We start from the raw sequence: 57,671 nt of genomic DNA on the forward strand, positions 1-57,671 counted from the left end.
GCGCCTTGCGGGGCGGCGGCGCGACCGTCATTAACCGTCGTCACGACCTAAAATCCAAGGCTGGAAAGCAAATCGTCGACATCGTCCTGACCGGATACAACGTCTTCACGTTTATCGGCATGAATCTGCGGACCTTCACCCTTGGCCAGATGTTTTTGCGGATCTTTTTCAGCGAGGATCGATTCACGGTCATGTTCGATGCCGGCAAAACGATCGACCTGGCTGGCCATCAGGACCAGTTTGAGCAGGTTGCTCTCGACTTCGGTGACCAACTGGGTCACGCGCTTGATCACCTGACCGGTCAGGTCCTGGTAGTCCTGCGCCAGCAGAATGTCGTTGAGGTTGCTCGATACCGCGCGCGTCTCTTGCTCGCTGCGGGTCAGGAAACCGTCCACCCGGCGGGCCAGGTCGCGGAATTCGTCAGCGCCCAGTTCGCGGCGCATGAAACGTCCCCAGTCGGCGCTCAGGGCCTGGGCTTCGCTGCTCAGGCCATTGACCAACGGGGTGGCGCTCTCGACCAGATCCATGGTGCGGTTGGCCGCGGCCTCGGTCAGCCTGACCACATAGGACAGGCGCTCGGTGGCATCCGTGATCTGTGAAACTTCCTCGGCTTGCGGCATATGCGGGTCAATCTGGAAATTGACGATGGCGCTATGCAGCTCGCGGGTGAGCTTGCCGACTTCCTGGTACAGGCCGCGGTCACGGGTCTGGTTGAGCTCATGGATCAGTTGCACGGCTTCGCCGAACTTGCCTTTTTCAAGGCTGTCGACCAGTTCGAGTGCGTGTTTTTTCAGGGTCGATTCGAAATCGCCCAATGAAGATTCGTTGTGCTCCATAGCTCCCCCGTGGCGGAATGGTTCCACATCTCAACCGATGCGTTCGAAGATCTTCTCGATCTTTTCTTTCAACGCCTGGGCCGTGAAGGGCTTGACCACATAGCCGTTTACGCCGGCCTGGGCAGCTTCGATGATCTGTTCGCGCTTGGCTTCAGCGGTCACCATGAGTACCGGCAGGTGCTTGAGTTTTTCATCGGCGCGCACATGGCGCAGCAGATCGATACCGGTCATGCCAGGCATGTTCCAGTCCGTTACCAGAAAGTCGATGCTCCCACTGTTGAGGACCGGAATGGCGGTGGTGCCATCGTCAGCCTCGACCGTGTTGGTGAAACCCAGGTCACGCAACAGGTTTTTTATGATCCGCCGCATCGTTGAGAAGTCATCAACGATGAGGATTTTCATGTTCTTGTCCAATTCGACCTCCAAGCAGTCTTAAACGCGTCCAGCACCTGAACGCGCCATTCAATCAATCAGGCAGAGCACTCAACGACTGCATGGAATACACACCGCGAGGCCGGCAACGTCGTGCCAGTCTCGTCCGCAGTGTCCCCCACACTGCCTGTCAGCGCGCTCGCCACTCTCCCAAACGCCCCCGCAAACGGGCCGCGCACTGGCTGTGTAACTGGCTGACCCGCGATTCGCTGACCCCCAGGACCTCACCGATTTCCTTGAGGTTCAGCTCTTCGTCGTAGTACAGCGCCAAGACCAGTCGCTCACGCTCCGGCAAATTGGCAATCGCGTCCGCCAGCGCAGCCTGGAAACGTTCGTCCTCCAGGTCGCGCGACGGCTCGAGATGAGCACTCGCGCCATCCTCATGCAGCCCTTCATGCTCGCCGTCCTGCAACAGGTCGTCGAAGCTGAACAGGCGACTGCCCAAGGTGTCGTTCAAAATCCCGTAATAATCGTCGAGACTCAATTGAAGTTCGGCCGCAACTTCATGATCTTTAGCGTCACGACCGGTTTTAGCTTCAATTGCGCGAATGGCATCGCTCACCATCCGGGTATTGCGATGTACCGAACGCGGCGCCCAGTCACCTTTACGGACCTCATCGAGCATCGCACCACGGATACGGATACCCGCGTACGTCTCGAAACTCGCGCCCTTGCTCGCGTCGTACTTGGTCGACACTTCGAGCAGACCGATCATCCCGGCCTGGATCAGGTCTTCGACCTGGACACTGGCCGGCAGGCGCGCCAGCAGGTGATAGGCAATACGCTTGACCAGGGGCGCATAACGCTCGATCAATTCGTACTGGCTGTCACGTGCCGACTTTTTGTAAAGGTTGTAGCCGCTGGCGCTCATAGCACCGGTCCCGCTGTCTGATGCACTAGCCGCTCGACGAAAAATTCCAGATGTCCACGTGGGTTGGCCGGCAACGGCCAGGTATCGACTTTCTGCGCAATGGCCTTGAACGCCAGCGCGCACTTCGAACGCGGAAACGCTTCATAGACCGCACGCTGCTTTTGCACGGCCTTGCGCACGCATTCGTCGTAAGGCACGGCGCCGACATATTGTAGGGCCACGTCCAGGAAGCGATCCGTGACCTTGGTCAACTTGGCGAACAGGTTGCGGCCTTCCTGCGGGCTCTGCGCCATGTTGGCGAGCACGCGGAAACGGTTCATGCCGTAGTCGCGGTTGAGCAGCTTGATCAGCGCGTAGGCGTCGGTGATCGAGGTCGGCTCGTCGCAGACCACCAGCAGGACTTCCTGAGCGGCGCGGACGAAGCTGACCACCGAGTCGCCGATGCCGGCAGCGGTGTCGATCACCAGCACATCGAGGTTGTCGCCAATGTCGCTGAAGGCCTGGATCAGGCCGGCATGCTGCGCCGGGCTCAGATGAACCATGCTCTGGGTGCCGGACGCCGCCGGCACGATACGGATTCCACCCGGCCCCTGCAGCAGCACATCGCGCAGCTCGCAGCGGCCTTCGATCACGTCGGCGAGGGTCCGTTTGGGGGTCAGCCCCAATAGCACGTCGACGTTAGCCAGACCCAGGTCGGCGTCCAGCAGCATGACGCGCCGGCCGAGCTCCGCTAGGGCCAGGGACAAGTTCACTGACACGTTAGTCTTGCCGACGCCACCTTTGCCGCCGGTCACCGCGATCACCTGTACGGGATGCATGCTGCCCATGTTCGTTCTTTACCTTGTCTTACTTAGACGGGGCCACATAACTGGCTGCGCGTTCACTAACGGAACAATGCCTGGCAGACCATCGATGTAGGTACATTGCAATCTTTTCATGATTCCCTCAGCCAACCCGCTTGGTCGGGTTGTGGTAGAGGTCAGCGAACATGTCAGCCATGGCTTCTTCGCTGGGTTCTTCCTGCATCTGCACGCTCACCGCACGACTGACCAGCTGATGACGGCGTGGCAAGTGCAAATCGTCCGGAATCCGTGGGCCATCGGTCAGATAGGCAACGGGGAGTTCGTGACTGATCGCCAGGCTCAACACCTCACCAAGGCTGGCGGTTTCATCCAGTTTAGTCAGGATGCAGCCGGCCAGCCCGCAACGCTTGTAGCTGTGGTACGCGGCGGTTAGAACCTGTTTCTGGCTGGTGGTTGCCAATACCAGATAATTTTTTGCCCGGATCCCGCGTCCAGCCAGACTTTCCAGCTGCATGCGCAGGGCCGGGTCGCTGGCTTGCAGGCCGGCGGTGTCGATCAGCACCACGCGTTTGCGCAGCAGCGGATCGAGGGCTTGCGCCAGGGATTGGCCCGGATCGACATGGGTCACCGAGACATTGAGGATCCGGCCCAGGGTCTTGAGCTGCTCCTGGGCGCCGATGCGGTAGCTGTCCATGCTCACCAGCGCGATGTTCTGCGCGCCGTACTTGAGCACGTAACGGGCCGCCAGCTTGGCCAGGGTGGTGGTCTTGCCCATGCCGGCGGGGCCGACCATGGCGATCACACCGCCCTCTTCCAATGGCTCGACTTCCGGGGTCACGATCATCCGCGCCAGGTGGGCCAGGAGCATGCGCCAGGCCTGTCGGGGTTCGTCGATTTCAGTGATCAGCGCCAGCAGGTCGCGGGCCAGCGGACCGGACAAACCGATACGCTGCAGGCGCCGCCAGAGGTTGGCCTGCTCGGGCCGGCTGCCTTGCAGCTGGCTCCAGGCCAGGGAACCGAGCTGGACTTCCAGCAGCTCGCGCAGGCCATTGAGTTCAAAACGCATCGAGTCCAGTGCCCGCTGATCGACAGCCGGCGCGGCGGCCACCGGGGCCGGGCGATGGGGCTCGCTGAACGTCGGTTCGATCAGCGGCTCGGCGGCGGTCAGCGGCAGGCCGGCGAACAGCTGGCGATTGGTGCTGCCGTCGCCATCGCCACGCAGGCTCAGTTCGGCCTGGGCGGTGACGATGCGCGACTGAGTCTTGCGCAGTTCGTCCTCGAGCTCCATGTTCGGAACCCGGGGCGCCAGCGCCGACAGCTTGTAATCCAGGGCAGCCGTCAGCTCGACACCGCCGGCGATGCGGCGATTGCCAATGATGGCGGCGTCGGCGCCCAGCTCATCACGAACCAGCTTCATGGCCTGACGCATATCGGCGGCGAAAAAACGCTTAACTTGCATAACCCACTACCTCAGCCGTTGGGCCCTACTGTCGCAACGATGGTCACTTGCTTGTTGTCAGGGATTTCCTGGTAAGCCAACACGTGCAAGCCCGGGACTGCCAGGCGTCCAAACCGCGAGAGCATCGCGCGGACCGGACCGGCTACCAGCAGAATCACCGGTTGACCTTGCATTTCCTGGCGCTGCGCGGCTTCGATCAACGAACGCTGCAGCTTCTCAGCCATGCTTGGCTCCAACAGAACACCCTCTTCCGAGCCTTGTCCTGCCTTCTGCAGACTATTGAGCAAAATCTGTTCCAACCTGGGCTCCAAGGTGATCACAGGCAGCTCGGACTCAGTCCCTACAATGCTTTGCACGATGGCGCGCGACAATCCGACACGCACGGCGGCCACCAAAGCGGCAGTATCTTGACTCTTGACGGCATTGTTCGCGATGGCTTCGGCAATGCTGCGGATATCGCGCACCGGCACCTGTTCGGCCAGCAGCGCCTGCAGCACCTTGAGCAGCTGGGACAACGACAGAACGCCCGGCACCAGTTCCTCCGCCAGCTTCGGCGAGCCCTTGGCCAGCAGTTGCAGGAGCTGCTGGACTTCTTCGTGGCCGATCAGCTCGCTGGAGTGCTTGTACAGAATCTGGTTGAGGTGGGTGGCGACCACGGTACTGGCGTCGACCACGGTGTAGCCCAGCGACTGCGCCTGGGCGCGCTGGCTGATCTCGATCCACACCGCCTCCAGGCCGAAGGCCGGATCTTTGGCGGTGATGCCGTTGAGCGTGCCGTAGACCTGCCCCGGGTTGATCGCCAGCTCGCGATCCGGATAGATCTCGGCCTCGGCCAGGATCACCCCCATCAGCGTCAGCCGGTAAGCGCTGGGCGCCAGGTCGAGGTTGTCGCGAATATGTACGGTCGGCATGAGGAAGCCGAGATCCTGGGACAACTTCTTGCGCACGCCCTTGATCCGCGCCAGCAGCTGCCCACCCTGGTTGCGGTCCACCAAGGGAATCAGGCGATAGCCGACTTCCAGGCCGATCATGTCAATCTGGGTCACGTCATCCCAGCCCAGCTCCTTGGTTTCCATGGCGCGGGCTGGCGAAGGCAGCAGTTCCTGCTGGCGCTTGACCTCTTCCAGCGCCTTGACCTTGACCACGTTCTGGCGCTTCCAGAACAGGTACGCGGCGCCGGCCGCCAGGGCCGCCATGCTCAGGAAGGAAAAGTGCGGCATGCCCGGCACCAGGCCCATCACCGCCATCAGGCCGGCGGCGACGGCCAGGGCCCGGGGCGAGGCGAACATCTGCCGGTTGATCTGCTTGCCCATGTCTTCGGAACCGGAAGCACGGGTCACCATGATCGCGGCCGCGGTGGACAGCAGCAGCGATGGCAATTGCGCCACCAAACCGTCACCGATGGTCAGCAAGGCGTAGACCCGGCCGGCATCGCCGAAGGACATGTGGTGCTGGAAGATACCGACCGCCATGCCGCCAATCAGGTTGATGAACAGGATCAGCAGGCCGGCGATGGCGTCACCGCGGACGAACTTGCTGGCACCGTCCATGGAACCGTAGAACTCGGCCTCCTGGGCCACTTCCTGGCGGCGCGCCTTGGCCTGGGCCTGGTCGATCAGGCCAGCGTTGAGGTCGGCGTCGATAGCCATCTGCTTGCCCGGCATCGCATCGAGGGTGAAACGCGCGCTCACCTCGGAAATCCGCCCGGCGCCCTTGGTCACCACCACGAAGTTGATGATCATCAGGATCGCGAACACCACGATACCGACCACGTAGTTACCGCCGATCACCACCTCGCCGAAGGCCTGGATCACCTTGCCCGCGGCGGCGTGACCGTCCTGGCCGTGGAGCATCACCACCCGTGTGGAGGCCACGTTCAGCGCCAGGCGCAACAGGGTCGCCACCAGCAGGATGGTCGGGAATACCGCGAAATCCAGCGGCCGCAAGGCATACACGCAGACCAGCAGGACGACGATCGACAGGGCGATGTTGAAGGTGAAGAACACGTCCAGCAGGAACGGCGGCACCGGCAGCATCATCATGGCCAACATGACCAGCAGCAACAGCGGCACACCCAGGTTCCCCCGACTGAGGTCAGCCAGGTTAGTGCGAGCCGTACTGATTAACTGAGAGCGATCCACCGGTATTCCCCGTTCCCTTGAAGCAAACTTTTGACGCCTGGAGGCGGCGCAGGGCGGGTATTGCAAGAAGCCTTCCAACTTTGGCCCGGAAGGAAAACTGATTTATGGCGTTGCGCCATCAGTCGTCATAAAAGGCGCTTTCAGCACCATCGCGAGCAAGCTCGCTCCTACAGGCCGGGCGTGAATTCTGTAGGAGCGAGCTTGCTCGCGATAACGTCGGCACAGCCAAACGCCGACCTCAGGAATCGCGCCGCAAATCCGGCGGAATCGGCAGGTCCTTGAGCGGATCGGGACGCTTGCCCTTGCCCGCCCGGTGCTGGCGAATCTGATAGACATACGCCAGCACCTGGGCCACCGCCAGATAGAGCCCGGCGGGGATTTCCTGCTCCAACTCGGTGGAGTAGTAGATCGAACGCGCCAGCGCCGGCGACTCCAGCAGCAGCACTTCGTTGGCCACGGCGATCTCGCGGATCTTCAGCGCCAGGAAATCGCTGCCCTTGGCCAGCAACACCGGCGCCCCGCCCTTCTCGGCGTCGTACTTGAGCGCCACGGCGTAGTGGGTCGGGTTGGTGATGACCACGTCCGCCTCGGGAATCGCCGCCATCATCCGCCGTTGCGACATCTCGCGCTGGACCTGGCGAATCCGCTGCTTGACCTCCGGGCGCCCTTCCTGGTCCTTGTGCTCGTCCCGCACTTCCTGCTTGGTCATCAGCAGCTTCTTGTAGCTCTGGTACAGCTGCACCGGCACGTCCACCGCGGCGATCAGGATCAGCCCGCAGGCCATCCACAAGGTACTCCAGGCCACCACTTGCACGCTGTGGATGATCGCCTGCTCCAGCGGCTCGTGGGCGATCCGCAGCAGGTCGTCGATATCCGAGCGCAGCACCGACAAGGCCACGATCAGGATCACCACGAACTTGGCGAAGGCCTTGAGCAGCTCGATCAGCGAGGTCGGCGACACCATGCGCTTCATGCCGCTGAGCGGGTTCATGCGACTGAACTTGGGCGCCAGGCTCTTGGTTGAAAACAGCCAGCCGCCCAGGGAGATAGGGCCGATGAGCGCCGCCAGCACCAGGGGCAGCAGGATCGGCATCGCGGCGATAATCGCGATCTTGCCCGAATGCAGCAGGTACAGGCCCATGGCGCCGGGGCTGAGCAACACCTCGCGCGGCAGGGAGAAATTCAGGCGCATGATTTCCAGCAGGTCCTGCGCCACCCCCGCGCCGTAGATCAGCAGGCCGGCGGCCCCGATCATGGTGATCGCCAGGGTGTTGAGTTCTTTGGAGCGGGCGATCTCGCCCTTTTCCCGGGAGTCCTTTTTACGTTTCTCCGTGGGGTCTTCTGTCTTGTCCTGACCGCTCTCGCTCTCAGCCATGGTTCACCGCGCCTGCGCCAGGTTGCGCAGCAACTGCAGGGCCTCGACGGCCAGCGGTTGGTACTGGTTGAGAATGTCGCCGAGGCTGACCCAGAAAATCACCAGGCCCAGCACCAGGGTCAGCGGAAAGCCGATGGAGAAGATGTTCAGCTGCGGCGCCGCGCGGGTCATCACGCCAAAGGCGATGTTCACCACCAGCAGCGCGGTGATCGCCGGCAATACCAGCAACAGGGCGGCGCCCAACACCCAGCCGAGCTTGCCGGCGATTTCCCAGAAATGGTTGACCAGCAGCGCGCTGCCCACCGGCAAGGTGGTGAAGCTTTCGGTCAGCACCTCGAAGACCACCAGATGACCGTTCATGCCGAGGAACAGCAAGGTCACCAGCATGGTCAGGAACTGCCCGATCACCGCCGCCGAAACGCCGTTGGTAGGGTCGACCATGGACGCGAAGCCCATGCCCATCTGCGTCGAAATGATCTGCCCGGCGATCACGAAAGCCTGGAAGAACAGCTGCAAGGAAAAGCCGAACAAGGCGCCGATGATGATCTGCTCGGCAATCAGCAGCAGTCCACTGAGATCCAGCGCGTTGACCGCCGGCATGGGCGGCAGGCCCGGCACCAGCACGACGGTGATGGCCAGGGTGAAATACAGGCGGATACGGGTCGGCACCAGGGTCGTACCGAAGACCGGCATGGTCATCAACACGGCGCCGATACGGAACAGCGGCAGCATGAAGCTCGCGACCCAGGTGCTGATCTGCGTATCGGTAAGCGCCAGCAGAGACATGGCTTAGCCGATCAACTGCGGAATACTGCCGTACAACTGCAGGATGTATTCCATGAAGGTTTGCACCAGCCAGGGACCGGCGACGATCAGCGTCACCAGCATCACCAACAGGCGCGGCAGGAAGCTCAGGGTCTGTTCGTTGATCTGGGTAGCGGCCTGGAACATCGCCACCAGCAGGCCCACCAGCAGGCTGGGAATCACCAGGATGGCGACCATCATGGTGGTCAGCCAGAGCGCTTCGCGAAACAGGTCTACTGCGACTTCAGGCGTCATAGCGCGTCACCCGCCAACAAGGTTCTAAACACCACCGAAACTGCCCGCCAGGGTACCGATGATCAGGGCCCAGCCATCGACCAGCACGAACAGCATGATCTTGAACGGCAGGGAAATGATCAGCGGCGACAGCATCATCATGCCCATGGCCATCAGCACACTGGCGACCACCAGGTCGATGATCAGGAACGGAATGAAGATCATGAAGCCGATCTGGAACGCGGTCTTCAGCTCCGAGGTGACGAAGGCCGGTACCAGGATCGTCAGCGGCGCCTGGTCCGGTGTCGCGATGTCGGTGCGCTTGGACAGACGCATGAACAGCTCCAGGTCGCTGCTGCGGGTCTGGGCCAGCATGAAGTCCTTGATCGGCACCTGGGCCTTGGCCACCGCGTCCTGGGCGTTGAGTTTCTCCGCCAGGTACGGCTGCAGGGCATCCTGGTTCACCCGGTCGAACACCGGGGCCATGATGAACATCGTCAGGAACAACGCCATGCCGGTGAGGATCTGGTTCGACGGCGTCTGCTGCAGGCCCAGGGCCTGGCGCAGGATCGAGAACACGATGATGATCCGGGTGAAGCTGGTCATCAGCATGACGAACGCCGGAATGAAGCTCAGCGCGGTCATGATCAGCAGGATCTGCAGGCTGACCGAGTATTCCTGCTGGCCGTCGGCATTGGTGCCGAGGGTGATCGCCGGGATCGACAACGGGTCGGCCGCCAGCGCCAGCGGCGCCGCCAGCATCAGGGCCAACGTCAAGAGGAGGCGCAACGGCATTACTTCTTATCCTTCTGATCCTTGCCCAGCAGCTCCATCAGGCGCTGGGCAAACTCCGGAGTCGCCTGCTCGGTGCTCGGCACCTGCACCGGCTCCTTGAGCACATGCAACGCAGTGATGGTGCCCGGCGTCAGGCCGAGCAGAATCTGTTCGTTGCCGACCTGCACCAGCACCAGCCGGTCCCGCGGGCCAAGCGCCCGCGAGCCGATCAGCTCGATGACCTGCCCCTTGCCGGCCGGTCCGGCCTGCTGCACCCGGCGCAACAGCCAGGCGAGGAAGAAGATCAGCCCCACCACCAGCAACAGGCCCAGCACCAGCTGGGTCAGCTGACCGGCCACGCCGCTGCTGCCAACCACTGGTGCGGCGGTACCGGCCGCGGGCTCGGCGGCCAGCGCCCAGAGCGGCCAGGCCAGGAACAGCGCGAGTGCCTTTCTCACTTAGCGCAGCTTCTTGATGCGTTCGCTCGGGCTGATCACGTCGGTCAAGCGGATGCCGAACTTCTCGTTGACCACTACCACTTCGCCATGGGCGATCAGCGTGCCGTTGACCAGCACGTCCAGCGGCTCGCCGGCCAGGCGATCGAGCTCGATCACCGACCCCTGGTTGAGCTGCAGCAGGTTGCGGATGTTGATGTCGGTGCTGCCGACCTCCATGGAGATCGACACCGGGATGTCCAGGATCACGTCCAGGTTCGGCCCATCGAGGGTCACCGGCTCGTTGTTCTTCGGCACACTGCCGAACTCTTCCATCGGCAGGCGATTGGACGCCGGCGCGCTGGCCGCATCGGCCGCCAGCAAGGCATCGATATCGTCTTGCCCGGCATCGCCGGTTTCCTGCAGGGCGGCCGCCCACTCATCAGCCAGGGCCTGGTCTTCTGCGGAAGTCATTTCGTGTTCGTCAGCCATGTTGTCCTCGGCGGGCAAAAAATCATTAACAAAGCGAATTCATAACAACGCCGCTCAACGGCGCTCGATCGGCTCGATCACTTGCAGGGCCAGGTTGCCCTTGTGCGAACCGAGCTTGACCTTGAACGCCGGTACGCCGTTGGCGCGCATGATCATGTCTTCGGGCAGTTCCACCGGGATCACATCCCCTGGCTGCATGTGCAGGATGTCGCGCAGGCGCAACTGCCGGCGGGCCACGGTGGCGCTCAAGGGCACATCCACGTCCAGCACGTCTTCGCGCAGGGCCTTGCTCCAGCGCTCGTCCTGGTCGTCCAGGTCCGACTGGAAGCCGGCGTCGAGCATTTCCCGCACCGGCTCGATCATCGAGTACGGCATGGTCACGTGCAGGTCGCCGCCACCGCCATCGAGCTCGATGTGGAAGGTCGAGACCACGATCGCTTCGCTCGGGCCGACGATGTTGGCCATGGCCGGGTTCACTTCGGAGTTGATGTACTCGAAGTTGACTTCCATGATCGCCTGCCAGGCTTCCTTCAGGTCGACGAAGGCCTGCTCCAGCACCATGCGCACCACGCGCAATTCGGTCGGGGTGAATTCACGGCCTTCGATCTTGGCGTGACGACCGTCGCCGCCGAAGAAGTTGTCCACCAGCTTGAACACCAGCTTGGCGTCGAGGATGAACAGCGCGGTACCGCGCAGCGGCTTGATCTTCACCAGGTTGAGGCTGGTCGGCACGTACAGCGAGTGCACGTATTCGCCGAACTTCATCACCTGTACGCCGCCCACCGCCACGTCCGCCGAACGGCGCAGCATGTTGAACATGCTGATACGGGTGTAGCGGGCGAAACGCTCGTTGATCATCTCCAGGGTCGGCATGCGTCCGCGGACGATGCGATCCTGGCTGGTCAGGTCGTAGCTTTTGACGCTGCCGGGCTCGGCGGCGTGTTCGGTCTGTACCAGACCGTCATCGACGCCATGCAGCAGCGCGTCGATCTCATCCTGGGACAGCAGGTCCTGCACGGCCATGTCGTGTTCCTACTGCAGTACGAAGTTAGTAAAGAGCAACTGCTCGACCACCACTTTGCCGACCTCTTTCTGGGCCACTTCCTGCACGCTGGCGGTGGCCTTCTGGCGCAGCATTTCCTGGCCGACCGGAGTCGCCAGGGTGTCGAAGCTCTGGCCGGAGAACAGCATGACCAGGTTGTTGCGGATCACCGGCATATGCACTTTCAGCGCGTCCAGATCGGCCTGGTTGCGCGCCAGCATCGTGATGCTCACCTGCATGTAGCGCTGGCGGCCGTTCTGCGTGTAATTGGCCACGAAGGCCGGCGCCATGGGCTCGTAGATGGCCGCCGGCTTGACGCTGCTGGTCGCCTCGGCCGTCTCGGCAGGCTTGCTCTGGGCACTGCTGTGCATGAAGTACCAGGTAGCCCCGACGGACAAACCGATCGCCAGCAACAAGGCCAGAACAATCAAGAGGATAAGCTTGAGTTTGCCTTTCCCGGCGGGGTTTTTCTCTGCTGCTTCGCTCTTCGCCATGCCAATAATCCGTCACTAATCGGGTTTTCACAGTCGCACGGCAAGGCAAGAGCAAGTGTTATGCCAGATTTGTCTGAACCGAAGGGATAGGGCAGCGCAAAGCAAAAGATCGCCAGCCGCGGTACCACGCGACTGGCGATCTTCTGTTCAATGACGCCTGAAGCGGGTCAGGCGTAATAGTCGACGGCGCTGGTGCCAATGACCGTGCTGGTGCTGGCGGCGACTTCGGCGGCGCTCGGCGGCAACTCTTCATCCACGCCATCCAGGCGCCCGCCACTGGCACTGGCGCCATTGCTGCGATGCTGCCCCTGCTGGGCCTGCTCCTGGCCACCCTGCCAGTTGCGCGACTGGTCGGAGACGTTGACGTCCACCTGCCCCATGCCTTGCTGGTGGAACATGTCGCGCAGGCGATGCATCTGCCCTTCGAGGGCTTCGCGCACGCCGACATGGGCACTCATGAAGGTCACCTGGGTCTGCTGGTCCGGCACCATGTTCACGCGGATATCCAGACGCCCCAGCTCGGCCGGCTGCAACTGGATCTCGGCCGACTTGAGATTGACGCTGGACAGGTACATGACCCGGTTGACCACTTCTTCGGTCCAGCCGCTCTGATGCATGGCCAGCGGCTGGTTCACCGGGACGGCGTTGGCGGTCTTGGGCGTGGCCGCCTGGGTCAGGGCCGCCAGGCGGTTGGCGAAATCGTCGACGCGGGTGTCGCTGGCAGCGCTCTTGAGGTCCTTGAGACCGTCATCGAGCAGACCGCTGAAGGCCTTTTCGCCGCCCTGTTCGGTGCTGTCCTTGTCCACCTGCAGGTCCAGCATGTTGGCCATGCCGCTGGCGAAGGTCTGGGCCGAAGTCGGCCCGTCATCGGCCACCACGGTCGGCGCCGCCTTGTTCTGCGCCTGGCTGGAAGCCGAGACATGGCCGCTCTGCTCCATCGCCAGGCGCACTACCGGCAGTGCATCCAGCGGGTCGGCTTCAGGGTCGAATTCCGGATCGACCGGCACTGGCGCCACGCTACTGGCCACCACCGGTACAACCGGCGGCGTCTGCGGCTGCACTGGCGGCTGGGCCGGAACCGGCGTTGCCGCCACTTCCGGCTCGGGCGCCGGCAATGGCACCGGCTGGGCCGCCTGCATCAGCGCCGGATCGAGGGTCGGATCGACCGGCGTGCCGTCGGCCAGCGACTGATCGCTGCTCGCGGCCTGGTCATCGGCAACCTTGTCGTCACTGGCAGTGGCCTTGTCGGCAGGCAAGGTTTTGCCGCTATCGGCAACCGCCGGCTCGGGGGCGGCAGCCTTGCCCTTGCCCGGATCCACCTTGGCAGCAGCTTCGACACCCTTGTCGCGAGCCGGCTTGATGGGGCCGTCGGCGGCCGCTACCGGCTTGCCGAGCGCTTCCTTGGCGAACACCCGGGCAAAGCTTGCGCCTTTATCCCCGGGCTCGGCGGCGCTGGCCTGGGGGGTGGCGGAAGCCGCTTGAGTCTTGGCCTGGGAGGCGGCCTGAAGCAGCATGTTCGGGGTAAGGGGCATGAAAACGGTCTCCGCTGCACTGGGATCGTAGGTACAGTTGAGAGACTTGACTGCAAAGGTCGAGCCAGCTTTGCTGGCTCGCGGGAAAAAGCCTGGGTTGCTACGGTTTTTCAGCAGTGAAAACGCTGGCGTTCCTGCTGGCACAGCTGCCGGACAATGGCGAATTCACCATCGATCTCGCCCACCAGCTGCTCGATACCCCGCAACGACGAGTCCTGGGCACGCTGCTCCAACTGATGACAGAGCTCGGCCAGGCGAATCGCCCCCATATTGCTGCTGCTGCCCTTGAAGCTGTGTGCAGTGGCGACAAGTTGACGGGGGTCGTCGACCTTGTGCAACTGGCGCAAACGCTCTTCGGAGTCGCAGAGGAAGGTGTCGAGCAACAACGGATACTCATCCTCCATGACTTCCTGCAATGCGTTCAGCACCTCGTGATCCAGATGAATTTCAGCCACTTGCTCACTCCTTGATCAAGAATCGGCGAATTATGCCAGAGGCTCCCAGGAAAACTCCACGCAGGCACTACGACCATCGTCAGACCAGCTGGCACGCCGGCTGAGCTGACGGATCAGGCTGACGCCGCGCCCGGACAGACGGTCGCCATCGACGGGCCGCGCCATCACCCGGCCGACATCGAAACCACTGCCACTGTCCTCGACCCGGATCAGCAAACGACCGCCAGCACCTTGAGGCTCCACCTGCAGGTGCACCCGCACAAACCCCTCCTGCAACGCTTCCAGGCGTACCGCGCGCTCCTGGTAATAGCGGGAAAAGCCCTGGGCATCGCGCTTGAGGCTTGAATCCAGGCGCAATACGCCATGCTCCAGGGCGTTGGAATACAACTCGGCCAGCACACTGTAGAGCGCCCCGCTCTGCGCCCGCAGGCCATGCACCTCCAGCAACAGTTGCAGCAGGTAAGGCAGAGGATTGAAGCGCTTGAGGGTGGCGGCGCGATACTCGAAACTCACCGACCAGTCCAGCGGGCAGGACTGACCGCTGTCGGAATACACCAGCGCCGGCGGCGTCAGCTGCCGGGCCTCGAGCAGGCTGACCTCGACCATGCTCACATCGTCCCGCGCATCGCCGCCAAACTCGCTCAGGGCCCGCTGGATCTCCTCGAACAGCAGGTCCGGCTCGCGGTTGGCGGCAAACACCTGCTGCAGGCGCTCGACACCAAACAATTGTTCGTTGGCGTCGCAGGTGTCGATCACCCCATCGGACAACAGGAACACCCTGTCGCCCAGGGCCATGGGAAAGACTTCGGTGCGGTCGTCGAATGCCTCGGCGCCCAGCACCCCCAACGGCAGATGATGGGCCACCAGCGGCACCCGCTCCCCGCTTGCCAGGCGATGCAGGTAGCCATCCGGCATGCCGCCGTTCCACACCTCCACTGCCCGCCGCTGGAAACTCAGGCACAGCAGCGTCGCACAACAGAACATGCCCACCGGCAGGATGCGCTTGAGCTTGGCATTCATCTCGCGCAGGGTTTCCGGCAGCCCGTAACCCTTGGCCGTCATGCCGTAAAACACCTCGGCCAGGGGCATCGCGCCCACGGCCGCCGGCAAGCCGTGGCCAGTGAAATCCCCCAACAGCACATGCATGTCGCCCGTCGGGGTAAAGGCAGCCAGCAGCAAGTCACCGTTGAACAGCGCGTACGGCGATTGCAGGTAGCGGATATTCGGCGCGCTCAGGCATCCGGAATGCGCCACCTTGTCGAACACCGCCTTGGCCACCCGCTGTTCGTTGAGCAGGTAGTCATGGTGCTGGGTGATCTGGTCGCGCTGCTGCAGCACGGTTTCCTGCAGGCGCCGCAAGCGATCCATGGCCTTGATCTTGGCCGCCAGGATCACCGGACTGTAGGGTTTTGCCAGAAAATCGTCGCCGCCGGCTTCGAGGCAGCGCGCCAGCGCCTCGCTCTGGGTGAGCGAGGTCAGGAAAATGATCGGCACCAGCGCTTCGCCAGCCAGGCGCTTGATCTGCCGGGCCGCCTCGAAACCGTCCATCACCGGCATCATCGCGTCCATCAGCACCAGGTGCGGGCGCTGCTGGACGAATAGTTCCACCGCCTCGGCGCCGTTACTCGCCGTCAGCACCTCGTGCCCCTGGCGCCGGACGATGCTCGACAGCAACATGCGGTCGCTCGTGCCGTCTTCGGCGATCAGCACGCACAGGGGTGCCTCGATCGACTGCATGTCGATCAACTGATGTCGAACAGTTTGTCGAAATTGGAAATGGCGAGAATCTTGCGCACGTCCGAGTTGCTGTTGATCACTCGCACGTCGGAATCGTCGCCGCCGGCGTGATCGCGCAGCAACAGCAGCATGCCCAGGGCAGAACTGTCGAGGTAGGTGGCGTCTTTCAGGTCCACCACTATGGATTCGGGCTTTTTGTTGAGGCGCTCGTAGGACTCGCGAAACTCTTGATGTCGGCCAAAATCGAAACGTCCCTTGATCGAAATCGTCAGTTTTTGCCCGTCCGGTGATACTTCAGTAACGACTGACATGATACCGCTTCCTTGTGATTGGCAATCTGTACAAGGTTTAGCACCCCGTACAAGCATGGGCAACCCGAACCGCCGAAGCGTCGCTGACGAGCGCCTGGCGGCGACGAACGGAATGGCGCTCAGTACGGATCCTGGCGCGGCAGGCGCTGGGACAGCTCGTCGAGCAGCTTCTGCTCGCGCTTGTCTTCCAGTTGGCGGGCTTCATCGATGTAGCGCTGCACCAGCTTGCGCAAGCCTTCGACCCGGGCATAGGCCTGCTGCCAGGTTTCCCGGGCGCGGTTGAGATTGTTCTGGTGCCAGGCCAGGCTTTGCCGCTGCTGCCCCACGGCGGTTTCCAGCTGATTGAGGAAGTGCTGGTAGTTCATCAGCCATTGGCCGGAAACCCCGCCGCTGCCCCGCTCGATCCACTGCTGCTGGTATTCGGCACGAAAGCGCTCCAGGTCCCCCAGCTTGCTTTCCGCCAGGCGCACCTGACCCTGGAAATGCCCCAGGCGCTGGGCGGCCGTGCGCTCGGCGCTTTCGGCCATTTCGACCACGGGCGCCAGACGCGCGGCACGGCTGTTGGCCATGGTGGATCAGCCGCCCGGCGCCGGAGCGAAAACCATCTCCAGATGGGCTTCGCTTTCACCCAGGCTGATGCTGTCGTTGAGCCCCTGGCGCAGGTAGGTGACCATCGACGGCTGCAGCGAGATGGCGGTGTCGGTTTCGCGATCGCCGCCCGGTACATAGGCGCCGACGCTGATCAGGTCGCGCGCCTGCTGGTAACGCGACCACAGCTGCTTGAAATACTGGGCGCGGGTCATGTGCTCCGGGGTCACCACCGCCGGCATGACCCGGCTGATGGACGCCTCGATATCGATGGCCGGGTAATGCCCCTCTTCCGCCAGGCGCCGTGACAGCACGATGTGCCCGTCGAGCACGCCACGGGCCGAGTCGGCGATCGGGTCCTGCTGGTCGTCGCCTTCGGACAGCACGGTGTAGAACGCGGTGATCGAGCCGCCACCGGCCTCGGCGTTGCCCGCGCGCTCCACTAGCTTCGGCAGCTTGGCGAAGACCGACGGCGGATAACCCTTGGTCGCGGGCGGCTCGCCGATGGCCAGGGCGATTTCCCGCTGGGCCTGGGCGAAACGAGTCAGGGAATCCATCAACAACAGGACGTTCTTGCCCTTGTCGCGAAAATATTCGGCGATGCGCGTGCAGTACATGGCCGCACGCAGGCGCATCAGCGGCGCATCGTCCGCTGGCGATGCCACCACCACGGAGCGCTTGAGCCCCTCTTCACCGAGAATGTGCTCGATGAATTCTTTAACTTCACGGCCCCGCTCACCGATCAGCCCGACCACGATGATGTCGGCCTCGGTAAAGCGGGTCATCATGCCCAGCAGCACACTCTTGCCCACGCCAGTACCGGCGAACAGGCCAAGACGCTGGCCGCGGCCCACCGTCAATAATCCGTTGATGCAACGAATGCCCACGTCCAGCGGCCGGCTGATGGGGTCGCGCTTGAGCGGGTTGATGGTCGGACCGTCCATCGGCACCCAGTCCTCGGCCTTCATTCCGCCCTTGCCGTCCAGCGCACGGCCGGCGCCGTCGAGAACCCGGCCGAGCATGCTCATGCCCATCGGCAGGCGGCCGGTATGGGCCAGCGGCACGACCCGAGCGCCCGGCGCGATGCCAGTGACACTGCCGACCGGCATCAGGAAGACCTTGCTGCCGGAGAAGCCCATCACCTCGGCCTCGACCTGCACCGGGTGATAGCTGTCGTCGTTGATCACCAGGCAGCGCGTGCCCATGGCCGCCCGCAGGCCTTCGGCCTCCAGGGTCAGGCCGACCATGCGCAGCAGGCGACCTTCGAGAATGGGCTGGTTCGGCAGTTCGGTGGCGTCGGCGTAGCTGCTCAGGCGCTTGCCGAAGCTGGTGCGGTCAAGGCGCATCGGCGGGGTCCTGCGCGAGGTCGACAGGGTCGACATCCGCGGCGGGCTTGCCCGTGGCGACCCCCAGCTCGACGCTCAGGTCCGGTTCGGCGGGATGCAAAGCCTGTTCGTGAAGCTGGTCGGACAGCTTGTCCATGATCTTGGCGATCCGCGTTTCCATGGTCGCGTCGATACGGCTGTGCTCGGTCTCGACCCGGCAACCGCCCGGCAACAGGGCTTCGTCTTCGACGATGCGCCAGCTTTCCTCGTGACGCTCGCGCAGGCTCTTGACCTGGGCGAAGTCCTGCGGATTGACGTACAGGCGCACATTGCCCACGCCCAGCGGCAGCAGCTTGAGGGCTTCGCGCATGACATGCTCGATCTGGCTGGAGTCGATGGCCAGCTCGCGCTGGATCACCTGGCGCGTCATGTGCTGTACCAGGTCGACCAGGGCTTTTTCAATCTGGGTGTCCTGCTCGGCGATCGGCTCGAACAGATTGCCCATCAGCGTTTCCAGCGCCGCCAGCTTGGCGCTCAGGGCCACTTCGGCTTCCTGGCGGACCTTCAGCGTGGTGCTGTGGAAACCTTCCTTTTCGCCCGTGGCGAAGCCTTCGTTATAGGCTTCCTGGCGAATGCTCTCGAGCTCTTCGAGGGTCAGTGGCTGGACTTCTTCCAGCGGCACTTCCTCGATCTCCGCTGGCGGCTCTTCAACCGGTTCCGGCTCGGGCTCGGGGACATGGGGGTCGAAACTGGGCAGCGCCCAGACGTCGAAACCACCGACGTCCCGGGCGCGAATCAGGTCGCTGTGGGATTCATCACTGCTGGACGACATAACGCGACCTTAGATCATTTCTTCGCCGCCCTTCCCGCCGAGAACGATTTCTCCGGCTTCGGCCATACGGCGGGCAATGGTGAGGATTTCCTTCTGCGCGGTTTCCACATCGCTGACGCGCACCGGGCCCTTGGCCTCGAGGTCGTCGCGCAGCAGTTCGGCAGCCCGCTTGGACATGTTCTTGAAGATCTTTTCCTTGACGCCTTCGTCCGAACCCTTGAGGGCCAGGACCAGCACGTCGGAAGACACTTCGCGCAGCAACGCCTGGATACCGCGGTCGTCGACATCGGCAAGGTTGTTGAACACGAACATGAGGTCTTCGATCTGACCGGACAGGTCTTCGTCGACTTCGCGGATCGAGTCCATCAACTGGCCTTCGATCGAGCTGTCGAGGAAGTTCATGATGTCGGCAGCGCGCTTGATACCACCCAGGGTGGTACGCGAGGCGTTGGAGTTACCGGCGAACTGCTTCTCGAGAATCTGGTTGAGTTCCTTCAGGGCAGCCGGCTGCACAGTATTGAGCGAGGAAACCCGCAGAATGATGTCCAGGCGCGCCTTGTGGTCGAAGTTGCCGAGCACTTCGCCCGCCTGGTCCGGATCGAGGTAGGCCACCACGATCGCCTGGATCTGCGGGTGCTCGTAACGGATCACGTCCGCCACGGCGCGCGGCTCCATCCACTTCAGGCTGTCCAGGCCACTGGTGTTGCCGCCCAGCAGGATGCGGTCGATCAGGCCGTTGGCCTTGTCCTCGCCCAGGGCCTGGGTGAGCATCTTGCGCACATAGTCGTCGGAGCCCACGCCCAGGCTGGTCTGGTCGCCGACGATGTCGACGAACTCGCTCATCACCTGCTCGACCTGCTCGCGATGCACGTTGCCCATCTGCGCCATGGCCACGCCCACTCGCTGGACCTCTTTGGGGCCCATGTGGCGCAGCACCTGCGCGGCATCGGTGGAGCCCAGGGACAGCAGCAGAATCGCGGCCTTGTCGACCCGGGTCAGTTTGGCGGTAGCGGCTCGGTTATCACTCATCTGCGTTAATCCACTCTTTCACGACCTGGGCCACGCGACCCGGATCTTCTGCCACCAGACTCTTGATTGCGTTCAACTGTGCGTCATAGCCTTCGCTCGGGCTAGGCAGCAGGATGCTTTGCGGGCCGCCGAGGCTGACGCGATCGTTGGCCAGCTCGCCATCCAGGCCACCCATGCCGCCGAGTTCGACATCGCTGCCGAGACCCGCCAGTTGCTTGCCCTTGCCGCCACCGGTGATGTTGTTGAGCACCGGGCGCAGCACGCCGAACACCAGGACCAGGATAAACAGCACGCCCAGGACCTGCTTCACGATGTCCCAGAACCAGGGCTGCGAGTAGAACGGAATGTCGGCGATCACTTCACCGCGATCGGCCGAGAACGGCACGTTGATCACACTGACGCTGTCGCCACGGCTGGCGTCGAAACCCACGGCGTCCTGCACCAGGCGGGTAAAGCGCGCCAATTCGTCGGCGCTCCAGGGTGCGCGGGTGGTTTCGCCGTTGGCCGCATTGACCTTGACCTGATCGTCCACCACCACCGCCACCGACAGCCGGTTCAGACGACCCTGCTGTTGCTTGGTGTGGCTGATGGAGCGATCCAGCTCGAAGTTCTTGGTGGATTGTTGACGCTTGTCGTTGGGGTACGGCGCCAGCATCGGCTGGCCGGTGGCCGGGTCCATGATCTGCTGGCCGTTGGCGTCCAGCAGCGGCTGGCCTGGCTGCACCATGCCAGCGGCAGCGGTAGAGCCACCGGTAGTCTGAGGCGCGCTGGCCGGCGACGGCGGCTGGTTGCTCAGGGCGCCAGGAACGCCTTGCGGGCCCAGGCTGCTGGAGCGTTGTTCGTTGACCGACTGCTCGCTGCGCAAGGCCGGCTGGTCCGGGTTGAACTGTTCGGAAGTCGACTCGACGGCGCTGAAGTCCACATCGGCGGACACTTCAGCCTTGTAGCGGTCGTTGCCCAGGATCGGCTGCAGGATGTTGTGCACCCGCTGGGTCAGCATGCTTTCCATGCGGCGGCTGTAGTCGAATTGCTTGCCGGCCATGGTCAGTTCGGAGTTTTCCGCCTGGTCGGAGAGCAGGTTGCCCTTCTGGTCGACCACGGTGATCTGCGACTTGCTCAGTTCGGGAACGCTGGTCGCCACCAGATTGACGATGGCCACCACCTGGCCCGGCTCCAGCGAACGACCGGAATACAGCTCGACCAGTACCGAAGCGCTGGGCTTGCGTTCGTCGCGCACGAACACCGAGCTTTTCGGGATCGCCAGGTGCACGCGTGCGCCCTTGACGTTGTTCAGGCTGGAAATGGTCCGCGCCAGTTCGCCTTCCAGGCCGCGACGGTAACGGGTCGCTTCCATGAACTGGCTGGTGCCCAGGCCCTGCTCTTTATCGAGAATCTCGAAACCGATATTGCCGTCGCCCGGGGCCACGCCGGCAGCGGCCAGCTTGAGGCGCGCACGCGGCAGGTCGTCGGCCTTGACCAGCAAGGCGCCGGAATTGGGCTCGACGGTATAGGGAATGTCGGCGGAGGCCAGGGTGTCCATGACCTGCTTGGCGTCCATGCCGGCAAGGCTGCCGTACAACGGACGGTAATCGGGTTGCTGGGACCACAACACCACGGCAAAACCAATCGCCACACTGGCAGCCAGACCGACCATGAGGCCAACCTGACGCAACATGGTCATCTCGGAGAGGTTTTCCAGAAAAGACAACCCGAACAGCGGCGGCTTGCCTTCTGTCGGAGTGGCCTTGGCCGGTACGTTATCGGCGACTGCTTCTGCCATGACTCAATCTCGTCCTTAAACCGGCATCTGCATGATGTCTTGGTACGCCTGAACCAGCTTGTTGCGCACCTGGGTCAACGCCTGGAAGGACACACTGGCCTTCTGCGAGGAGATCATCACGTCAGTCAGGTCGACACCGCTCTTGCCGATCTCGAAGGCGCTGGCCAGCTGGCTGGACGCCTGCTGAGTGTCGTTGACCTTGTTCACCGCCTGCCCAAGCATGTCGGAAAAACTGCTGCCGCTCACCTGCGGCACCGCGGCCGATTTTGGCTGGGCCATGGCGTCCATTTGCATGGCCCGCATGTCCAACATCAACCGATTAAATTCAATACCTTGGCTCATGGTCTACTCTCTCCGACGACCCGCAATTTTTTGACACTCACGCAGCGGTTAGTGAGGTGTTAGCAACAAGGGTGCCAGCTCCGCGGAGACACCGAACAAAAGCCTGCACGGCTTCAGCCTTAAACGACTCATGTTGCAAACAGATACGCCTCGACATCCATTCCGGCATCGCGCATTTGCGCCAACTTGTAGCGCAAGGTTCGCGGGCTGATACCCAGGCGCTCGGCCGCCTCCTTGCGCCGGCCGCGCTCGGCCCGCAAGGTGTCGATGATCATCTGGAATTCCCGGCGCCGCAGATCGTCGCCCAAGCCCCCCGCCGACTCGGCGGGCGGCACCTCGGCCTCCACCGGCGCACTGCGCACCGCTGCTACCACGGCGGGCGCCATGGCCGGCAACGGCGCACAGGCCAGCGGCCCGCCGAGGCAGAAATCTTCCGGCTGGATCAGGCCGCCCTGCTGCAGGATCAGCGCACGCTGGATGGCGTTGTCCAGTTCACGCACATTGCCCGGCCACGGATAACCGAGCAGGCATGCCTGCGCCTCGGCGGACAACCGGGCGGCAGCGTGTTTCATTTTATTGACGTGCTTGGCCAGCAGGCGCTCGGCCAGCGGCAGGATATCGGCGGTGCGCTCGCGCAGCGGACGCCAGGCCAGCGGGAATACCGACAGCCGATAGTAAAGGTCTTCCCGGAACCGCCCCGCCGCCACTTCGCCGGCCAGGTCGCGGTTGGTGGTCGCCACCACCCGGATATCCAAGGCAATGGGTTTGCGCGCCCCGACCCGCTCGACTTCGCGCTCCTGCAGCACCCGCAGCAGCTTGGCCTGCAAAGCCAGGGGCATTTCGGAGATCTCGTCCAGCAGCAGGGTGCCGCCATCAGCCTGTTCGAACTTGCCAGGCTGAGCGGCGATGGCGCCGGTAAAGGCACCCTTTTCGTGACCGAACAGTGTGGCCTCGAGCATGTTGTCCGGAATCGCTGCGCAGTTGATGGCGATAAAGGGCTGGCTGGAGCGATGGGACTGCTGGTGGATGTAGCGCGCCAGCACCTCTTTACCGGTACCGGACTCGCCCGAGATCAGTACCGTGGAATCGCTGCGAGCGACCCGCGCCGCCAGCTCGAGCAACTGCGCACTGGCCGGCTCGAATGCCACCGGCCCTTCACCCTCGACCGCCCCCAGGCAACCCAGGGCATGTCGCGCCACCAGATCCAGCAGGGCCTTGGGCTCGAAGGGCTTGACCAGGTAGTCGGCGGCGCCTTGACGCATGGCCTCGACCGCCCGCTCGACCGCGCCATGGGCGGTCATCAGCAAGACTGGCAATTGCGGTTGGCGCGCACGCAGCAGGCCCAGCAACTGATGGCCATCCATGCCCGGCATATTGACGTCGCTGACCACCAGGCTGAACGACTCGCCAGACGCCGCCTCCAGCGCTTCTTCCGCGCTGCCGACCGCCTTGTAGTCATGACCGGCCAACAGCAGCGTATCCGCCAGGGCCTCGCGCAGGGCGCGATCGTCTTCAACCAGTAGAACCTTAATTGCCATTACCTTCACTCCACTCCTTGAGCGCCGCAGAACAGTGGCAGAACCACCAGCGCACATGTGCCGCGCCCAGGACGCGAGCGCAGCAGCAATTCTCCCTGATGGGCACGCGCCACCGCCTTGACGACTGTCAGGCCCAGGCCGGTTCCCGTGGTCTTGGTGGTGAAAAACGGTTCACCCAGGCGCTCCAGCACAGCAGCGTCGATACCACTGCCGCTATCGCTGACGCACAGCCGTAGGCTGCTGCCACGGGTATAAAGATGGACTTTCAGGCGCACCTGGCCGGCACTCGCCTGGATCGCGTTCTCGATCAGGTTGAGCACCGCCCCCACCAGCGTGTCGCGGTTGCACAGCAACTCGCCGGCATGGCTGTCGCACTGCCAGCGCACGGGCACGTCCTGCACATGGGTCAGGGCCGCTGCCTGCAGCGATTGCAGCAGCGCCTTGGGCGTCACGCGATCGGTCAGCGGCAGTTCGCCCCGGGCGAACACCAGCATGTCGCGGACCTGATGCTCCAGCTCATGCAACCGCTCCTTCAGCCGCCCGGCAAAGCGCTGCTGGGTGGCGACGGGCAGTTCTTGCTCGGTCAAGTGACTGGCGTACAACAGCGCGGCGGACAATGGCGTACGAATCTGATGCGCCAGGGACGCCACCATGCGCCCAAGGGACGACAGGCGCTCATGACGGGCCAGCTGATCTTGCAGGTGACGGGTTTCAGTCAGGTCATTGAGCAGCACCAGCTGGCCTGGCTCAGCATCCAGAGAACGAGTGGCGATCGACAATCGCCGCCCGTCCTTCAGGGAAATTTCATGGCCGTCGTCTTCTCGTGGCGCGAAGCAGCGGGCGATCACATGCCGCCATAGCTCGCCCTCGAGAGGCAGGCCCAGCAGGTCGCAGGCGGCAGGATTGGCTTCACGGACAATGCCCTGGGCGTCGATGACGATGACGCCGCCAGGCAGCAGATCGAGGAGGTTTTGCAGACGGTTGGCCAGACGCTCTTTTTCCGCCAGCTCCTGCATGCGCTGGGCGCTGACCACGGCCAGTTCGCCCTTGAGCTCGGTCACCCTAGCCTCAAGCATGCTGTAGGAGTCGGTAAGCTGGCTCGACATCTGGTTGAACAAGGCGAACGCCTGCTCAAGGCCAAGCCGGCTTGCCTGCTCTACGGACGACGATTGCCCCTGGGTTTCAGGAACAGGAGACATCTGGGCGGCTTGGGGCATCGTGCTCTCTCGCGTGGCTGACCGTCAGTTAAACGGAACGTTGAGAGAGACTTAGCAATACCCGTGCCGAAAAAAAACCGCCCGGTTTTCAACAGGTTAAAAAACAGGCGTCAATCATCCGCCTGTTCATCACCCTCGCGACGGCTCATGCCGTACTTGCGCATTTTTTCCACCAGCGTGGTGCGGCGGATACGCAGGCGCTCCGCAGCCCGCGCGACAATGCCGTTGGCATCGTCGAGCGCCTGCTGGATCAGGCCCTGCTCCAGACCACCGAGGTAGTCCTTCAGGTCCAGGCCTTCCGGCGGCAGCATGGCGGTGGCGGCGAAGTCCGGCGTGTGGCCATTGATCGCCACCCGCTCTTCCAGGTCGCTGCGCAGGCTATCCACCAACTGCTCGTCTTCGTCGTCGACATAGCGGAATTTCTTCGGCAACTCGACCACGCCGATAACACCGTAGGGATGCATGATCGCCATGCGTTCCACCAGGTTGGCCAGCTCACGAACATTGCCCGGCCAGCCATGGCGACAGAGCGACATAATCGCCGCGGAGTTGAAGCGGATCGAACCGCGCTTCTCATGTTCCATGCGCGAGATCAGCTCGTTCATCAGCAGCGGAATGTCTTCCACGCGCTCACGCAGCGGCGCCATCTCGATCGGGAACACGTTCAGGCGGTAGTACAGGTCTTCGCGGAAACTGCCGACCTCGATCATGCTCTCGAGGTTCTTGTGAGTCGCCGCGATGATCCGCACGTCGACGCTCTGGGTCTTGTTGCTACCCACGCGCTCGAAGGTACGCTCCTGCAACACGCGCAACAGCTTGACCTGCATCGGCAGCGGCATGTCACCGATTTCGTCGAGGAACAGGGTGCCGCCGTTGGCCAGCTCGAAACGCCCGGCACGGCTGGTGATAGCTCCGGTGAAGGCGCCCTTCTCATGGCCAAACAGTTCGCTCTCAAGCAACTCGGCCGGAATCGCGCCACAGTTGACGGGCACGAACGGCGCTTCGCGACGCTTGGAGTGATAGTGCAGGTTACGCGCAACCACTTCCTTGCCAGTCCCGGACTCGCCGAGGATCAGCACGCTGGCGTCGGTATCGGCCACTTGCTGCATCATCTGCCGCACATGCTGGATCGCCCGGCTGGTGCCGACCAGACTGCGAAAGAGGTTGGGCTCGCGATGGCGACCGCGCTCGCGGGCCTGATCGTACATCTCACGATAGACCTGGGCACGGTGCAGGGAATCGAGCAACTTGCTGTAGCTGGGGGGCATTTCCAGGGTGGAAAGCACTCGACGACGCTGGTCTTCCGGCAAGTCAATGGAAGAATTATCGCCCATTAACAAAACTGGAAGGAACTCATCCCAGGTTGAGAGTGTCTTTAACAGGCCCAAAAGTGCACCAGGAGCATTTACAGTCCCGATGAGGACACAGATTACTTCACGACTTGATGACAATGAGCCGACAGCCTGCTGCCAGTCATGGCTACCGCAGGGTAAATTTTCTTCGCCAAGAAAATTTAAAATCACCGCCAGGTCGCGGCGGCGGACGCTATCGTCATCAATCAGCAGAATTTTGGTTTCACGCCACATGCAATAGCAACTTCCCTAGTCAACTCAATGCCCGGAATCAGGGCAAGCTAGACGCTTGTAGGCATTTTGAGCCTGGTAGACGTCTGAAATCTGAAAACAGCCACTAGTTAAGTCAAAAAAGCGTGCACAGTCAAATTTATGGCGCACTGGATTCGGATTAACTTAGGGGTTAATTAACCGAACAGATGGTAAACCTTTGCTGCGTTCTGTGCTTGATGGATCTGCGACATCTCGTCGACTATCGCCTGACGCTCCCCTGTCGTCACTTCCAGAAGCTGCCGATAAACCCCAAGCAGCTCCTGCAGATTCTCGCGCAACGCGGCTTCATCTTCCGGAGTTTCACTCAAGATGTCTTCCATGCAGGAACGGCAGGCCAGATCCAACTGACCGATCGCTTCCCAGTTACGCTCGGCCAGGGCGGCGACCAGTGCTTCACGGGTTTCTTCGATGCGCTGCAATACAAGACTCATGGTGATCTCCTTAGAACTGCGGACCCGGCGCAGCGATGGCGTCCCAGCCTTCCTTGACGGTGCGCAGCAGATCGGCGACCTCGTCGAGAATCTTTGGATCGGTCTTGATGTTCGCCTCGGTGAGGCGCGTCATCATGTAAGTGTACAAGCTGTCTAGATCACCCAGGGTGTCAGGTGACTTTTCCAGATCGAGCCCTTCACGCAAGCCGCCGATAATGCCGATGGCCTTGCTGATGAATATACCTTTGTTGGGAATATCCTTGCGCTCCATCGCCCCCTTGGCCTGGGCGATACGATCCAGGCCGCCTTCCATCAGCATCTGCACCAGACGATGGGGGCTGGCTTCGGAAGTCTGCGCCTGGGCACCAATCTTCTGGTATTGCCGAAGGGCTAACATCGGATTCATGTTCTACCTCATCAAAACTCAAGGGTTCGTATAACCAGCGTATCGACCTGGCGTCAAAAAACTTTAGATCAAAAGCCAAAAGCCCGGGACGTCATGAACGTTGCCGGGCTTTTGTCGCCTTGTATCAATCAGCCTTTCTGTTGCGCGGTCAACGCCTCGAACATCGAGGTGATGTTGCTGGCGGTGGCTTTCAACTTGCCCACCAGGGTGTCCATGTCGTTGTACTTCTTGGTCAGTACTGCCGTCAGGGTCTCGATACGGCGGTCCAGGGCAGCCTGATCCGAAGCCAGCTTGGTCTTGGTCTTGTTCAGCGCAGTGGTGCGCTGATCGAGAACGCCGCCAGTCTGGGCAAAAGGCGCGATGGCCTTGTCCATGCGGTCCAGCAGGCCGTTTTCACCAGTGAACAGGGTCTGCACCTCGCCACCGAGCTTTTTGTCGTTCATCGCCGCAGTGAACTTGGTGGAGTCGAAGTCCAGGGCACCGGTCTTCTGGTTGGTGGTAATCCCCAACTGCGCCAGAACGGTCAGCTTGTCGCCGGACCCGACTTCCGACAGCGGCGCACGAATGGCCGCCAAGATCGAGCGTGGCAACGAGTCGCCAGTCAACTGGGCCGGGATGGTCGGCTTGCCGTCGTCATCCAGGGACGGCTTGGTCAGCGCGGTAACACTGTTGGCCACTGCGTTGTAAGCATCGACGAACTTCTGGATCGAAGCCTTCAAGCCATCGGTGTTGGCCGCGACGGTAATGGTCGAGGTACCTGGAGCGACCAGGTTGAAGGTCATCCCGGAAACCGCCTTGTCCACCGAGTTGCTCTTGCTGGTCAGCGCCATGCCGTCGACGGTGAACTTGGCATCCACTGCCAGGGCACCAATGGAACCGGCAGAGGTCGCAGTCATCGGCGAACCGGGAGCACCAACGACAGTACTGCCGTCGATTTCCAGGCCAGCAATACCGCTAAGGGAAATATCGGAGCCCGCACCGGTAGTGGTCGAGCCCACCACCAGACGCGATCCAAAGGAGTCGGTCACGATGTTCGCGCTGATACCCGCGCTTTTGAGCGATGCGTCGGCGTTGATCGAGTCACGCACCGACTGCAGGGTAGCGCCGGCTTTTACATCGAGGTTGTAGTTAGTGCCATTTTGACTGATTTTCAGGGTACCAGTCGGAATAGCACTTGTAGTACCGCCAGCGAAGGCAGCACTGGTGACTTTCGAGGAAGTCGCAAGATTCTGCACAGCGACAACATAGTTGCCATTGACCGCGGTATTGCCAGCGACCGCTGTTACATACTTGTTGTCGGAAGTAGTGGCGGCATAGCCGGGAAACTGCGGGTTGGTTTTGCTGCTGAGTTCGGTAATGGTGGTCCGAAAGGTCGACAACAAGGACTTCAAGGTGCCAATGCCGGAGATGCTTGCGGTGTTGTTCGCAGTTCCCCGGTCGATCTGACCTTGCTTGGCCGCTTTGTCAGCGTTCACCAAGGCTTTGACGATAGCACCGGTATCGAGGCCGGAGCCTAGACCGGTACCCGGTAGAATTGGACTTGCCATGGAGATCTCCCTTCAGTGTGTCGCCGGTCTTTTGACCATTACAACGTCCAAAAGAACATAGCAACAATTTTCATGCCAGCTGTCAGACTTTAGCGCTGAACAACAAGCTGCTCGCATCATTCAAACTATTGGCCAACTTCAGGACTTCTTCGTTGGGGATCTGACGAATCACCTCACCGGAGTCACTGGCAATGACCTTGACGACAACCTTGCCAGAAGGCTCGTCGATAGAAAATTCCAGGTTACGTTTGACCGATTGCACAAACTCTTCAATTTCCTTAATGGCCATTTTCAGTTTGTCCTGCTCGGTTTGCGCACTCTTACTCTCTTCCTTGACAGTCGGCAGCGCCACAACGTCCGCTCGAGGCTTCTCCACAGGCTTGTCAGCAACAGGCGTTGCCGGCTTGGCCGCAGGATAAGACAAGTTCAGCTTCATGCTCATATCCATGTCCATCACCTCTTAAAGTAAAAAGCGAGAGAGCACGACCAGCGCACTCCCCCGCCAAAGCTTAGTCAGCTATTACTGAAGCAGCTTCAGTACAGCGGACGGCAGTTGGTTGGCCTGTGCCAGAACTGCGGTGGAAGCTTGTTGCAGAGTTTGTTGCTTGGTCAGCTGTGCAGTTTCAGCAGCGAAGTCGGTATCTTGTACGCGACCCAGTGCAGCACTGGCGTTTTCGTTGATGTTCTGCAGGTTGGAGATGGTGCTGGTCAGACGGTTTTGTGCAGCACCGAGGTCAGCACGGCTGGAGTTGATGGTTGCCAGAGCCTTGTCGATCGCGTCGATCGAAGCCTTGGAGCTGGCTTCGGCGGTGGTGCTGTTGTTACCGGTAATGGCGATAGCACCGGAGTTAACACCCAGGGTGGTAGCGTCGAAGCCGCTGGCCAGAGTGATGGTGATCTGGTTGGTAGCACCGGTGTTGGAACCGACCTGGAAGGTCATGGTGCCAGCAGTACCGTCGATCAGGTTCTTGCCGTTCAGGTTGGTCGACTTGGCGATACGAGTCAGCTCGTCCGACATCGAAGCGAATTCTTTGTTCAGTGCAACACGGTCAGCAGTACCGTTGGAGTCGTTTCGTGCTTGAACGGCCAGTTCACGCATACGTTGCAGGATGTTGGTGGATTCCTGCATCGCGCCTTCAGCGGTCTGAGCGATGGAGATACCGTCGTTGGCGTTTTTGATCGCCATGGTCTGACCGCGGATCTGCGAAGTCATACGGGTAGCGATTTGCAGGCCGGCGGCGTCGTCTTTTGCGCTGTTGATTTTCAGGCCGGAAGACAGGCGAGTCATCGAAGTCGACAGAGCGTCGGAAGCACGGTTCAGGTTCTTCTGAACGTTCAACGATGTGACGTTAGTGTTTACTGTTAAAGCCATGACGAATTCCTCGTTGGTTGGGTACTGCGGCTTCCGGCCCTGGCAACCGCCGGGTATGGCCTAGAGAACCTTCGTAATAGTTATCGTCGGCAATGCAAGTTGCTTTAGGGGATTTTCAAAAAATTTTGCCATCAGCGTGCCACCCCTCGTAAATCAAGGGCTCGGCGTTCTTAAGCCGTGGAAAAATGACGCCAGAAAAATGCCGGAGAGGGCCCGAGCGAGGAGGTCGCCCGGGCAGGCAGGAAATATTTCAGCCCGTCGAGAGGGAACGCAGCACTTCAACACATTCGTATTGCAGGTAGTCGGCCAGGGCCAGCCAGTTTTGTTCTTGCTGGCATTCGAACATCAGGCCAAGCAATGCCTCCCAGTCCTGGCGCTGCTCTTGCGACGCGCTATCGATCACCGGCTGGATCGCCCCCATCAACTGGACCATGGTCATGGCCGCCTCAACATCACGCCCCAGGCGAAAGCCCTGGGCGCATTGCTGCAAGCGGGCGATCAACCCTTCGATTCCGCTCATTGGCTGAACTCCGGATGATAGGTCGTCCCGGCGATCATCGCCCCGTCCCGACTGCTGTTATAGAAGCGCACCCGCGGATGACCGGCGATAAAGCGCTCCAGCTCGCACAGGTAACTGCGGAAATTGAGTTGGGTCCTGACCCGCTGGCCATGCCCATCCAGCACCCAGTGCCTGGCCGCGCCCAACTGCGGCCCCAGCTCACCGTCGAGCCAGCCGGCATGGGTCTTGTTCATCGGGAAGGCAAAGTCGGCACCGAACAGGGTGACCTGCTCGGCACCCATTTTTACCGCCAGGTCCACCGCCGGATGAATCACGCTGCCACCGACATACAACTGTGCCTTGGGCAGTTGCTCGCGCATCCGCGTGTAAATCGGGCTGGCGGAATACCCGACATACCGCGGCCCCTGCCAGAGCGTCAGAATCTGCGGATCGACCATCGGCAGATAGACCAGGGTGATGGCTGCCGATTTTTCTGGCGGCAGGTGCAGGCCGGAAATCCGGTGATCGATACTGACCACAATGTCCGGCTCGATCCCCTGCTTGAGCAGCGGCCGGTAGGCGGTATCGACACAGATAAACAGAGGGCGCCGGGCTTGGGCACGAATCTCGCGCAAGCGCTCGAAATGCCGTTCCAGGCTCGGCCCGGTGGCAATCACAAAGACCTCGCGCCCCGGCTGGGTGCCGAACAACTCGGCCACGTCACTGTCGCCGGTCACCAACTCGGCACTCGATTGCAGGCGCTGGGTGACCTCCGGGGAATCGGCCACGAAGTCACGATTATTGAAGGCCAGGTGCACCTCACTGACCAGGCGATCGCGGATCTTGGCGTTGTAGTCATCCGCCAGCACCAGCTCGGAGGGCAAGGCAAAGAACGGCAACTGGATTTCCGCCAGATCGCCGGCATACCCCAGTTCGACTCGAGGATCGTTCAACCAGGCCTGCTGATCGAGCAATTGCAGTACCAGCGCAAATACGGCGCCGTTCAGGATGTGCACCTGCAAACGTTGCAGCGCCGGGTTTTCCAGCAGTATCTGCTGCAAGTCGCCCAAGCCGGTGCCGTACAGATGGATCACCGGGCTGTCGGCCGGCAGGCTCGCCGCCTGGGTTCGTGCTTCCGCCGTGCGATCGTGGCGGCTGGTGAGCTGAATGCCGGAAATACTCAAGGTCGAACCCAGGCCTTCGACCAGATCCGCCTGCAACCCGGCACTGTCTTCCGCCAGCAACCGTTCAAGCAGTCGTGGCCAGCGAGCCTGTATTGCCTGGGCATTGCCCTCGAAGCTTTCGCTCATGCTGTCTCGCCTATCTTCATGCAAAAAAAATAGCGCTCAGGGTACACCCTGGGCGCTATTTTTGGATGCCGCGGGATCAACTCATGGGCGATAGATAATCGCCGACCCCCAGGACAGCCCCACACCGAAGCCACTCAGGGCCACACGTTGCCACTTCGATTCGAGCACGTGCTTTTCCAGCAGCAGCGGAATGCTCGACGACACGGTGTTACCGGTCTCGACCATGTCCTTGATGAACTTTTCCGGCTCGCCTTCGAAACGGCGCGCCACGGCGTCGACGATCGCCGCACTGCCCTGGTGGATACAGAACGCATCGATCTGCTCCTCCTTCAGGCCCGACTCATCCAGCAACTCGTTCAAGTGCGCCGGGACTTTCAGCAAGGCAAAGTTGAACACCTGGCGACCATTCATGAAAAACACCCCATCGGTGACTTTCAGGTGCGGAGCGCCGGAACCGTCGGTGCCGAACTTGGCCTTGCCCAGCTGCCAGGGAGCGTCTTCGCCCATCCAGGTCGCGGTCGCCGCATCTCCGAACAGCATGGTGGTGTTGCGGTCTTCCGGATCGACGATCTTCGAGTAAGGGTCGGCGGTGACCAGCAGGCCGTTCTTCAGGCCCACGGCTTCCATGAAGCCCTTGAGCGCGTAGATGCCGTAGACATAACCGGAGCAGCCCAGGGAAATATCGAAGGCCGCGACGTGAGTCGGCAGGCCCAGCTTGTCCTGGACGATGGCGGCGGTGTGCGGCAGGCCTTCTTCGTCGCCGTTCTGGGTGACGACGATCAGCGCGTCGATCGACTCGCGCGACAGTTGCGGGTTGTTGGCGAACAGCGCATTGACTGCTTCGACACACAGGTCCGAGGTTTCCTGCGTGGCGTCTTTGCGCGGCAGGAAGGCCGAACCGATCTTGCCCAGGATGAACTCTTCATCCTTCTCGAATTTTGCACCTTGTGCGTAATTGTCTACGCCGGCTACAGGCACGTAGCTCGCAATGCTCTTTATGCCAATCATTACGGCTTCCCAATAATAAACAGCTGAATACCCCGACCACCGGGACCGGGGCTGCCGACAAACAGACATCCTGGCGCCCCTGACGGGCGACAGCGGGAAGAATAGAAGGCTATCACTGCACCGTTTACCGGCCAGGCGCCATCTCCCCGGTCAATACAATACAGTGAAGATGCGCGTTATGACTCGCAGGTCACGCTATTTTGCCGAATCAGCCATACAAACGGCTATTCGACAAATGCCCAATCCAGTGCGGTACCGCGCTTGAGGGCCTGGCGCGCGCAACGCCCGAGGACTGCGTCGATGTGCTTGGGGGCCAGCCCCAGGCCCGGACGGATGGCCCTGACGTTATCGCCGCTGAACACCTCCCCCGCCGCCATATCGCGGGTGACATAGAGGGAACGGCGGTACAACACCGATTGCCGCTCGGCCTCGGTCGCGCCGTAACGCACCTGGCCCAGAGCCTGCCAGGCACGTTCGGTTTCCACCACCAGGCTGTGCAGCTCCGCCGGCTCCAGGGAAAAACTCGCGTCCACCCCGCCGGCGGCGCGGTCGAGGGTGAAGTGTTTCTCCACCACCGTGGCGCCCAGCGCTACGGCGGCCACCGAAACCCCGACGCCCATGGAGTGATCGGACAAACCGACCTCGCAGCCGAACAGCTCGCGCAAATGCGGGATGGTCAGGATGTTGCTGTTCTCCGGCGAAGCCGGGTAGGTGCTGGTGCACTTGAGCAGCACCAGGTCCTTGCAACCCGCCTCCCGGGCGGCGCGCACGCTTTCGTCCAGCTCGGCGATGCTGGCCATGCCAGTGGAAATGATCAGCGGCTTGCCGGTGGCCGCGACCCGACGAATCAGCGGCAGGTCGGTGTTTTCGAAACTGGCGATCTTGTAGGCCGGCACGTCGAGGCTTTCGAGGAAGTCCACCGCGCTCTCATCGAACGGCGTGGAGAACGCCAGCATCCCCAGCTCCCTGGCGCGGGCGAAGATCGGCGCGTGCCACTGCCAGGGTGTGTGGGCCTTTTCATACAGGGCATACAGCGAGGAACCGGCCCAGAGACTGGCCGGATCCTTGATGAAGAATTCGCCATGCTCCAGGTCCAGGGTCATGGTGTCGGCGGTATAGGTCTGCAATTTCAGGGCATGGGCGCCGGCCTTGGCCGCCGCCTCGACGATCTGCAGGGCAACGTCCAGCGACTGGTTATGGTTGCCGCTCATCTCGGCAATGATGAACGGCGGCGAGCCGGCGCCAATCGAGCGCGAGCCGATCTTGAAACTAGTCATTGGGGTTTTCCTTCGATTCACGCGTAAATTCGCCGGTGGCCGGGTCATCCCCGGCACGGCGCAATGGATTGCGGGTCATCTCGAACAGGGCCGCCGCCACCCGCGATGCGCCCTGCCCGTCGACCAATTGCCGGGAGCGTTGCGCCAGGCTCTGGCGCTGCGGGTAATCGCCGACGAGCGCCGCGACCGCCTGACGGATCTGCTCGACGCTCACCTTCTCGCTGGGCCCCAGGTAGACATGCATGCCTGCCTCGGCCAACAGCCGGGCATTAGCCTCTTGATTGCCAGCGACGCTGATGCACAGGGTCGGCAGGCCCAGGGCGGCGCGCTCCCAGCTGGTGCCGCCGCCGGCACCGATAAACAGGTCGGCCTCGGCCATCAAGCGGGAAAAGTCGCTGACATAGGCGTGCAAGCGCCAATGCCCACGACCGGCCGCCAGTTCCTGCATCTGCGCCCAGGCCGGGTTACCAGCCCCGGCGACAAAATCCACTTCCAGGCCGTCGAACGCACTCAAGGCCAGCATCGCCTGGTATGTCTGGCTGGCCGCATCGAAACCGCCGAAATTCACCAGCACCCGATTCGCTCGCTCGCGAATGGCGATCGGCGGGCAGCGAAACTCCTCGCGCAGCAAGGCGAAATGCGGCCCCAGCAGCGCCCGACACTCAGCGTCGATCAAATCGGCATAGGCCTGCGGTGTGCCGCTGAAGTTCTGGTCGAGCAACAGGTCGACGGCATGCCGTCGGTTGGCCAGGTCATCGATGGCGGCAATCCGCGGCGCCCATTGCCGCGCCGCCTGCTGCCACTGCCAGTCGAGGCCGTAGTGATCGACCAGCACCCAGTCGAATCGCGGCTGATCCTGCAACGCAGCCTGCAAGGCGGCGATATCCGCCTGCCAGGGCAGCGGCGCCTCGATGTCCTGCGCGCATTCACCCGGATAACTCGCCGGCAGGGCGAACGTCAGGAAACCCAGCTCGGCCAGACGATCCAACTGCTGCCCGGGCAAGCTTCGGCAAGCGAATGCCACTGTGGCGCCCTGCTCGCGCAACGCCCTGGCCAGGGTCAGGCAGCGGGCGATATGGCCGCTGCCAATGGCCGGCGAGGCATCGGCCCGGATCAGCACCCTCACTCCAGCTCTCCACCGGCTTTTAGCGCCGCGTACAGGTACTCCGCGCGCAGCCAGTCTTCCTCGGTGTCGATGTCCTGCACCAGATGGCGCGGCAGGATCACCGGCAGGCTGAGCGGGGAAAACACCAGGTCGCCGCGCAGCCAGGCCTCGCTGCGCCCCCAGTAGAACTGCCCGGCATCCTGATAGGCCGGCGGCAGGTCCTGGGAGCGCGTGTTGCGAAACTCCGGATAAAGCGAGGTCAGCGCGCCCTGCTCGTCGAGGGTCAGGGCCCGCTGCACCGGAAACGCGAAGCTGCACACGGAAAACGCGAAGGACTTCTCAGGATGAGCCTCCAGCGCCGCCAGGCCCTGGCGCAGGTAGCGCAGCTGCAGCAAGGGCGCGGTGGCATAGATGCAGCAGGTGTAATCGAAGGTCTCGCCACGCTCGCGCAACGTATTCAAGGCATGCACGATCACCGGCCCAGTGCCGGTGAAATCGTCCGCCAGCTCGGCCGGGCGCATGAACGGCACCGTGGCGCCGCAGGCCCTGGCCAGCTCGGCGATCTCCGGGTCGTCGGTACTGACCAGCACCTGATCGAACAACCCGGAGCACAGCGCCGTCGCAATCGAGCGGGCAATCATCGGCACGCCGTCGAACGGCTTGAGGTTCTTGCGCGCGATGCGTTTGCTGCCGCCACGGGCGGGAATGATGGCGATGGCACTCAAGGCTGGGCGGGCTCCTGGATAAGCTGGCGCAATTGCTCGACCACATACGTCTGCTGCTCATCCTCCAGCGCCGGAAACAGCGGCAGGCTGATGGCCTCGGCGTAGTAGCGCTCGGCCTCGGGGAAATCCCCCGCGGCGAATCCCAGGTCGCGGTAATACGGCTGCAGATGCACCGGGATGTAATGCAGATTGACCCCGACCCCGGCCTCGCGCAATACCTCGAATACCTCGCGATGGGAGCGGCGGATGCGTTCGGGTTGCAAGCGCACCACGTACAGATGCCATGCCGACTGCGCCTGCTCCTGAGCCTGCGGAAGGGTCAGCGGCAGATCGGCCAGCAGGTGGTCATAACGGGCCGCCAGCTGCCGGCGCCTGGCAATGAACGCATCGAGCTTGTCCAGTTGGGACAAGCCCAGGGCCGCCTGCAGATCGGTGATGCGGTAATTGAAGCCCAGCTCGGTCTGCTGGTAGTACCAGGGTCCGTGGCTGGGCTCGGTCATCTGCGCCGGGTCGCGGGTCATGCCGTGGCTGCGCAAGCGCCGCAGGTGGTCCGCCAGTTGCGGGCTGTTGGTCAGGACCATGCCGCCCTCGGCGCTGGTGATGATCTTCACCGGATGAAAGCTGAACACCGTCATCGTCGCGAATTCGCCACAGCCCACCGGCCGCCCGGCATAGGAGGCACCCACCGCGTGGGAGGCATCCTCGATCAGCACGAAGCCATAACGCTGCGCCAGCTGCGCCATGGCGCGCATGTCGCAGCTTTGCCCGGAGAACGCCACCGCCACCACCACCTTGGGCAGGCGGCCCGTGCGTTCGGCGGCCTCCAGCTTGTGCGCCAGCGCCCGGGCATCCATGTTCCAGGTGTGCGGATCGATATCGACAAAATCCACCTCGGCGCCGCAATAACGGCCACAGTTGGCCGAGGCCAGGAAGGTATTGGGCGTGGTCCACAGCCGGTCTCCCGGTCCCAGCCCGGCGGCCAGGCAGGCAATGTGCAAGGCCGCCGTGGCGTTGCATACCGCCACCCCATGGCCGGCCTCGCAGCGGGCTGCCATGGCCTGTTCGAAGCGTTCGATGGTCGGCCCCTGGGTCAGCCAGTCGGACTGCAGCACCGCGACCACCGCATCGATGTCCGCCTGGTCGAGACTCTGGCGCCCGTAGGGAATCATGCCGACAGCCCGGCATGCAGCTCGGCGATCTGGCCCACCGAGAGAAAATGCGGATTGGTGTCGGAGCGGTATTCGAACTGCTCGTCCACCGGTCGCCCGCGCTCGCCCAGGCCGTCCACGGCGAAATCGACATTGACGTTGGTAAAGCGGATCGACGGCTGGATGGTGTAGTGATCGGCGAACTCCAGGGTCATGCGCGCGTCATCCAGCGGCACCATCAGCTCGTGGAGTTTTTCCCCCGGACGAATGCCCACCTGCTTGTGCGGCAGGTTTTGCGCCATGCCACGCGCCAGGTCGACGATCCGGATCGACGGGATCTTCGGCACGAAGACTTCACCGCCATGCATGCGCGAGAAGCTGTCGAGCACGAACTGCACCCCGTGATCCAGGGTGATCCAGAAACGGGTCATGCGTTCGTCGGTGATCGGCAGCTCGCGGGCGCCTTCGGCGATCAGCTTGCTGAAGAACGGCACCACCGAACCCCGGGAGCCGGCCACGTTGCCGTAGCGCACCACGGCAAAACGGGTCGGCTGGTCGCCGGCGATATTGTTCGCCGCGACGAACAGCTTGTCCGACAGCAGCTTGGTCGCGCCATACAGGTTGACCGGGCTGGCCGCCTTGTCGGTGGACAGCGCGACCACTTTCTTCACGCCATTGTCGATGGCCGCGGCGATGATGTTTTCCGCGCCGTTGACGTTGGTGCGGATGCACTCGGTGGGGTTGTATTCCGCGGCCGGCACCTGCTTCAGGGCCGCGGCGTGCACCACATAGTCGATCCCGCGCATGGCCTGGCGCAGGCGCTCGGCATCGCGCACGTCGCCAAGGAAATAACGCATGCAGGGCGCATTGAAGGTCTGCTGCATTTCGTACTGTTTCAGTTCATCGCGGGAGAACACCACCACCCGCTTGGGCTGGTATTGCTCCAGCAGACGCCGGATGAAATTGCGCCCGAACGAACCGGTGCCGCCGGAGATAAAAATCGATTTGCCGTTGAACATGCCTTGAGTCCTTTTTCCTGTCAGCCAGGCTTATGCGAGCAGCTGTGCCCAGTCGACACTGGCAGGAGCGCCAGGGGTGAAGCCCTTGCCGCTCCGGCTCAGGTTCTGGTTGTAGGCCACATCGTGCTCGAAGCGGGCCTGCCATTTGTCACGCAGCGCCGCCGCGGCCTGGGCATCGTCCGCCAGGGTGCCCGGATGGAGGATCTGCACCTGCGGGGTCCAGACCGTCAACAACCCGGCTTCGGCGACCTTCAGGCACAGGTCGACATCAGCGAATGCCTCGGCGAAATGTTCTTCGTCCAGGCCGCCGACGGCGTTGTAGACGTCCTTGCGAATCATCAGGCAGGCGCCGGAGACGGCCGAATAGTTCTGTTCGGCCAGCAAGCCGTTCAGGTAGCCACTGGCGCCTTTCGGCTCACCGGCGAATGCCGCGCCCAGATGCTCGTTCAGCCCGAGCACCAGGCCGGCCGAGGTGGTCCCACCCTTGGCATCCACCAGGCGCGCGCCGACGATCCCCACTTCCGGCCGCTGCGCCTGATTGAGCAGGCTCTCCATCCAGTCGGCATTGACCACTTCGCCGTCGGCCGCCAGCAGCACCAGGTAGTCGCCGCGGGCCTCCTGGCTCGCCGCGTTGTACAGCGCCGCGCCGCTCAGGCACTGCGGGCTGCGCAGCACGCGGATACGATCGCCCTTCTGCTCCAGGCTGGTGAGCCAGTCGGCCAGTTCTGCGGACTGGCTATGGTTGTCGCCGATGACCACTTCGTAACGCTGGTAGCGCGTGCGTTGCAGCACGCTGACCAGGCAAGGCTGCAACTGCTCCAGGTTGTCTTCGCTGCGCAGGATGATCGAGACCAGTGGACGTTCGCCATGACCGTAGTTGATCTGGTAGACGCCGGTTTGCGCCGAGCTGACCTGGGCCCGGTAGCCACGCTTGCCCAGATGACGGGTCAACACCTGGCTGTACTGGGTGTTCTCCTCTGCTGTCGGGGCCTGGCCGAGCAACAGCGGTTCGGCCAGGTGGGCCAGGCCCGCCAGCCCGCCGTCTTCGATCAGGCGCAGCAGCAGGTCGTATTCCATGGCTTGTGGAAAGGCCGTCGAATAGCCGCCGGCAGCCGCCAGCACATCCCGGCGAATCAGCCAGTGGCCGGCCATCATGTCCGGCACGCTTTGCAGCAGGTCGAGGTTGATACCCGGGCGGAACACATCCTTCAGCGCGCCATCGGCGCCGTAGTGGATTTCGTCCATGGCCACCGCGCGGCACCCTTGCGCGCCGAGCAGTTCCAGGCTCGCGCGCAGCAGGCCGCTGGCGGTGAAACGCTCGCCGGCACGGGCCAGGAGCAACCAGTCACGGGAGGATTGCGCCGCGACCTGGTTGATTCGCTCCACATAGTTGCTGGTGCTGACCTTGACGAAATGCACAGTGTCCTTGGCGGTGGTGGTCGCCGGCAGGTCGCCCGTGGTGAAGACCACCACCTGGAAGGAGCGGCAATGGCCGTTGACCAGGCTGTCGAAGGTCGCCTGCAACTTGACCATGTCCGCGTCGAGGTCGAGCAGCAGGATGCCGAAGCTCGGTCCACCGTTGTGCCGGGCCAGGTGCTCGTTGATCGCCTTGAGCTGCTGCGCCTCGGGGTTGCGCGCCTCCAGCCACTTCAGCAGGCGACCCGAAGGCATGTTCTCCAGCAGCCCCGGGCCGTCCTGGAAAGGCACCGACGCCAGGCGCTCGGCCCAGGCCTGCAATTTGCGGGCATCGTTCTGCTCCTCGGAGTCCTGCTCCGTGGAAGCCTGCAGCGAGGCCGCCAGACGCCGGACCACCTCAAGGTTGAACAGGTTGCACGACAGCGCCTCCCACAAGCGGCTGCGCAGGGTGCGGTCGGTGTCGTTGGGTTGTACCTGCATCAGTTCCTGCTGCTTGAGCAGTACGCCTTCAAGCTCCTGGAGCTGCAGGCGGCCAGCCGGCATCGCATGCATGAGGAATTCGAACTCGGTCAACAGGTCGAACATCGGCTTGTTGTAGAACGGCATCTCGACGAACTGCTCCGGGCCGAACGAACGCACCGGCTCGGCCCCGGGCTCGACCCAGGCCGAACGGAAAATCATCTTGCCATTGAGCGAGCGCCCGGTGAGCAGGCACTCGGCCATGGCCCTGAAGCTGTCCAGGGCAAGCTGCTTGGCCTGTTGCGGCCCCTGGGCGCTCAAGCCGGTGGGCAACGACGACAGGAACCCGGCGAACGCCTCGCGCTGGGCCACCGACTTGGCGTCGCCGTAGGTCAGCACCGTCAACACATCGGTGTTGTGCTCCGAGGCGTTGTAGTTGACCTCCCGCACGGCGAACGGGATCGGCAGGATCCGTGCCTTGGCCGAGGCCAGCAGGAAGAAGGTATGGCCGATTTCCTGCCATTCGAAGCTGGTCCCCGGCGGCAGCAGGCTGTACCACTGTTGCAGCAGGTCGGTGCGGGTCACCGCGTAGAACGGCGGCAGGAAATGGCTCATGAACGCCATGACCCGCTCGCCGGCATCTTCCGAGGCGTAGTCCTCGATCACCCGGCAATCGCGCCGGTAGTAGTTCACCTCGGCGGCGCGGGCCAGGTACATCATCCCGTAGCCGTGGCACAGGCCGTAGTCGGGGTTGGCTTCGAGAAACTCCACCGACTCGGTCAGCGCGCCATGCAGCAGGAAGTCGTCGTCGGCGGCAAACACCATGTACGGCGTCGTCACCTGACCGACACCGTAGGTCAGCTTGTCCTGCAGGCCCTTGTAGGTGTACTGCGGCAGATGCCGGTAGTCGACCTGGGGGAACTGCCCGGCCAGGCTTTCGTCGGCGTGCAGCGAAGAGTCCAGCACCAGGATCTTGCAGGGGTAGGTGCTGTAGTACTGCAAGGTGCGGCGCAAGAACGCCTTGCGATTGTGGGACATCACCACCAGCGTGAAACGCTCGCTCAACGGTGCGCTAGTGTTTTGAGCCTTGTCTTGAACCTGCATCAGTGTTTCCCCACAACCGGCAAAGTGCTGTTACCTGCAAACCATTGAATTCAACGAACGCGACGCAGATAGCCATCCGGCGCCACGGTGATCAGCAGCTTGTTCTGCATCTGGTAGTCGATCTCGAAGTCGCGGTTCTCTTCCAGGTACGCCCAGACCGCGGTTTTCGGGTTGTCGCCCGGGCCCCATGGACGGTCCGGGAAGAAGTCCGCCGGCATATCCTCGACCACGGTGTCCATCACCACGCAGTAGCTGTCCACCGACACCAGCGGCGCATACAGGCGCAGCTCTTCGAGCACGTGCTCGTGGGTGTGGTTGGAGTCCAGGACCAGGATGACTTTCTTGCCCGCGGCCGCGGCACGCACCTGCTCGGCAATCGCCGGATCGATACTCGAGCCTTCGATCATCTTGATCCGCTTGCTCATCGGATGGCTTTCGATGGCTTCGCGGTTATGGGCGCGGATATCCAGGTCGATGCCCAGCACTTCGCCGTGGCCCTGCAGTTCGAGCAGCGAGGCGTAGTAGATGATCGAGCCACCGTGGGCGATGCCGCATTCGATCACCAGGTCCGGCTTGACCCGCCAGATGATCTCCTGCATGGCCATCATGTCCTGGGGCAGCTGGATGATCGGGCGGCCCATCCAGGAGAAGTGATAGCTGTACTTGTGGCCGGCGGACTCGTTGAAGAAGTCGCGCGCCAGGCCCTTGAGTTTCTGGTCTTCGCCCTGGGCGCGGATCTGCTCCTGGCACTCGGCTTCGAAGGCTTGGTTGATGCTGTTGTCGGTCATGGTCGGGTCTCAATAAACGTCATTGGAACGAAGCGCTGTCGACTGCGTGATAGACATAACGCCCATCGGTCATGCGCTTGATTTCGTCGAGATAGTTGGAATTCATCACAAACAGGTTGGCGCCCTCGGGCAAGGTCGCCATGACCTCTTCGGGGGACGACACGCGGGCGCCGCTCAGGGGCAGGTAACGGCCCTGCTTGGCCGGATTGATATCCACCACCTGGTCCACCGAAACGCCCGCGCGCTGCAGGAACAGCGAATAGATCACGCCCTTGGACGACGCGCCCCAGATCGCCGAACCCGCCTCGGGCTGGGCCTGGATGATCTGCTTGGCGCGCTCGATGCTGGCGGTGAAATCCAGCGGCATCTCCAGGCGCGCAACCGCTGTCTCGCCCGGCTCACGCAAGGTGCCGAGGTCGGCCACCACGTACAGGTACTGGCCGCCGAACAGGTGACCGGCTTCGTGTACGGTGCCGAACATCCGCCGCAGGTCATCCAGGCGGAAGTAGTTCACATGCTCGTAGAACACGTCGAACCAGGCGCGATGCTCGACGATCCAGTCGAAGCACGGCACTTCGATGTAGATCTGCCCGCCCTGGTTGGCCTCGGCCATCTCCGCCAGGAACGCCCGCGGGTCGGCGATATGCTCCAGCACATGGCGCAACACCACGGCATCGGCCGACAGGCCCAGGCCACGGGTAAAGGGCGCCTTGATCACATCGGCGTTATCGCCCTCGTAGGCCGGGTCGATACCGGTAATGCGGTAGCCCCGCTCACGCAGCAGCTCGAGGAAATAGCCCTTGCCGCAACCGACCTCGATCAACTCGCGGCCCTTGAAATGCCGGGCGATGATGCCCTCGACATCCTGCAGGTGGCGCTGGAACTGCGCCGAGTGGGCCTGCTCGTTCTGGTAGTCGCTGTCGTAGCTCAGCTTGTCGGGGTCGAAAGCCTGGTTGAAGATCAGGCCGCTCTCCTCGTCCTGCACCAGCACCATGTCGGCAGAGGCCGACGCCCTGGCGCTCTGCGCATCGGCGAAGGTACGGTTCTGCAGCACCGGCAGGTCCATGACCCGATACAACTCATGCCCCATGTTCTGCTCCCAATAGTTGTTGCAGGCGCTGGTTCGCCCCCCAGAACGCCATGGGCTCATGGGCGGGATAGGGGTAATGCCCCAGGTTCAGGCGGATCATCGAGCCGCGCTCGCGCACCCGTCGTTCGACCAGCGCGCGAACCGATATCGGCTGGCCGCTGGAACAGTTGACCACCCCGGAAAAATCCCGCCGTTGCAGCAGCGCCGCAAGGCTGGCGGCGGCATCCTCGATGGCCAGGTAATCGCGCAGCTGTTCGCCGGCGGACATGTCGAACACCGCATCGCCGGCGTCGATCGCCCGGTCCAGGGCGGCCAGCAGGCTGTTGGGGTTCTGCCCAACACCATGCAGATAGAACAGCCGCGCCCATTGCAAGGTGAAAGGCAGCTGCTGCTGCAGGTTTTCCAGGAACAGCCGCAGGCTGTGCTTGGCCAACCCATAGGGATTACTCGGCTGCGCCGGTGTCTGCTCGTCGAGCGGACCGCTCTGCATACCGTATTCGAAACAGGTACCGGTGATCATGACCTGGGGCACGCCTGCCTCGACCGCGGCCTTGATGAACCGGTAGTCGGCCATCAGATTGTGCTCGAGATGGAACAGCGCCTTGTAGTTCGGCAGCCCCGGCCAGGCCAGGTGCGCCAGGGCATCGACGCCGTCGACCAGGGAGGCGATATCGCTGTCGGCGGCATGCACGTCCGCGGCCACCCGCTCTACCGCTCCAGCCCAGGGCATGGCGGCCAGCTTTTGTGGATCACGGGCCAGCGCCCGTACCTGGCAGCCGCGGGCCAGCAAGGCGGCGACCAGATGCCGGCCGACAAATCCGCTGGCCCCGGTGACCAGTACCTTCAAGCCACTCACAGCAGCTTCAACTCGGGCACGGCGATCACGAAACGTCCGCCCCACTGGCGAACGTGGGCCAGCTGCTCGCTGACTTCCTGCAACAGGTTCCACGGCAGCACCAGCACATAGTCCGGGCGCTCGCTGTCGATACGCTCTGGCGCAACCACCGGAATCCGGCTGCCGGGCAGGAACTTGCCCTGCTTGTGCGGGCTGGCGTCGGCGACCCAGGCCAGCAGGTCCGGCTTGACCCCGGCGTAATTGAGCAAGGTGTTGCCCTTGGCCGCGGCGCCGTAACCCACCACGCGCTTGCCTTCGGCCTTGGCCTGGAGCAGGAAGCGCAGCAGCTCATGCTTGATCCGCTCGGCGGCCGGCGCCAGGGTTGCGTAGTACTCGGGGGTCTTCACGCCCGCGTCGAACTCGGTTTGCAACTGCTGCTGCACCGCCGGTTGCACGGCGCGGCGTTCGCCGTCCTTGCGCTGCACGAAAACCCGCAGCGAACCGCCATGGGTCGGCAGCTGGCAGACGTCGAAGACTTCCAGTCCGTTGCGCTCGCACAGTGCCTGCACCGCGGTCAGCGACAGATAGGAATAGTGTTCGTGATATAGGGTGTCGAACTGCGCGCCGGCCATCAGCGTCAGCAGTTGCGGGAATTCGAAGGTGGCCACGCCGGTCGGCTTGAGCAGCGTCGCGAAACCACCGAGGAAATCATTGATGTCCGGTACATGGGCCAGCACATTGTTGGCCGCCATCAGGTCCGCCGCCCAGCCTTGGTTTTTCAGCTGCGCGGCGGTGTCGCGACCGAAGAACAGCTCACGAATCTCCAGGCCTTTTTCCCGCGCGGCTTGCGCGGTGCTGCGGGTCGGCTCGACGCCCAGGCATTTGATCCCGCGAGCGGCCACGTACCGCAACAGGTAACCGTCGTTGGCGGCGACTTCCACCACACGGCTGTCAGCCGTCAAGCCAAAGCGCTCGACCATCTCGGCCACATAGCGCTCGGCGTGGGCCAGCCAAGTGCTGGAGAACGAACTGAAATAGGCGTATTCGGCATCGAACAGGCTTTCGGCGCTGGTGTAATCCTCGGTCTGTACCAGCCAGCATTGCTGGCACACGGCAACCTTCAGCGGCACCCATTGCTCGGCCTGTTCAAGACGCTCGGCATGCACATAGGCGTTGGACGGTGGTGAGGTGCCGAGGTCGATCAACGGCAGGCTCAGCGGTGCGGCGCACCCACGGCAGTTCATAGACGCACTCCAGCAAAGTGTTGATCGAGCGCGGGATGGCTGGAATCCCGGGCCGACAGATTATTGACAGGCAACGGCCAGGCAATCGCCAGCCGTGGATCATTCACCGACAGACCGCCCTCGTGCTCCGGCGTGTAATCGCCGCTGTGCAGGTAGAGCAGCTCGGCGTCGTCGGTGAGGGTCTGAAAACCGTGGGCGAATCCGGCCGGGATCAGCAGGCTGCGGCCATCGCCGGCCTTCAAGTGCTCGGCGTGCCAGTGCAGAAAGGTCTCGGAGTCCGGACGCAGATCCAGCGCCACATCCCACACCTCGCCGCGCAGACAGGTAATCAGCTTGGCTTCCGGCGCATTGGCGTTCTGGTAATGCAGACCGCGCACACTGCCCTTCTCGCGGGTACAGGAATGGTTGATCTGGCGGATATGAAACTCGCTGCCGAATGCACTCAGACTGCCTTCGCAGAACAGCCGGGCGAAGTGTCCGCGCTGATCTTCGAAGCGTTTGTGCTGGACGCTGAACAGCCCGGCCAGCGGCAGCTGTTTCAAGGAAAACTCGCTCACAGCGCGCCCCGATACAGGTTCAGTTGGGCGAGGGTCACAGCGCGCATATCGTCGCCACGTTGCCAGGCCAGGTGCCAATCCAGGGTCTGCGCCAGGCATTGCTGCAGCGACCAGCGCGGTTGCCAGGCCAGCAGCTGGCGTGCGCGGCTGCTGTCCAGGCGCAACAGGCCGGCCTCGTGCAGGTCGCTCGGTTCGATGCGCAAGCCGGGGGCCGCCGGCCAGCGCGCGGCCAGCAACTCGACCACTTCGCCGACGCTGCACATGTCCACTTCGCTTGGCCCGAAGTTCCAGGCCCCGGCGAACTGCGGCCCTTGTTCGTAGAGCCCGGCGGCCAGTTGCAGGTAGCCGGCCAGTGGCTCCAGGGCGTGCTGCCACGGGCGCACCGCCTGCGGGTAGCGCAGGGTCACCGGCTCGTCGGCCGACCAGGCCTTGAGCACATCGGGAATCAGCCGTTCCGGGGCAAAGTCGCCGCCGCCCAGCACGTTGCCGGCACGCGCCGTGGCCAGGGCCAGGCCGTGTTCGGCGTACTTGTCGGCCGGGAAGAATGAGGCGGCATAGGACTGCGCCAGCAATTCGCAGCACGCCTTGCTGCTGCTGTAGGGGTCATGCCCACCCAGGGCTTCGTTTTCGCGGTAGGGCCACAGCCATTCCTGGTTGGCGTAGACCTTGTCGGTGGTCACCAGCACGCAGGCGCGCACGCCGCCGACCTGGCGGATCGCTTCCAGCAGGTTCAGGGTGCCCATCACGTTGCTCGAGTAAGTACCCAGCGGGTCACGATAGCCCTCGCGTACCAACGGTTGCGCCGCCAGGTGCAGGACGATTTCCGGCTGCGTCTCGGCGATCAGCTCCAGCAAGGCGCCAAGATCGCGCAGGTCGCCACGCTGGTCGTTGATGCCCTCGGCGACCCGCGCCAGCTCGAACAGGCTCGGCTCGGTCGCAGGGTCCAGGGAAAAACCGCTGACTTCGGCCCCCAGGCTTTGCAGCCACAGGGTCAGCCAGCTGCCCTTGAAGCCGGTGTGGCCGGTCAGCAGGACCCGCTTGCCGCGCCAGAATTGCGGGCTCAGTCCCATTGCTTCCATGGGGCCTCCCCACTCTGCCAGAGCTGCTCCAGGTGGTTCTTGTCACGCAGGGTGTCCATCGGATGCCAGAAGCCGTCGTGCTGGAAGGCGTGCAACTGGCCTTGCCGGGCCAGGGTAGTCAGCGGCTCGGCTTCCCACACCGTGTCGTCGGCGCTCAGCAGCGGCAACACCTTGGGCGACAGCACGAAGAAGCCACCGTTGATCCAGCCACCGTCACCGCGGGGCTTTTCGGTAAAGCCCAGGACGCTGTCGCCGTCGCGCTCCAGAGCGCCGTAACGGCCGGGCGGCTGCACCGCGGTGACGGTCGCGTGCTTGCCGTGGGCCAGGTGGAAGTCCACCAGGGCGCCGATATTCAGGTCGGACACACCGTCGCCGTAGGTGAAGCAGAAGGCTTCTTCGTTCTCCAGGTAACGCCCGGCCCGGCGCAGACGGCCGCCGGTCATGGTTTCCTCACCGGTGTCGATCAGCGTCACGCGCCAGGGCTCGCTGTAGTTCTGGTGAACGTCCATGCGGTTTTCCCGCATGTCGAAGGTGACATCGGAGGTGTGCAGAAAGTAGTTGGCGAAGAAGTCCTTGATCGCGTACCCCTTGTAGCCCAGGCAGATCACGAAGTCGTGAATGCCGTGGGCGGAGTACTGCTTCATGATGTGCCAGAGAATTGGCTTGCCACCAATCTCGATCATCGGCTTGGGCTTGAGATGGGACTCCTCGCTGATGCGCGTACCCAGGCCACCCGCCAAAATAACTGCCTTCATCGTCTCCCCTCTTGTTCGTCACAGGGCTCTGCCAAGCTGTACCGAGCTTTTTGCGGGCCTTCTGGATAAAACCTTGTGCCGTTGACGGCGTTTCGCGGGTCAGCGAAAACGCTCGTTTTATGGCGATATCGAGGGGGGCTTGCAGGAAACGCGCCAGCTCCTGGGTCCCGGGTCCATGACCCTGGGGCTGTGGAATAGGCCATGGGACAGTACGACAAGAGGTGCTTGAGCGGCGAAACCTGCCCCTGAATCGCCGCCATAAAAAAGCCAGGCGTCTAAGCCTGGCTGGTTGTGTTCCCGCACCCCATCAATCCGGCAACCACCCCTGCAGCCATAGATTCAGGTTGTTGCCCCGCAGCATGTAGTCGCGCAGGACTTCTTCGCGCAGCGCATCGCCCATGCGGTAGCTGGCGTCGGGGTCGGCCAGGTGCATGCGGATCGCCTCGATCCACTCCTGGGTGCTGTTACTCACGACCTTGGTACACGGCAGGTAGCCGCGATAGGCCTCGGTGTCGGTGCAGATCACCGGGTAACCGCAGGCACCGTATTCCAACAGGCGCAGGTTGCTCTTGCAGTCGTTGAAGATGTGAAACTCCAGCGGCGCCAGGGCCAGGTCGAGGTTGAGGCTGGCCAGTTTGAACGGGTAGGCCTGCAGACTAATGACGGAGTGGAACTCATGGACATAAGGCCGCAGCTCGTCCGGACACATGCCGAAGAACACCCACTCGACTTCATTGGCCAGCTCACGCACCACATCGACAATAATTTCCAGGTCGCCGGTGTGGCTGGTCCCTCCCCCCCAGCCTACCCGTGGCTTGCTCGAGGTGCCGCGGCGGCTGGTCAGACTACCCCAGGGATCGACCGGCAGCATGTTCGGCACGATCCGGATATCGCTGTGCATTCCCGACAGCGTATCGGCCAGCGGTTGCGTGGTGACCACTACCCGATCACACAGAGCAATGCTCTGGCGCAGCATTTCTTCGGTATTGACCGGCGTGTTGCGCGCATGGGAGTTTTTCTTCGGCGCGCTGATCACGTAGTCGTCCAGCTCGAATACCCTCAGGGCACTGGAGTAGTTTTTCATACGCTGGATATCGCTCTCCGCGCCGCCGCTGTAGCGACATTGCAGAATGATCGAATCGGGGGACAGGCGCTCAATCTCCACACTCGACGGGGACTCATAGGCGAACCGACCGAGCAGCCGCCCTTCCTCTTCCAGCGCCATGAGGGGCGCGGTCACCCGATAATGGCCCACTGCCGTTTTGGTTACCGGCAAGCCGAGCACCAGCGGCAAGGCCCGGGTCGAGAACGGGTTCCAGTTGTCGCGCAGCCCCACCTCCAGACTGAAGCTGGAATACCCCAGGCTCAGGGCCGGGTTGTAGGCCGGATCGCGGGCGACCAGAGGCATCCAGCGGCGATAGAAGGTGTCGTGCTCGCGCTCCTGTCGCTCCAGGGCTCCTGGCTCTTGCGGCGCCTGCTCGACGGGCGCCAGCATCAAGCTGGCATAGGGCGTCCAGACCACCAGGTAACCGTCGCGGTTGACCCGCAGGCACAGGTCGACATCACTCAGCCCCCGGGAATAGCTGACCTCATCCAGCTGGCCGACACTGTCAAAGACTTCCTTGCGCACCATCAGACAATCGCCACTGACCGCACTCCAGCTCTGCGGCACCTGCAAGCGCTGCATGTAACCGCGGGCGCTGGCAGCCTCGCCTTGGAACGGCGAACTGGCAGCGCCGGCCAGGCCAAGGATCAGCCCCGCATGCACAATCGAGCCGTCCAGGCCGAGCATCCGTGCTCCCACCACGCCGACTTCCGGCCGCCGGGCGTGATTGAGCAGTTCGTCCAGCCAGTCGCTGGAGCAGATCAGGGCATTGGCGCTGAGCAACAGCAGGTATTCGCCGCGCGCCTGTTGCGCTGCGTAATTGCGTACCGCCGCCTCAGTGCCGCTGCCGGCGAACGGCAACACCCGCAGCATGTCGGCGCCCAGCTGCGCCATCGCCTCCAGCCAAGCGGCCATGGCCGGGTCGCGGCTGCCGCTGTCGACGATCAGGATCTCGTAATGGCTGTAGGCAGTCTTTTCGATCAGGCTTTCGGTGCAGCGCTGCAAGGCCGCCAGCGAATCGCCGGCCTGGATGATGATCGACACCAGCGGCCGCTGCGGGAACAGGTAGTCGATGTGGTTGAGCAGCGGCAATTCGTCATGACGAATCCGGTGCTCGACGCCGATCCTGTCCAGATGCGCACCGACCAGGCCGGCGTTGCCCTCGATCACTTCGGGCAGCGACAGCCAGTCGGCGAAATTGTATGGGCTCTCGACCTGGATCTCGGCAATGTGTCCGATGGTCTGTGGCCCCGCCTCTTCCACCAGGCGCCACAGCACGTCATGGGGGGCCAGTTCGCCGAAGGCCGGATCGAAACCGCCCAGAGCCAGAAAACGCTCGCGCTCGAATGCCAGCGTCCGGCCGACATAGGGGTAACCGCGCATCAGGTCCAGGTTGAAGTCCGGCTTGAACACCGGATCGCTGGACTCGCCCTCGATCCGCGCGCCTTCATCGCTGTAGATGCACAGCGCGCCCGGCGTCGCGGCGATGCGCTCGGCGAGGATCAGCAGCGCCGATTCCTGGAGGAGGTCGCCGGCGCGCAGCAGGTAAAACCAGTGGCAACCTTCCAGCTGCGGCACCAGCGCATTGAGCTGCTGCGGCCACGGTGTTTCCAGTGGCAGTTGCAGCACGCGTTCGTGCTCCGCGCATTCGGCATTGGACAGGACCAGGATTGCCTGCGGCGCATACAGCTGCTGCGCCAGGCTTTGCAAGGTCGACTCCAGTGCCACACCATCCGCATCCACATCGATCACCACGGGCACGATCTGCGGTCGCGCTGACCAGCTGGCGATACGCTGTGGCAGATGGCGTTTCTCGGTCTCGCTGAAACGCCGGATCGCCAGCCACTCCTGGTAGAAGTCGGCATAACTTTCGCTCTCGCCGCCGACCCGACCACTGACCACGGTGTTGCGGTTGCCGAGCACCCGGGTCACGCAGAGTTCGTCCCACTGCCAGGATGGCTCGGACATTTTTGCCAGGTCGACGCAACGCACCCAGCCCGAGGCCGGGGCCGACTCGCCGCTGCGCGCGGCGAGCATCTGCGCCAGCCAGTCCCATTCGAGCTTCTCCGCCCGCTGCATTTCCGGCTGCTTGCTCAAGCGTTCCGGATACAGGCGCTCGGTGCTCAGCACAGTGTTAAGTAGCGCCAGGTTGCCACGCCGCATCAGGCACACGAACAGCGCCAGATCCAGCAACGCGAGGAAACCTGCGCCCTCCTGGGTCAAGGCTGGCAACAGCTCGAGCACGTCGGCGCGACGCATCAGGGTCGAACTGAAATTGCCAAGGAAGTTGCGTGGCGTGCTCTCGAGGATCGCCAGCATGTCGTCGCCCTTGAGCATGGCGTCGTTCGGCGACAGCCGGGCGTTCTCGACCCGCGGCGGCAGAATGAAGTTACCGGCATCGCTCATCATGCGCAGGGCGCAGACCAGATTGATCTCGGGATGATCGACCAGCACCTGGGCCTGCAGGGCGATGCTCGGGGCGAACAGGCGATCGTCGTCACAGAGGATCTTGATCAGCTCGCCCCGCGCCTCTTCGACACAGCGCAGCAGGTTCTTCTGCAGGCCCAGGCGTTGTGGGTTGCGCAGATAACGCACCGGATGGGGAGGCTCTACGATGGCCTCGACCACCTCACGAATCTCGTCGCCGGCCGAGTCGTCGCAGATGACGATTTCGACCCGCTCCCAGGTCTGGGCCAGCGCACTCTCGAACGCCTGGCTGAAGAAGCGCGGATTGAAGGCTGGGATGACGATGCTGACTAGAGGGCGTTGATTCACGGCGGGAAACTCTCGAGCGGCGGGCCCGGCCTGGTCAGGCGCGGGCCCCGGAACCGCTTAATGAAGACGGTTGACGGCTCGACGGCGCGGCCGCGCTCACAGGAGCGCGACCGGCTCAGGCTCAGACCTTGTTGAACAGGCCCAGCTGGGCAATCTTGCTGAAGGCCAGTTGCGAAGCTTGCAGCATGGTCTGTTGCAGGGTCAGGCGGGTCATCACCTCGGCCGGGTCGGAATCGCGGATCGCCGACTGGGTCTGGGTGTTGGCCGCGCTCAGGCTCAGGTTGGTCTCGTTCTGGATATCCAGCGCCGAACCCCGGCCGCCGATGTCGCTGACCGTGCTCGCCACCTGGTTGGCGCCGCTGGCCAGGTTGGCCATCCCCGCCTGCAACCCGGCATTGAGTTTCTGGATGGCGACCGGATCCCCGTTGGTCGGTGTATTCAGCACCGTACGCAGCTGGCTGATGGTATCGAGGACGTTCTGGGTCTGGTGGTTGTTGACCGCCACCACATACTGGTCGCCCGCCGCCGGGGTACCGCTGAAGGTGAAGTTCACACCAGACGCGGTGGCGGTGGAGCCGGCCATGGTGCCGGTGGAAACCGGCTTGCTGTCAGCAGTCAACGGCGACGCATACAGCTCGTAGTCGGTGGCGCTGGTGAACTTGAGGATCGCACCGCCGCTCGGGAAGCTGGCGTTGTAGGCGTTGTTGTTGCTGACGCTGGCACCAGTCACCACCGCGGTCGACGGGTTGCCCGGGCTGCGCGAGACATTGAAGGAGTCGGGCTTGGCCGCCAGGGTGAAGCTGTGACCGGCGATCTCCGTGTTCGGGGGGGTGGCATCGCCGGGTTTCAGGTTGATGCTCAGGCGCAGATCGACGCCACGGAAACTGACGGTCTGTGCCTCGGCGCCCTTGCTGGAGGAGAAGGAGCCATTCTGGCTGGCCTCGGACGTCACGTCGTTGCCGGCGCTGTCGGTGATCTTGAACTGAGTGCTGCTGAGGAAGCTGATGGTGTACGGCTCGCCGCTGCGGAACTCGCTGTTGTACTTCGGATTCGAAGACACCTGGCCGTTGGACAGCGTCACCCGACCGTCATCCACTGCCGGGGCAGTCATGCTGACCTGGCTGCGGCTGGTGTTGATGGCTTGCTGGAAGGCGGCCCAGCCGGTGGTGTTGGTGGCCATGGACATGGTGTCGCCCACTGGCAGGTTCAGCGTGGTCTGGTCGCCGTTGTAGCTGTAGGTGCCGTCGGAATTGCGGGTGAACGGCACGGTGTCGCCCTGGGAACCGGCAAAGATGTATTTGCCGTTTTCGTCCTGAGTGTTCATCAGGCTCAACAGCTGCTCTTCGATCTGCGCCAGTTCGGCGGCATTGGCCTTGCGGTCATCGTCGGTGTAACCGGCGTTGCCGGCTCCGCTCGCCAGTTCCTGGGCACGTGCCAGAACGTTGGTGATGCTGGTCAGGACCGATTCGGCCTGGCCCAGGGATGCCTTGATCGAGGTGGTGTTGGCCGAGTACTGGCTCAACAGCGAAGCCTGCTGGCCCAGTTGCAGCAGGCGCGAGGCGCCTACCGGATCGTCGGCCGCGGTGTTGACGCGAACCAGGCTGCTGGCCTCTTCGCTGCTCTTGACCACATTGGCGAAGTTCTTCTGGTAGTTGGCAGCCGAGGACTCGTAAAACTGGGCGGTGGAAATACGCATGGACTACGACTCCTTAAAGGCTGTTGATCAGGGTGGCGAAGGTTTCCTGCGCCGCCTTGATGATTTGCGAGGACGCGGTGTAGTACTGCTGGTACTTGACCAGGTTGCCGGTCTCTTCATCCAGGTCGACCCCGGACAACGAGTCCCGCGCGCCCTTGGCGTTGGCCAGGATCGCCTCGGTGGCCGCACTGTCGAGCTTGCCCTGGCTGGCCTTGGCACCGACGTTCTCCACCAGCTTGCCGTAGGCGTCGACCAGGGTGATGCCCTTGCTGGCCGAACCGGTATCCACGGTCTGCTTGGTCTGTAGCCCCGCCAGCGCGATGCCGTTGCGGTTGTCGGTGGAACCGGCGCCGTTGAACTTGACGTTCAGTCCTTCGCCGTCCTTCGGCGAGCCGGCGACGCTCATTTCCACGGTGAAGGTTTTCTGCACCGGCGGTGTACCGCCGTCGGTGATCGGGTTGCCGCTGGCATCGACCATCTTGATCTGCAGGTTCAGCGTGTTGTTCTGCCCCGGTACGATCGAACCGGTGCCCATCAACGTGCCCTTGGCATCGTAGTACTTGTAGCCCTGGCTACCGCCCGCGGGGGCGTCGAAGACCAGCTTGACCGGTACCGAGTTCTTGATCGCGGTCTGCATCTCGGCGTTGGCGGCCGAGTTGTAGATGTCCAGCGCCGGCTTGACTGTCGGCAGGCCTGGAATGCTCAGCGAACCGGTGGCCCCTGGCAGCACTTCGGCATTCAGCGGCGCGGCGATGGCCAGGCGCTTGGCGTCGGTCAGTTCGGTCTTGATCGTGGTCGCCGCGTTGCGGGTCGGGGTGATCTTGAAACTGTCGCCGGCGCTCATAGCCCCGCCATTGAGGCTCAGGGTGAAACCGTCGATCACCGGTGGCGGCGTGGTGGTGGTGCTGAACGCGCCCAGGCTGGTGCCGTCGGAGCGCTTGACGGTGTAGTCGGTGGCGCTGGTGAAGGTCACCTGGTAGTCGCTGATGGTCAGCTTGCCGGTGTCCTTGATGGTCACATCGAGGTTGCCCGAGCCGGCGCTGTTGTTGCCGTTGGCAATGCTGCGCTGGCTGATCAGGGCCGCACTGTTGATGTTGTTGAACAGCGCCGCGCCAAACTCGCCGTTCTTGTCGATACCTTGTCCGAGCTGGCTGTTGACCTGGTCGGCGATCACCAGGGCCACGCGCCCCAGTTCGTTCATCGCCGGGTCCAGCACCTCGTTGCGATAGCGCAACAGGCCACCGATCTCGCCACCGGTGACCACCGAGGTCACATCGATAGTGCTCGAGCCGCGATTGAGTTGCAGCGAAGAACGGGTCGGGTCGGTCTTGCCAGGGACCACTTCCAGCTTGCTGGTGGTGTTACCCACGACCAGCGGCTGGCCGCTGCCCAGGTACAGATCGACGCTCGAGCCGCGCTCCGAGACATCCACCTTGACGAACTGCGACAGCTGGCGCAGCGTCTCGTTGCGCGCGTCGAGCAGGTCGTTGGGCATTCCGCCGCCGCTGGAGACTTCGGAAATCTTCTGGTTCAGCTGGGCAACAGTGGCCGCCAGCTTGTTGACCTGGTCAGCCATGCTGCTCAGGTTGCCGTTGATGTTGGCGTTCTGCTCGTTCAACTGGCTGGAAACGGAATTGAAGCGGTTGCTCAGGGCTTGCGCGTCGCTGAGCAGCAATTGGCGCGAGGCATCGTCGGCCGGCTTGGCGTTGACGTTCTGCATCGAGGCAAAGAATTTGGTCAGCGCGCCGGTGATGCCGGTGCCGCTGTCCGACAGCAGCTTGTCCACCGGGGTGATCTGGCCCAGGTAGGCGGCGGCATCGCTGTTCAGCGAGGTGGTGGTCTGCAGCTGGGCATCCAGGTAGCTGTTGTACACCCGGCGCACGTCGGCCAGGGTAGTACCGCTGCCGATGAAGACGTTACCGTACTGGTTCGAAGCCTTGCTGCCCTGCACGGTCTGCTGGCGCGAGTAACCGGCGGTATCGGCGTTGGCGATGTTGTTACCCGTGGTCATCAACGACGTTTGGCTGGCTGACAGCCCCGACATCCCGATATTGAGCAAACTCATGATTCAGACCTTATAAATTCGTGGAAGCGCCCGCCGCAGCGTAGTTCTCGTAGCTCTTCATCTGCTTGGCAATCTGCGAAATCTTGCTTGCGTAGTCCGGGTCGGTTGCATACCCGGCTTTCTGCAATTCACGTACAAACTGTTCGGGGTTATCGGCCGCCTTCAGCACTTCTTGATAGCGATTGTTGCTCTGCAACAAGGTCACCAGGTCGTGGAAGCTGTCCTGATACGAGGCATAGGAACGGAACTCGGCCGTCTCCTTGACCATCTGCCCATTTCTGAATTCGCTGGTGATCGCCCGTGCCTGGTCGCCCTTCCAACTGCTGCCGGCCTTGATGCCGAACAGGTTGTGGCTGCTGCTACCGTCCTGCTGGCGCATCACCGATTTGCCCCAACCGGTTTCCAGCGCCGCCTGGGCGACCAGGTAGCGTGGATCGACCCCGATGCGGTCGGCGGCCTGCTGCGCCATCGGCAGCATGGTGGCGACGAATTCATCCGCCGAACTGAAGGCTTTCTTCGCCGGCGCCAACGGTGGCTGGGCCACGGCGCGGCCGTAGATCTGCATGCGTCCGTGCGGCACCGCGGCAAAGCTGCGCGAGCGGTTCTTGACCAGCGCGTCGGTAGCGGCCGTGGTGCGCTCCGGCAAGGCCGTCCGGTTGGTGGCGGCACTGTCGGCCGACGGCACGATGCCCGCCAGCAAGCGATCGGTCAGCTTGCTCGGCAGGGAAATGCGCCGCTGGTTGAGCAGCGCCATATCGTTATGGGTACCGCTGTCGGCGGCGCGCTGTGGCTCCAGCGCACGGGAGGCCCACAACGGACGCTGGCCATTGACCCGCGACAACGGGCCGCCCAATGCCGTGGTGCCGGCAGCGATGGCGGTTGGCGTCGCGACCTTTTCAGTCAGCGCGACCTTTTCAGCCTGGCCACCGGGCAAGGTCGAGGCCGCTGCCGCAGTGGTGGATTTGTTCTTCGACATCTGGCGCATCAGCACATCGGCCAGGCCGATACCACCGCCCTCGCGGGACATGGAAACCGCCAGCTGCTGGTCGTACATTTCCTGGTACTGCTTGGCCGCCGGAGTGTTGAGCGGGTTGTCCTTGCCCAGCGCTTCGGTAGCCGAGCGCATGGACTTGAGCATTTCGTTGAGGAACAGCGACTCGAACTCCTGCGCCACCTTGCGCATGTTGGCGTCGCTGTTCTTGTCGCCGACCTTGAGCTGGTTAAGCCGGTTGAGGTCCGAGTAGGAACCCGAATCGCCGCTGCTGACCAGACCGCTCTTGCGAATATCCATGACCCCTACCTCAAATCACGATCAGGTCGGCTTGCAGCGCGCCGGCCTGTTTCAAGGCTTCGAGGATCGCCATCAGGTCGCCCGGTGCCGCGCCGACCTGGTTCACCGCACGCACGATCTCGTCGAGGGTGGTGCCCGGGCCGAACTTGAACATCGGCTTGGCTTCCTGCTCGGCGTTGACCCGCGAACGCGGCACGACCGCGGTCTGGCCGTTGGACAGCGGACCCGGCTGGCTGACGATCGGGTCTTCGGTGATGGTTACGGTGAGGCTGCCGTGGGTCACTGCGGCTGGCGAGACCTTGACGTTCTGGCCGATGACGATAGTGCCGGTACGCGAGTTGATGATGACCTTGGCCACCGCCTGACCCGGATCGATTTCCAGGTTCTCGAGGATCGACAGGTAGTCGACGCGCTGGCTCGGATCGAGCGGCGCGGTAACACGGATCGAACCGCCGTCGATGGCCTGGGCCACGCCCGGGCCGAGCATGTCGTTGATCTTGTCGACGATGCGCTTGGCGGTGGTGAAGTCGGAACGGTTGAGGTTCAGGGTCAGGCTGTTGCCCTGGTTGAAACCGCTCGGCACCGCGCGCTCCACCGAGGCACCGCCCGGGATGCGACCGGCCGACGGAACGTTGACCGTGATCTTCGAACCGTCACGACCTTCGGCGTCGAAACCGCCCACCACCAGGTTGCCCTGGGCGATGGCGTAGACGTTGCCGTCGATCCCCTTGAGCGGCGTCAGCAGCAAGGTGCCGCCGCGCAGGCTCTTGGAGTTACCGATGGAGGACACGGTGATATCCACCTGCTGCCCCGGCTTGGCGAACGCCGGCAGGTCGGCGCTCACCGATACCGCCGCGACGTTCTTCAACTGCACGTTGCCGGAACCCGGCGGCACCTTGATGCCGAACTGCGACAGCATGTTGTTGAAGGTCTGCAGGGTGAAAGGTGTCTGGGTCGTCTGGTCGCCGGTGCCGTTAAGCCCGACCACCAGGCCGTAGCCGATCAACTGGTTGGAACGCACGCCGGAAATGCTGGCGATGTCCTTCAGCCGTTCGGCGTGAGC

At 62.9% G+C, this 57,671-nt stretch carries 52 protein-coding genes and 1 pseudogene (1 of these 53 running past the window's edge); all 53 read right to left on the reverse strand.

What is annotated here, in order from left to right:
- Positions 1–47 precede the first annotated feature (47 nt).
- Positions 48–836, reverse strand: a complete 789-nt coding sequence (locus tag PVZ78_RS01485; RefSeq protein WP_009047716.1) for a protein phosphatase CheZ — start codon at positions 834–836, stop codon at positions 48–50.
- A gap of 30 nt (positions 837–866) precedes the next feature.
- Positions 867–1,238, reverse strand: a complete 372-nt coding sequence (locus PVZ78_RS01490; RefSeq protein ID WP_003183998.1) for a chemotaxis response regulator CheY — start codon at positions 1,236–1,238, stop codon at positions 867–869.
- 160 nt (positions 1,239–1,398) lie between these two features.
- Entirely contained in the window at positions 1,399–2,139 is a 741-nt protein-coding gene (fliA, locus tag PVZ78_RS01495; RefSeq protein WP_007922505.1) for an RNA polymerase sigma factor FliA, read from the reverse strand.
- Complete coding sequence (gene fleN / locus PVZ78_RS01500; protein ID WP_007922506.1) at positions 2,136–2,966, reverse strand: flagellar synthesis regulator FleN; 831 nt, start codon at positions 2,964–2,966, stop codon at positions 2,136–2,138. Before fleN ends, fliA begins: the two co-directional genes overlap by 4 nt.
- A 118-nt stretch (positions 2,967–3,084) precedes the next feature.
- Positions 3,085–4,401: a flagellar biosynthesis protein FlhF gene (gene flhF, locus PVZ78_RS01505; RefSeq protein WP_081362346.1), complete on the reverse strand. Its 1,317-nt coding sequence runs from the start codon at positions 4,399–4,401 to the stop codon at positions 3,085–3,087.
- Between the two features lie 11 nt (positions 4,402–4,412).
- Complete coding sequence (gene flhA / locus PVZ78_RS01510) at positions 4,413–6,542, reverse strand: flagellar biosynthesis protein FlhA (protein ID WP_273828139.1); 2,130 nt, start codon at positions 6,540–6,542, stop codon at positions 4,413–4,415.
- 238 nt (positions 6,543–6,780) lie between these two features.
- A complete protein-coding gene (gene flhB / locus PVZ78_RS01515; RefSeq protein WP_009047713.1) occupies positions 6,781–7,917 on the reverse strand; it encodes a flagellar biosynthesis protein FlhB in 1,137 nt (378 codons plus the stop codon).
- A gap of 3 nt (positions 7,918–7,920) precedes the next feature.
- On the reverse strand, positions 7,921–8,703 hold the full coding sequence (gene fliR / locus PVZ78_RS01520; RefSeq protein WP_009047712.1) for a flagellar biosynthetic protein FliR: 783 nt from the start codon (positions 8,701–8,703) through the stop codon (positions 7,921–7,923).
- A 3-nt stretch (positions 8,704–8,706) separates the two neighbouring features.
- Positions 8,707–8,976, reverse strand: coding sequence for a flagellar biosynthesis protein FliQ (gene fliQ / locus PVZ78_RS01525; protein WP_003184009.1), 270 nt, complete (start codon positions 8,974–8,976; stop codon positions 8,707–8,709).
- A gap of 24 nt (positions 8,977–9,000) precedes the next feature.
- A complete protein-coding gene (fliP, locus tag PVZ78_RS01530) occupies positions 9,001–9,750 on the reverse strand; it encodes a flagellar type III secretion system pore protein FliP (protein WP_016702247.1) in 750 nt (249 codons plus the stop codon).
- Entirely contained in the window at positions 9,750–10,187 is a 438-nt protein-coding gene (gene fliO / locus PVZ78_RS01535; RefSeq protein WP_009047710.1) for a flagellar biosynthetic protein FliO, read from the reverse strand. The genes fliP and fliO overlap by 1 nt, the downstream gene beginning before the upstream one ends.
- On the reverse strand, positions 10,188–10,655 hold the full coding sequence (gene fliN / locus PVZ78_RS01540; protein WP_009042742.1) for a flagellar motor switch protein FliN: 468 nt from the start codon (positions 10,653–10,655) through the stop codon (positions 10,188–10,190).
- Positions 10,656–10,709: 54 nt separating this feature from the next.
- Complete coding sequence (gene fliM, locus PVZ78_RS01545; protein WP_009042741.1) at positions 10,710–11,678, reverse strand: flagellar motor switch protein FliM; 969 nt, start codon at positions 11,676–11,678, stop codon at positions 10,710–10,712.
- A 9-nt stretch (positions 11,679–11,687) separates the two neighbouring features.
- Positions 11,688–12,191 carry a flagellar basal body-associated protein FliL gene (fliL, locus tag PVZ78_RS01550; RefSeq protein WP_009047709.1) on the reverse strand — a complete coding sequence of 168 codons (504 nt, stop codon included), beginning with the start codon at positions 12,189–12,191 and terminating at the stop codon, positions 11,688–11,690.
- A gap of 167 nt (positions 12,192–12,358) precedes the next feature.
- Positions 12,359–13,723 (reverse strand): flagellar hook-length control protein FliK, encoded by a 1,365-nt coding sequence (locus tag PVZ78_RS01555; RefSeq protein ID WP_273828140.1) that lies wholly within the window; start codon positions 13,721–13,723, stop codon positions 12,359–12,361.
- A 110-nt stretch (positions 13,724–13,833) separates the two neighbouring features.
- Positions 13,834–14,178 carry an Hpt domain-containing protein gene (locus tag PVZ78_RS01560; RefSeq protein WP_009047707.1) on the reverse strand — a complete coding sequence of 115 codons (345 nt, stop codon included), beginning with the start codon at positions 14,176–14,178 and terminating at the stop codon, positions 13,834–13,836.
- Between the two features lie 30 nt (positions 14,179–14,208).
- A complete protein-coding gene (locus PVZ78_RS01565; RefSeq protein ID WP_016702252.1) occupies positions 14,209–15,915 on the reverse strand; it encodes an ATP-binding SpoIIE family protein phosphatase in 1,707 nt (568 codons plus the stop codon).
- Between the two features lie 5 nt (positions 15,916–15,920).
- A complete protein-coding gene (locus tag PVZ78_RS01570; RefSeq protein ID WP_009047705.1) occupies positions 15,921–16,226 on the reverse strand; it encodes an STAS domain-containing protein in 306 nt (101 codons plus the stop codon).
- 119 nt (positions 16,227–16,345) lie between these two features.
- Entirely contained in the window at positions 16,346–16,795 is a 450-nt protein-coding gene (gene fliJ, locus PVZ78_RS01575) for a flagellar export protein FliJ (RefSeq protein WP_009047704.1), read from the reverse strand.
- 6 nt (positions 16,796–16,801) lie between these two features.
- The gene (gene fliI, locus PVZ78_RS01580) at positions 16,802–18,160 is read right to left on the reverse strand and encodes a flagellar protein export ATPase FliI (RefSeq protein ID WP_016702253.1); all 1,359 of its coding nucleotides are present in this window, start codon (positions 18,158–18,160) and stop codon (positions 16,802–16,804) included.
- Positions 18,150–18,971, reverse strand: a complete 822-nt coding sequence (fliH, locus tag PVZ78_RS01585) for a flagellar assembly protein FliH (RefSeq protein ID WP_038631015.1) — start codon at positions 18,969–18,971, stop codon at positions 18,150–18,152. Before fliH ends, fliI begins: the two co-directional genes overlap by 11 nt.
- A gap of 9 nt (positions 18,972–18,980) precedes the next feature.
- Positions 18,981–20,000 carry a flagellar motor switch protein FliG gene (fliG, locus tag PVZ78_RS01590; RefSeq protein WP_007922630.1) on the reverse strand — a complete coding sequence of 340 codons (1,020 nt, stop codon included), beginning with the start codon at positions 19,998–20,000 and terminating at the stop codon, positions 18,981–18,983.
- Complete coding sequence (gene fliF, locus PVZ78_RS01595; RefSeq protein ID WP_009047701.1) at positions 19,993–21,780, reverse strand: flagellar basal-body MS-ring/collar protein FliF; 1,788 nt, start codon at positions 21,778–21,780, stop codon at positions 19,993–19,995. The genes fliG and fliF overlap by 8 nt, the downstream gene beginning before the upstream one ends.
- 15 nt (positions 21,781–21,795) lie before the next feature.
- Positions 21,796–22,122 (reverse strand): flagellar hook-basal body complex protein FliE, encoded by a 327-nt coding sequence (gene fliE / locus PVZ78_RS01600; protein WP_007922633.1) that lies wholly within the window; start codon positions 22,120–22,122, stop codon positions 21,796–21,798.
- A 128-nt stretch (positions 22,123–22,250) separates the two neighbouring features.
- Positions 22,251–23,660, reverse strand: a complete 1,410-nt coding sequence (locus tag PVZ78_RS01605) for a sigma-54-dependent transcriptional regulator (protein ID WP_038631011.1) — start codon at positions 23,658–23,660, stop codon at positions 22,251–22,253.
- A gap of 5 nt (positions 23,661–23,665) precedes the next feature.
- Positions 23,666–24,877: a sensor histidine kinase gene (locus PVZ78_RS01610; RefSeq protein ID WP_016702256.1), complete on the reverse strand. Its 1,212-nt coding sequence runs from the start codon at positions 24,875–24,877 to the stop codon at positions 23,666–23,668.
- Positions 24,878–24,987: 110 nt separating this feature from the next.
- Complete coding sequence (locus tag PVZ78_RS01615; protein WP_007922638.1) at positions 24,988–26,463, reverse strand: sigma-54 dependent transcriptional regulator; 1,476 nt, start codon at positions 26,461–26,463, stop codon at positions 24,988–24,990.
- A gap of 173 nt (positions 26,464–26,636) precedes the next feature.
- The gene (gene fliT, locus PVZ78_RS01620) at positions 26,637–26,933 is read right to left on the reverse strand and encodes a flagellar protein FliT (RefSeq protein WP_009047698.1); all 297 of its coding nucleotides are present in this window, start codon (positions 26,931–26,933) and stop codon (positions 26,637–26,639) included.
- Between the two features lie 10 nt (positions 26,934–26,943).
- Positions 26,944–27,339, reverse strand: coding sequence for a flagellar export chaperone FliS (gene fliS / locus PVZ78_RS01625; RefSeq protein WP_016702257.1), 396 nt, complete (start codon positions 27,337–27,339; stop codon positions 26,944–26,946).
- A 128-nt stretch (positions 27,340–27,467) separates the two neighbouring features.
- The gene (gene fliD, locus PVZ78_RS01630) at positions 27,468–28,886 is read right to left on the reverse strand and encodes a flagellar filament capping protein FliD (protein ID WP_009047696.1); all 1,419 of its coding nucleotides are present in this window, start codon (positions 28,884–28,886) and stop codon (positions 27,468–27,470) included.
- Between the two features lie 82 nt (positions 28,887–28,968).
- Entirely contained in the window at positions 28,969–29,334 is a 366-nt protein-coding gene (locus PVZ78_RS01635) for a flagellar protein FlaG (RefSeq protein WP_009047695.1), read from the reverse strand.
- Between the two features lie 72 nt (positions 29,335–29,406).
- Positions 29,407–30,258: a flagellin domain-containing protein gene (locus tag PVZ78_RS01640; RefSeq protein ID WP_009047694.1), complete on the reverse strand. Its 852-nt coding sequence runs from the start codon at positions 30,256–30,258 to the stop codon at positions 29,407–29,409.
- 250 nt (positions 30,259–30,508) lie between these two features.
- A complete protein-coding gene (locus tag PVZ78_RS01645; RefSeq protein ID WP_273828141.1) occupies positions 30,509–30,778 on the reverse strand; it encodes a hypothetical protein in 270 nt (89 codons plus the stop codon).
- Positions 30,775–32,067, reverse strand: coding sequence for a motility associated factor glycosyltransferase family protein (locus tag PVZ78_RS01650; protein ID WP_273828142.1), 1,293 nt, complete (start codon positions 32,065–32,067; stop codon positions 30,775–30,777). The genes PVZ78_RS01645 and PVZ78_RS01650 overlap by 4 nt, the downstream gene beginning before the upstream one ends.
- 81 nt (positions 32,068–32,148) lie before the next feature.
- The gene (locus PVZ78_RS01655; protein ID WP_273828143.1) at positions 32,149–33,075 is read right to left on the reverse strand and encodes a ketoacyl-ACP synthase III; all 927 of its coding nucleotides are present in this window, start codon (positions 33,073–33,075) and stop codon (positions 32,149–32,151) included.
- 224 nt (positions 33,076–33,299) lie between these two features.
- Positions 33,300–34,352: a pseudaminic acid synthase gene (gene pseI / locus PVZ78_RS01660; protein WP_009047690.1), complete on the reverse strand. Its 1,053-nt coding sequence runs from the start codon at positions 34,350–34,352 to the stop codon at positions 33,300–33,302.
- Positions 34,353–34,434: 82 nt separating this feature from the next.
- Positions 34,435–35,478 (reverse strand): annotated as a pseudogene (gene pseG, locus PVZ78_RS01665) (UDP-2,4-diacetamido-2,4,6-trideoxy-beta-L-altropyranose hydrolase); the annotation flags it as partial.
- Complete coding sequence (gene pseF, locus PVZ78_RS01670) at positions 35,475–36,182, reverse strand: pseudaminic acid cytidylyltransferase (protein ID WP_273828145.1); 708 nt, start codon at positions 36,180–36,182, stop codon at positions 35,475–35,477. The gene pseF and the pseudogene pseG, both read right to left, overlap by 4 nt.
- Positions 36,179–37,351, reverse strand: a complete 1,173-nt coding sequence (gene pseC, locus PVZ78_RS01675) for a UDP-4-amino-4,6-dideoxy-N-acetyl-beta-L-altrosamine transaminase (protein WP_041987128.1) — start codon at positions 37,349–37,351, stop codon at positions 36,179–36,181. Before pseC ends, pseF begins: the two co-directional genes overlap by 4 nt.
- Positions 37,348–38,349, reverse strand: coding sequence for a UDP-N-acetylglucosamine 4,6-dehydratase (inverting) (gene pseB, locus PVZ78_RS01680; protein WP_009047686.1), 1,002 nt, complete (start codon positions 38,347–38,349; stop codon positions 37,348–37,350). Before pseB ends, pseC begins: the two co-directional genes overlap by 4 nt.
- A 30-nt stretch (positions 38,350–38,379) precedes the next feature.
- Positions 38,380–41,328, reverse strand: coding sequence for a TIGR00180 family glycosyltransferase (locus PVZ78_RS01685; RefSeq protein ID WP_273828146.1), 2,949 nt, complete (start codon positions 41,326–41,328; stop codon positions 38,380–38,382).
- Between the two features lie 50 nt (positions 41,329–41,378).
- Complete coding sequence (locus tag PVZ78_RS01690; protein WP_016702264.1) at positions 41,379–42,116, reverse strand: cephalosporin hydroxylase family protein; 738 nt, start codon at positions 42,114–42,116, stop codon at positions 41,379–41,381.
- A gap of 19 nt (positions 42,117–42,135) precedes the next feature.
- Complete coding sequence (locus PVZ78_RS01695) at positions 42,136–43,206, reverse strand: class I SAM-dependent methyltransferase (RefSeq protein ID WP_273828147.1); 1,071 nt, start codon at positions 43,204–43,206, stop codon at positions 42,136–42,138.
- Positions 43,196–44,053 (reverse strand): NAD-dependent epimerase/dehydratase family protein, encoded by an 858-nt coding sequence (locus PVZ78_RS01700; RefSeq protein WP_028681939.1) that lies wholly within the window; start codon positions 44,051–44,053, stop codon positions 43,196–43,198. The genes PVZ78_RS01695 and PVZ78_RS01700 overlap by 11 nt, the downstream gene beginning before the upstream one ends.
- Before the next feature lie 5 nt (positions 44,054–44,058).
- The gene (locus PVZ78_RS01705) at positions 44,059–45,285 is read right to left on the reverse strand and encodes a class I SAM-dependent methyltransferase (RefSeq protein WP_273828148.1); all 1,227 of its coding nucleotides are present in this window, start codon (positions 45,283–45,285) and stop codon (positions 44,059–44,061) included.
- A complete protein-coding gene (locus PVZ78_RS01710) occupies positions 45,282–45,842 on the reverse strand; it encodes a dTDP-4-dehydrorhamnose 3,5-epimerase family protein (RefSeq protein ID WP_273828149.1) in 561 nt (186 codons plus the stop codon). The genes PVZ78_RS01705 and PVZ78_RS01710 overlap by 4 nt, the downstream gene beginning before the upstream one ends.
- On the reverse strand, positions 45,839–46,921 hold the full coding sequence (rfbG, locus tag PVZ78_RS01715) for a CDP-glucose 4,6-dehydratase (protein ID WP_101281987.1): 1,083 nt from the start codon (positions 46,919–46,921) through the stop codon (positions 45,839–45,841). Before rfbG ends, PVZ78_RS01710 begins: the two co-directional genes overlap by 4 nt.
- A complete protein-coding gene (gene rfbF / locus PVZ78_RS01720; protein ID WP_009047679.1) occupies positions 46,903–47,676 on the reverse strand; it encodes a glucose-1-phosphate cytidylyltransferase in 774 nt (257 codons plus the stop codon). The genes rfbG and rfbF overlap by 19 nt, the downstream gene beginning before the upstream one ends.
- A 307-nt stretch (positions 47,677–47,983) precedes the next feature.
- Entirely contained in the window at positions 47,984–51,556 is a 3,573-nt protein-coding gene (locus PVZ78_RS01725; RefSeq protein WP_038630993.1) for a glycosyltransferase, read from the reverse strand.
- A 121-nt stretch (positions 51,557–51,677) separates the two neighbouring features.
- Positions 51,678–53,252, reverse strand: coding sequence for a flagellar hook-associated protein 3 (locus PVZ78_RS01730; RefSeq protein ID WP_273828150.1), 1,575 nt, complete (start codon positions 53,250–53,252; stop codon positions 51,678–51,680).
- Positions 53,253–53,265: 13 nt separating this feature from the next.
- Positions 53,266–55,317 (reverse strand): flagellar hook-associated protein FlgK, encoded by a 2,052-nt coding sequence (flgK, locus tag PVZ78_RS01735; protein WP_009047676.1) that lies wholly within the window; start codon positions 55,315–55,317, stop codon positions 53,266–53,268.
- Between the two features lie 10 nt (positions 55,318–55,327).
- Complete coding sequence (flgJ, locus tag PVZ78_RS01740; RefSeq protein WP_103331165.1) at positions 55,328–56,608, reverse strand: flagellar assembly peptidoglycan hydrolase FlgJ; 1,281 nt, start codon at positions 56,606–56,608, stop codon at positions 55,328–55,330.
- A 10-nt stretch (positions 56,609–56,618) separates the two neighbouring features.
- Positions 56,619–57,671: the 3' portion of a flagellar basal body P-ring protein FlgI gene (locus PVZ78_RS01745; protein WP_053268480.1), read on the reverse strand. The gene runs 36 nt beyond the window's last position; 1,053 of the gene's 1,089 nt are visible here — the last part of the coding sequence; the start codon falls outside the window, past its right edge; the stop codon is at positions 56,619–56,621.

It is taken from the genome of Pseudomonas sp. SBT1-2, from assembly GCF_028640875.1.
Lineage (GTDB): Bacteria > Pseudomonadota > Gammaproteobacteria > Pseudomonadales > Pseudomonadaceae > Aquipseudomonas > Aquipseudomonas chlororaphis_I.

Bases quoted from the DNA above. Each gene is read 5' to 3' on its own strand.
- PVZ78_RS01485 (WP_009047716.1), bottom strand. From the start codon at position 836: ATGGAGCACAACGAATCTTCATTGGGCGATTTCGAATCGACCCTGAAA.
- PVZ78_RS01490 (WP_003183998.1), bottom strand. From the start codon at position 1,238: ATGAAAATCCTCATCGTTGATGACTTCTCAACGATGCGGCGGATCATA.
- fliA (WP_007922505.1), bottom strand. From the start codon at position 2,139: ATGAGCGCCAGCGGCTACAACCTTTACAAAAAGTCGGCACGTGACAGC.
- fleN (WP_007922506.1), bottom strand. From the start codon at position 2,966: ATGGGCAGCATGCATCCCGTACAGGTGATCGCGGTGACCGGCGGCAAA.
- flhF (WP_081362346.1), bottom strand. From the start codon at position 4,401: ATGCAAGTTAAGCGTTTTTTCGCCGCCGATATGCGTCAGGCCATGAAG.
- flhB (WP_009047713.1), bottom strand. From the start codon at position 7,917: ATGGCTGAGAGCGAGAGCGGTCAGGACAAGACAGAAGACCCCACGGAG.
- fliR (WP_009047712.1), bottom strand. From the start codon at position 8,703: ATGTCTCTGCTGGCGCTTACCGATACGCAGATCAGCACCTGGGTCGCG.
- fliQ (WP_003184009.1), bottom strand. From the start codon at position 8,976: ATGACGCCTGAAGTCGCAGTAGACCTGTTTCGCGAAGCGCTCTGGCTG.
- fliP (WP_016702247.1), bottom strand. From the start codon at position 9,750: ATGCCGTTGCGCCTCCTCTTGACGTTGGCCCTGATGCTGGCGGCGCCG.
- fliN (WP_009042742.1), bottom strand. From the start codon at position 10,655: ATGGCTGACGAACACGAAATGACTTCCGCAGAAGACCAGGCCCTGGCT.
- fliM (WP_009042741.1), bottom strand. From the start codon at position 11,678: ATGGCCGTGCAGGACCTGCTGTCCCAGGATGAGATCGACGCGCTGCTG.
- fliL (WP_009047709.1), bottom strand. From the start codon at position 12,191: ATGGCGAAGAGCGAAGCAGCAGAGAAAAACCCCGCCGGGAAAGGCAAA.
- PVZ78_RS01555 (WP_273828140.1), bottom strand. From the start codon at position 13,723: ATGCCCCTTACCCCGAACATGCTGCTTCAGGCCGCCTCCCAGGCCAAG.
- PVZ78_RS01565 (WP_016702252.1), bottom strand. From the start codon at position 15,915: ATGCAGTCGATCGAGGCACCCCTGTGCGTGCTGATCGCCGAAGACGGC.
- PVZ78_RS01570 (WP_009047705.1), bottom strand. From the start codon at position 16,226: ATGTCAGTCGTTACTGAAGTATCACCGGACGGGCAAAAACTGACGATT.
- fliJ (WP_009047704.1), bottom strand. From the start codon at position 16,795: ATGGCCAACAGCCGTGCCGCGCGTCTGGCGCCCGTGGTCGAAATGGCC.
- fliI (WP_016702253.1), bottom strand. From the start codon at position 18,160: ATGCGCCTTGACCGCACCAGCTTCGGCAAGCGCCTGAGCAGCTACGCC.
- fliH (WP_038631015.1), bottom strand. From the start codon at position 18,971: ATGTCGTCCAGCAGTGATGAATCCCACAGCGACCTGATTCGCGCCCGG.
- fliG (WP_007922630.1), bottom strand. From the start codon at position 20,000: ATGAGTGATAACCGAGCCGCTACCGCCAAACTGACCCGGGTCGACAAG.
- fliF (WP_009047701.1), bottom strand. From the start codon at position 21,780: ATGGCAGAAGCAGTCGCCGATAACGTACCGGCCAAGGCCACTCCGACA.
- fliE (WP_007922633.1), bottom strand. From the start codon at position 22,122: ATGAGCCAAGGTATTGAATTTAATCGGTTGATGTTGGACATGCGGGCC.
- PVZ78_RS01605 (WP_038631011.1), bottom strand. From the start codon at position 23,660: ATGGCAATTAAGGTTCTACTGGTTGAAGACGATCGCGCCCTGCGCGAG.
- PVZ78_RS01610 (WP_016702256.1), bottom strand. From the start codon at position 24,877: ATGCCCCAAGCCGCCCAGATGTCTCCTGTTCCTGAAACCCAGGGGCAA.
- PVZ78_RS01615 (WP_007922638.1), bottom strand. From the start codon at position 26,463: ATGTGGCGTGAAACCAAAATTCTGCTGATTGATGACGATAGCGTCCGC.
- fliT (WP_009047698.1), bottom strand. From the start codon at position 26,933: ATGAGTCTTGTATTGCAGCGCATCGAAGAAACCCGTGAAGCACTGGTC.
- fliS (WP_016702257.1), bottom strand. From the start codon at position 27,339: ATGAATCCGATGTTAGCCCTTCGGCAATACCAGAAGATTGGTGCCCAG.
- fliD (WP_009047696.1), bottom strand. From the start codon at position 28,886: ATGGCAAGTCCAATTCTACCGGGTACCGGTCTAGGCTCCGGCCTCGAT.
- PVZ78_RS01635 (WP_009047695.1), bottom strand. From the start codon at position 29,334: ATGGATATGAGCATGAAGCTGAACTTGTCTTATCCTGCGGCCAAGCCG.
- PVZ78_RS01640 (WP_009047694.1), bottom strand. From the start codon at position 30,258: ATGGCTTTAACAGTAAACACTAACGTCACATCGTTGAACGTTCAGAAG.
- PVZ78_RS01645 (WP_273828141.1), bottom strand. From the start codon at position 30,778: ATGAGCGGAATCGAAGGGTTGATCGCCCGCTTGCAGCAATGCGCCCAG.
- PVZ78_RS01650 (WP_273828142.1), bottom strand. From the start codon at position 32,067: ATGAGCGAAAGCTTCGAGGGCAATGCCCAGGCAATACAGGCTCGCTGG.
- PVZ78_RS01655 (WP_273828143.1), bottom strand. From the start codon at position 33,075: ATGATTGGCATAAAGAGCATTGCGAGCTACGTGCCTGTAGCCGGCGTA.
- pseI (WP_009047690.1), bottom strand. From the start codon at position 34,352: ATGACTAGTTTCAAGATCGGCTCGCGCTCGATTGGCGCCGGCTCGCCG.
- pseC (WP_041987128.1), bottom strand. From the start codon at position 37,351: ATGATTCCCTACGGGCGCCAGAGTCTCGACCAGGCGGACATCGATGCG.
- pseB (WP_009047686.1), bottom strand. From the start codon at position 38,349: ATGTTCAACGGCAAATCGATTTTTATCTCCGGCGGCACCGGTTCGTTC.
- PVZ78_RS01685 (WP_273828146.1), bottom strand. From the start codon at position 41,328: ATGCAGGTTCAAGACAAGGCTCAAAACACTAGCGCACCGTTGAGCGAG.
- PVZ78_RS01690 (WP_016702264.1), bottom strand. From the start codon at position 42,116: ATGACCGACAACAGCATCAACCAAGCCTTCGAAGCCGAGTGCCAGGAG.
- PVZ78_RS01695 (WP_273828147.1), bottom strand. From the start codon at position 43,206: ATGGGGCATGAGTTGTATCGGGTCATGGACCTGCCGGTGCTGCAGAAC.
- PVZ78_RS01705 (WP_273828148.1), bottom strand. From the start codon at position 45,285: ATGAACTGCCGTGGGTGCGCCGCACCGCTGAGCCTGCCGTTGATCGAC.
- rfbG (WP_101281987.1), bottom strand. From the start codon at position 46,921: ATGGAAGCAATGGGACTGAGCCCGCAATTCTGGCGCGGCAAGCGGGTC.
- rfbF (WP_009047679.1), bottom strand. From the start codon at position 47,676: ATGAAGGCAGTTATTTTGGCGGGTGGCCTGGGTACGCGCATCAGCGAG.
- PVZ78_RS01730 (WP_273828150.1), bottom strand. From the start codon at position 53,252: ATGCGTATTTCCACCGCCCAGTTTTACGAGTCCTCGGCTGCCAACTAC.
- flgK (WP_009047676.1), bottom strand. From the start codon at position 55,317: ATGAGTTTGCTCAATATCGGGATGTCGGGGCTGTCAGCCAGCCAAACG.
- flgJ (WP_103331165.1), bottom strand. From the start codon at position 56,608: ATGGATATTCGCAAGAGCGGTCTGGTCAGCAGCGGCGATTCGGGTTCC.